We start from the raw sequence: 57,671 nt of genomic DNA on the forward strand, positions 1-57,671 counted from the left end.
TAAGTCAAATTGATAATGAGTAATTCCTGTTCATAATAGAACAGGAATTTTTTATATATAATCTTTGAAAAAGGAAGAGAAATGGCATAGAATTTGCATATGAAATACATCAGAGGGAGGTGCGGTAATAAATTATTTCAAAGCAACAATAACAAAAAATTAAAACAAGGAGGAAATGTTATGGGAAATAAAGGTAATACGAACTGCCATGGAGACCAAGGTGGAGGACATAAGAGGGGATTGCACGGAATTTTGATGATCCTATGCTGCCTGCTGCCGCTTTTATTGATTATAGCATTACCGGCATTAGGAATAAAAGGTAGTGCAATTTCCCTTTTAGCAGTTTTAGCATGTCCTTTGATGCACGTAGGCATGATGTTTATGATGGGAAAATCAGGACATAGCGAACACAGCCATCAAAGCAATCAAATAAACACAAAAAACAACGCTGAAATTCAGGAAGTTAATCCAGCGGAATAGATTAAAATAAGTGTTTTAAATAACACAACTGGTGTTGCATTTAAAACATAGACAGGAGTTTCTTTAAACACTAAATAAATAATTTTATATAATTAGTCCTCTTCATAATTCCTTCAGAATTTAGAATTAGAATTTAGTCAAATAAAAAACGAGGAGTGGTTCATATGAAAAAAAGATTAATGGTTGTTTTAACTGCAGGTTTGCTGATTATAGGTCTATTTGCTGGTTTTGCCTATGCAAAGGAGTCGACTGGGGATAAGACGCACAAGGATATGGTTAAAATTATGAGGGAAAATGGTTTTAAGGATCTTGCAAAGGCTGTAGAGAAAAATGATTATAAAGCAATTGACAAGTTTATGAATAGCTTAACCGATGAAGACTATCAAAAGATGATTGACATAATGAGGCAAAACGGCTATGAGGATATGGCAAAGATGATGGAATCCATAAGTAAGGATGACATGATTAAAATGCACAATGCAATGGGTGGGGCAGAAGCCTGCCATAGAAATAATGATACATCAAGTGGGATGATGAGAAGTTATTAACTTATAAAAATAGCTGGTGGTTTAACCACTAGCTATTTTTATAAGTTAATTGATTGTGCTAGATAAATTTACATATCGGCGCTGCGATAAAAAATATATTTCATTCACCAGCACGCTTAGCAAAGAAGTTCTAAGGCTCGGGATTTGAAAAATGTGAATTTCATATATTTTTTATCGACCCTCAGCCTCTGAACTAGCACAACGGATTAATTTAATTACAAATATTGATTACGTTTCAGATCTGAAAAACAGTATTTTTTGCAGGCGGTAATTGGCATAAAATTTGCTACTTTATTATTTGAGGGATATCAATATTAACTTTGAAGGAGTGATGGATTTGATGATAAAACAAAAATCTTTTATTGTTCTACCACTTGTGGCGCTGATAATTGGATTAGCAGGTGGTTATTTTATATATACAAAAATGACGGCTGCTTCAAAGATGAAAGATAAAGATGGTGCAGTTATCTCGGAGAATATCAGTGAAAGCAGTCAAACAGGTAGTAACGTTGATAATAGCTCAAACAAAATAAAATCACAGGAAGATGATAAACTTAGGGATAAACTTTTGAAAATTGACAGCAGGGGAAGTGTGCAGGTTGGAGCAACTATTTTAAATCCAATAGAAAAGGATGATAAATATATAGTAATTGAAATGCAGTTTGATACCCACTCTGTAGATCTTGATGTTTATGACTTCCAAAGGATAGCAACTTTTAAAACGAGTGATGGAGTTGAGATGAATCAAGAAATAATCTGGGAAAAAGCTGATGGAGGAGGTCATCATTATTTAGGAAAATATAAGATCCCAAAAGTAGTTGATGGTAAGCCTGTAATTACGGAAAAGACTGAGTCTATTGAGCTCGATATTAAGGGTTTGGATAATGTGGAAAATCGTACCTTTAAATGGGAAAAGGATGTAATAAAATTGTTGAAGAATTAAGATTAAATAAGGAAGGATAGGGTTTATGAATAAATATTTAATCTTTATTGCAGTGTTTTTAACAGGACTTTCACTATTTATTTATGAAGTACTTTTAACCAGGCTGTTTTCAGCTGTTTTAACCTATAATCTTGCATTTGTTGTTGTATCCCTCGCTATCTTAGGAAGTGGTTTAGGAGGAATTCTTACTCATAAAATAACAGGAAATAAAAAAATTACTTCGGAGAAATTATTATTAACAAGCTCCCAGTGGCTTCCTGTAAGCATTATAGTTTCCATAGCATTAATGTACTTCCTTCCCTTCTCATTAATGTTTATAATGTATGTATTTACAGGAATGATGCCTTTTATTTTGGGTGGAATGGTAATATCTACAATTTTCAAGAGCAATATTGGTGTAAGTGGAAAACTGTATTTCATGGATTTGCTGGGCTCAGGTATAGGGAGTATAGCAGTGATTGGAATAATGAACAAATTCGGATTTATGTCCAGCGTAATTGTTGTAACCATCTTTGCGCTTCTAGCTTTCTTTTCAGTTAGTTGTTACTACAGAAAAACTTTGAAAATAGCGGCTGCTGGAGTGTTTTTGATATTATTGACAGGAAGCCTTATACAGGGAAGTGTGATTAAGTCGTTAGAAAAAAGATTTTATGCATACTATACAAGCCCTGGCACAGTTATAAACATGTTGAGAGACTCCGATGAAAAGCCACTTGGTATATCCTTTTCAAAGTGGAATGCGATATCAAGAACGGATGTAATTGAAACCACCAACAAGAATGAAAAGTTAATAGTAACTGATGGAGGTGCAACGGCACCAATCATCAAGTTTAATGGTAATCTGAATGAGGTGCAGTATTTAAAAGAAAGTGTTAATTACATACCATTTTCCTTTGGTAAAAACGATGACACTCTGGTAATAGGATCGGGTGGAGGAAAGGACGTTTTATTTGCCCTTTTGGGAGGAAGCAGGAAAATTGATGCCGTTGAAATAAATCCTTCCACGATAGAAGCTGTGAATAATTTTAAAGATTTTAGTGGAGATATATATAACAGGCCTGAAGTTAAGGTGTACAACCAGGATGGCAGAAATTTCATTGAAAACAGCAGTGATAAATATGATAACATATATCTTTCCATGGTAATGACAAATGCGATAGAAAATACGATGTATTCACTTTCAGAGAATTATATATATACCTATGAAGCTTTTAAAACTTACTTAAAACATCTTAAGGATAATGGAAAATTAAGCTTTATGGTTCATAATGCATATGACCTTGCAAAGATAACAAATACAGGAATAAAGGTACTGCTTGATAAAGGAATAAGCCAGGATAAGGTTACTGATTATTTTGTTATAGTAAATGGGGTAAATAGACAGGAAAGTGGAGAACATGGTGGAGGAGTAAATATGCCTCTTGTTATATTTAAAAATACTCCATTTACATGGGAAGAAATAAATTCGATAAAGAATATCACTGAAATGCAAAACAGGGATATAATTCATCTGCCTGGAAAAGAGGATCCGGTGTATAAAGCATTGAAAAATAAGGAGATAACTTATACTCAACTAATAAAGGAGATTCCATTTAACTCAAAACCAACTACTGATAATAGTCCATTTTTCTTCAATTATTCCAAGCTTTTACCCTTTGAAATGTACTTTGTTCTACTTATTGTACTATTTGTCTGGATAGTTGTAAGAAGGAAATATATAGAACAAAAGGAACACAGAGGTATATCATTTTATTTTGCCGGACTGGGCCTTGCATATATGCTGGTGGAAATTCCAATAATACAAAAGATGGTATTGTATTTTGGAAGCCCATCTCTGGCATTTAGTTTTATATTGTTTAGTTTGTTGGCTGGCAGCGGTATAGGAAGTGCTTTAAGCAGTCATGAAGCAATTGAAAAACATTTATTAAAACCACCTAAATATCTTCTAATTACAGGTATTGTGATTATAGTTAGCCAGTGGAGTATAATATGGATGCTGAATGAGGCAAGGGGTTTACAGCTTATATACAGATTTATTGTTGTATTTATAGCAATGATGCCAATGGGAATAGCTATGGGAATTCCTTTCCCAACAGGTATAAAAAGGTTAGAAAGTATTATAAGAGATAAAAACCTTGTTCCACTAATGTGGGGAGTAAATGGCATTTTCTCAGTTTTAGGTTCAACGCTTGCGATTATAATCTCAATGATATTTGGATTTAATGCAGCATTGAACATAGGAGCTATAATATACATTTATCTGTTTATTTCAAATCCTTTAAGGATGGGTAAAGCACCTATACAAGAATAATTTTTTTGAAAAGTGAGGATGATTTTAAACATCTTCACTTTTTTATGTTTTGCCTCAATTTATAGTTTATGGCACCAAAATTGCTATAATAATTGGTGATAATATTTTTTAAAATATATTTATCAAACATCAAAGATAAAGGTTAATTTGACTTTTATAATATTTTAGCTTAAGTGCGTTGGTATCGGATTAACTAAATTTCTATAAAGCTTTTGCTTTATATCCAACACTAACTGTAGCAAAATGTACACAAGGAGAGAAAAGGATGATTAAAAAATATGTTTATATTATAATTTTTGCTGCAATGTTGATATTGTTACTGTTGTATATGGAAAATAAATATCACGTTCTGTATAACAATGCCTGTGGCATGGGTATACAGGGCTTGAAGGTAATAGGGATGATAGCTGTAATAACTATGATGACGTTAATAATATTTAGCCGCGGCAAGAACAAAACTAAAGAAACTTATTGCATTAAATGCCTTTCGAAATTACAGAAGAACTGGAAGATATGTCCTAATTGCGGCTGGGAAAGAATAGGTGATAATTAACATGATGCTCATAGTAATCTTAATAATTTGCATTATTATATATGCTATTTCCTCCAGAGAGGATTCAAAATATAATAACAGTTATGATATGGATATACTAAGATGTTTTAATTGTGGTGAAGAAATAGAAGAAAGCTACAATTATTGTCCAAATTGTAAAGTAAGGTTAAAAAAACAGTGTGAAGGCTGCGGCAAGATGATAAGTGTAAATTGGAGGCACTGCCCATACTGCGAGCATCCAAATTCTTAGCAGGAAGGTGAAAATATGAACGCTAAATTGAGAGATAATTTATTAATTGCAGCAAGTATAATTGTAATTACCTTCTTGCATTATTTTACCCTCATGCCTAAAACAGGCCTTCATGATTTTTACAGAAGGTTATATTATATACCTATAATATTCTCAGCTTTCAGGTTTAGATTAAAGGGAGGTATTGCTGCATCTATTGCAGTAGTAACTTTATATGCTCCTCACATGCTTATATATTTTGGGAAAATAGATATAGATATAATCAATCAGTTTTTAGAAATAGCAATGTTTATAATTATTGGCGGCATAACGGGTATGTTAGTTGAGTCTGAAGCAAGGGTTAGGAGGCTTTTGGAAGTTCAAATTACAAAGCTTACAAATCTTGAAAACTATACGGGAAATATCCTGGACAGCATTTTAAATGGAGTTATTGCTGTCGACAGAAGCCTTAAAATCACATCAATTAATAAAGAAGGTAAGAACATATTGAACCAGAAAAAGGAAATGACCGGAGAATATGTGTATAAATTTTTCGAGGATGGGGAGAAGTTAAAAAACATTTTGAATGACGCAATGCAGAGGAATAAAGGGATACAGGGTTATGAGGTGCATAGTCTAAAATGTGGAGACACAAGGGTAACTGTTAGACTTCATGCATATCCTTTGAAAAATATTTTAAACGCATTGGAGGGAATGGTACTGGTTATTGAGGATATAACCCATGTAAAGAGACTTGAAAACCAGGTAAGAAGGGCGGAAAAACTGTCTGCAATTGGTGAACTGGCATCTGGAATTGCCCATGAGATAAGAAATCCACTTGGAATAATTAAAACAATATCCCAAACTATCAATAAGGATATTGAGGATGAAGAAATAAAAGAGGGACTGGAAATTATAGAGCATGAGATTGACAGAGCAAATAAGGTTATACAGGGGCTTTTGGACTTTGCAAAGCCAAGCATTTTTAACAGTAAGATTCAAAGTATCCATAAGATAATAAGCGAAGTGTTAATTCTTATGAACAAGTATGCACAGCAGCATAGGGTGGAAATTATGTATGAAGTAGTTGAAGACAGCTTTATAAACGTTGACGCTGATAAGATAAAACAGGCATTTGTAAATATAATATTTAATGCAATTCAGGCAATGCCGGAAGGGGGAAATCTTAACATTCAACTTGAAAATGAGGACGGATTTTCAAAAATATCCTTCAGTGATGAGGGGGTTGGAATAGATGAAAATATAATGGAAAAAATATTTGAACCATTTTATACTACGAAAGAAAAGGGTACTGGTTTGGGACTTTCAATTACCCATAGAATTATAGAGGAACATAAAGGATATATAGAAATAGACAGTAAAGTAGGTGTTGGTACAACAGTTATTATATATTTACCTAATGAAAAAATCGGAGGAGAAGTGGATGAAAAGGATTCTGATAGCCGATGATGAAAAGAACATGCTCTGGGCACTTAAAAAGGCTCTTAAGGATGAAGGATACAGGATATTCACGGCTTCTGATGGTATGGAGGCCTTGGATGTGGCACTTAAGGAAGAACCGGATTTAATGCTTCTTGACTTAAGAATGCCTAAAATGGATGGTATAGATGTTCTTAAGAAACTTAAAAAAAATAATATGAAAATACCGGTTGTTATGATAACTGCCCATGGAACAATGGAAAGCGCTATTGAGGCTATGAAGCTGGGGGCTATTGATTATATATCCAAGCCATTTGACATAGAGGAATTAAAAGTGGTTATAAATAAGGCACTGAATATCGGAAGCATGCAGGAGCAAATAGAGTTTCTCACTGAAGAATTGAGTAAGAACACAGGAAAAGTAATTATTGGAGAAAGTGAAAAGATAAAAAATGTGCTTAATATTGTTAGCAGGGTGGCAAACAGCAATGCTACGGTTTTAATAACGGGTGAAAGTGGAACGGGTAAAGAACTGATAGCAAATGCGATTCACTTTAGCAGCAATCGAAAGCATAAACCCTATGTTAAAATTAACTGCGGTGCTATACCGGAGAACCTACTTGAAAGCGAATTGTTTGGATATGAGAAGGGAGCATTTACAGGGGCAGTTTCAAGAAAGCCCGGTAAATTTGAACTGGCAGACGGAGGTACCATATTTTTAGATGAGGTTGGAGAACTGACTCCTGCTATACAGGTAAAACTTTTAAGGGTACTTCAGGAAAGGGAGTTTGAACGTATTGGAGGAGTTGAGACAATAAAGGTAGATGTTAGAATTATTGCTGCGACAAACAGGAACCTTATGGATATGGTTGAGAAAGGTGAATTTAGGGAAGATCTTTACTATAGGCTTAATGTAATTCCAATAGAACTTCCACCTCTAAGGGAGAGAAAGGAAGACATACCCAAACTTATTGAATTCTTTATTGAAAAATATTGTAGAGAAATTGGCAGAGAGAAATTATCATTTGAAGAGGACGCTTTGAAAATACTTATGAATTATGAATGGAAGGGAAATATCAGAGAGCTTGAGAATGTAATCGAAAGGCTTGTAATCCTTAATCAGGGAAGAATAATTAAAAAGGATATGCTGCCTAAGGAGATATTGATCTGTGAAAATAAAGAGGTACAGTTTGTACTCCCAGAAGAGGGAATAAATCTTGATGAAGTGGAAAAAAGTTTTATCATTCAGGCTCTGGAAAAAACAGATTACAATCAGACACACGCAGCCAAAATACTGGGAATTACAAGGCATACTCTTCTTTACCGTATGGAAAAGTACGGAATAAAAAATAAGAATTAAAATTTTCATATTCAAAGCTAATATTCATCCCTTAAATGTTTTTACATCAAATAATCATTATATATATGCAGGGGATGATAAAAATAAATATTTTAAAGGGAGGTTTTGTTTATGTTTAAATGGTTTAAAAAATTACTTGATCAAATTGCAAAGGCTAACAACGACACTTTTAAAGGTCAGAAGTTAGACTGCTGTGAAATGAACCGAAAGAACAATGGAGGGCATAATATGAAATAACAATAAATTGGTATAACTGCTGTCTATTACGTTTATGAATTATAATGTATTATATCATACAGCAGGTGAGTTAAATATAACAACAATATATAGATGTGGATCGAACGATAAAAATCATTTAGATGAACAAGCAATGCTCTATTTTAAAATAGGCACTGCTTGTTATTTTTTTTGCTATAATCCATTTGGCATGAAATTTGCATAAGTTTTTGTATATTGATTTTAAAGGAGGTGAGGAGAAAAGAGTAAATAAAAAGGAAAATGATAAAACGCTGAATCCATTTTATGGAGCGGGGGATAAGTATTTGGGGTGAATCGTTAAGAGGGCTAATTCTCTATGGCCTAACCCGTCAACTAACCTCGTAAGCAGAATAGGGGAGGAATACCAATGACAAGAAAAATATTATCTCTTGTACTTGCTGTACTAATATCATTTTTAATACCTTCGTATGTACTGGCTGAGAGTATTACTGAAAAGAAGGATGAGTTGAACAAAGTTAACGATAGAATTGAAGAATTAAAGGATAAAATCGAATATATAAAAGACGAAAAAGAGGATGTTCTGGCAGAACTTAATAAAATAAACAAGCAGGTTGATGACCTATCAGGTAATATTAATGAAATTAGTACGCAGATTAGAGATATTCAGGTGGAAATTAGCAAAAAGGATAAGGAACTGAATGATGCTATAAAAGAGTTTAATGCAGAAAAGGAGCTTTACAATGAAAGAGTTAGGGCTATGTACATCAATGGCCCGTCAGGTTATCTGGAGATTCTTATTTCTTCCGAAAGTTTCTCAGATTTTATATCAAGGTTTGATATAGTTAAGAGGCTAATTGAATATGATAAAGAGGTACTAAATAAAATTAAAGAAAAACAGAAAAATATAGAGAATAAAAAGAAAATCCTTGATTCAGAGAGGAATAGACTTGAGAATTTGAAGAAAGAGCTTGTAGATAAAAAAGCTCAGTTAAAAACTGCAAATGAAAATAAGAAAGCATATTATGATAATTTGAATAAGGACATGGTAAATCTTGAAAGGGCACTGGATCAAGAGATACGGGAGTCACAGGAACTTGAAGCCGAAATACGTAATATTACCTCAGGAAGCCCAACAGGCAGTAGTAATGAGACATACTCCGGTTCAAGGGGACCAATTTTAAAAGTTAGCGATATAGGGCGCATGCCAAGAATTACATCTCCCTTTGGTATGAGGCTTCATCCAATACTTAAAAAATATAAAATGCATACCGGGATAGATTATGCAGCTCCAAGTGGTACTCCAATATATGCTATGTCAGATGGAAAAATAATTATTTCAAAATATGGAAGTGGCTACGGAAACTATGTGGTCATCGATCACGGCGGAGGAATAAGTACCCTTTATTCACATAATTCGGTTAATCTCGTGTCAGCAGGTCAAACCGTGAAAAAAGGACAAGTTATAGGAAAGGTTGGCGCTACAGGATATGCAACTGGGCCACATGTTCATTTTGAAGTAAGAATAAATGGTACTCCTGTAAATCCTGAACCATATGTGATAATAGGAAAATAGAATAGATTTAGATATTGTTAATTTAAAGAGCAGGCAGCTTTATTATAAAACCAACAAGCTGCCTGCTGCTCTATATTATTTTCATATGGAGCTCTGGCAAGGCCGTCAGAAAGTTTAAGAAAACAAGTTAAAAATTTTAATATATAGAAAGTAGAATAGTGCCTTTTTTATACCAGGCACGCTGATGAAATAACAAGGGCATTAATGGCATGAAATTTGCTTTAATATATATAGGAGGTACAGCTGCAAACCGGTTCTGTTCTGATGAATGAAAAGTGACTTTTGTTTTATGTTTAATTTTATAGTTCAAAATGATGCAAAATGGTAAAATGAAAGATTTTTATTTGTATTCAGACCACTCCTTATAGGTGGAATACTCTAAATAAACAGGAGGAAACTATGAATCAGGAGAAAAACAAAGCTTTAATAGCATTAAAAACTTCTAAAGGACAGATAGAGGGCATTATCAAGATGATTGAAGATGAAAGATACTGTGTTGATGTATCCAATCAAATCGTTGCAGCTCAAGCTCTTTTAAAAAAAGCAAATATGCTGATTTTAAAACAGCATGTACATCACTGTGTTAAGGATGCTGTTAAGCAGGACAATGCTGATGAGAAAATAGATGAGATTATAGAGGTTTTGTCTAAGATAATGGATAGGTAAAGTTTTAAGATTTGCTTGTTGGGAGAGAAGGTATATGAAAACATTTGCATTTTAAAAAATATATTGGGGATAAGATAATTGGTGATAGTATTATGAATAAAAATGGTGCTCTAAAACATAAAGTTATAAGGGACCCTGAAGAGCTTTGATATTTTGTTAATCAAAGCTCTCCTTATTGGTATAATATTTGCTTATATAATAATTAGATATTGGAATAGAAGGGGGTGAACAATTATAAAAAGTCATACGATTAAACTAAAGCAGAATAATATGTTATGCCACAGGTGTATGATGAATGCTGCGAAGGCTATTTCATTAATAGAAGGAATGCAGGAAATTAATATGGATTTAGAAAAAAAGGTGATTAAAATAACGTATAACAATGAAAATATTACTAGATATGAAATAGAAAAAATTATCGATGAAGCCATAACAGGGAGAAAAGCTGAAACCTTCTAGTATAGGGACATAAAATTATAAAGTGTTTTTACTGTATTATATCATACAGTTGATGTTGCCTATGGAACAGTCCCATTATCAAGCAAAAGCCAGTTTAATGCGTTGTGTTAGTTTTGCTTTTTAGAGAGTGCTGCGATAAAAAATATATTTGATTCACCAGCACGATTGGCAAACAAGTTCTAAGGCATCGGATTCGCACAGCCTAAGAAGGTGCGTGAACTCGCTCTAGCTCAAACACCACGAACACTTCTCTAAGGCGCTGCTTCATCCTATGTGACAGGAACTTCTAATTGCTCGCTAAAATGCGACCTACATATATTTTTTATCTTCGCTCAGTCCCTGAACTACAACAACGGATTAAATTAAAATAAAAGCAATGTCTTTACTCTAAAACATTGCTTTTATTTTAATTTTTTAGTAAATGGTGTGGCATGAAATTTGCGTATATATTGAGTGTAATATATGAAAGGGATCAATACAGTGTAATGAAAAATACCAGACGCTGAATCCATGTAATGGAACGGGGGATAATCAAATTGGGGTGAACCATTAAGGGGGCTAAACTCTATGGCCTAACCCGTCAACTAACCTCGTAAGCAGAATAGAGGAGGAAAATTATGTACAAGTTGAGTAAAAATCATGTAGTTTTTATACTTATAGCTTTTGCATTGATAAGTGCAGGAGTTATAGCAAATTCACTTAATAAGGCAGAAAAATCCGAAGCATCGTCTGATAATATAGTACAAAGCAGCAATACTTTGGAAGAAAAAGCTGTTAAAGTTTCTGATGAGGAGCCAAAGGAAAAACTGCCTGAAATAGTAAGCTATGTAGTAAAATCGGGAGATACATTAGAGTCTATAGCAAGCTCCTACGGAATTAAAGTAAGCAGCATAACTGAATCCAATAATATCTCGAATGATGCTGTGTTAAAAGAAGGACAGCAGTTAAGGTTTCCTTCTATAGATGGAATCCTGTACAAAGTTAAAAGCGGTGAAACCCTCTGGGAAATATCAAGGGCTTATGATATTGATTTAAATGAACTTCAGAGAATAAATTCTATAAATTCATCCGATAAGCTAAAGCTTGATCAAGAAATAATCATTCCGGGAGCAGATAAGATAAAGGTAATTAAGGCAAATAAACCCGCTGCTAAGGATTCTGTCACAGCCTCAAAAATAAAAAGTATAAAGACTGCATCAAGGGGGGGATCTTTAGTTTCACCCTTACCGGGTATTATATGGCCGCTTAGAGGGAAAATAACCTCGGGATTTGGGCCAAGAGATGGAAGAATGCATAATGGGCTGGATATTGCAGCCCCAACTGGCACTAATATAAAAGCAGCACTGGATGGAAAGGTAATATTTAGTGGTTGGAAGAATGGTTATGGCAATATAGTTATATTAAATAATGGAAATGGTGTTGAAACTTACTATGCTCATAATTCTTCAAATCTTGTAAAAGTAGGACAAGATGTAAGTAAAGGTCAGGTTATCGCAAAGGTTGGAAGTAATGGAAATGCAACAGGATCGGTACTTCACTTTGAAGTAAGAAAGGGAGGAAAACCCTATAATCCATTAATATTTTTACCTTGATGTATGATAATTGAAAATGTAGTTTTGAAATGTTTGCACAAAGGGAGGAAAAACTATGAAAATAAATGGACTTACAGGGATGAGCAGTAATATGTTTGAAAATTGTAAAATGAAAGACATGAATGGAAGTAGAGAGGTAAAACAAATTGATGTCGAGAAAATAAAGTCTAATGAATTAGCAAGTAACAGAACAAGAGCAAATAATACAAATGGAGTGAAGGAAAATTTAATTGATTTAAAGGTTTAAAGCCTCCTGTTTTATTTTGGATAATCCCGTGGAAGCGGCAATAGCGAAGCCCATGCAGTTCTTTTGAATCTGCAAGGCTTCGCTTTAAAGTTTTTCCTTTTAAATAGCATTTTAAATAAAACAACAGGATCATCTGCTGGACGACAGTTGTTATGGCAGTATAAATCTTTAGTAATTTTATTCGTTGTGCTACTCTGAAAAGTTCATTGGAATAAAAGGAGAAAGCATGTACAGACCGGCGCTGCGATAAAAAATATATTTGATTCGACAGTACGCTTAGCAAAGAAGTTCTATGGCTCGGGATTTGAAAAATGTGAAATTCACATATTTTTTATATCTGATTTTTCTTAGTAAAATTATGTACGAAAGATTAATATCTATGCCAATTTATGGCAAATCAAAATGGAGATATAAGCAGCACAACACGTTAATTTAATACTTATCTATTTAGTAATTAATTTAATACAATTACTTCAAAGGAGGACACTATATGAGTTGTAAAAAGATTCTCATAATAGAAGATGAAGAAATGATAGCAGAGTCTATTAAAGGATATTTAGAAAGAGATGGTTTTAAGGTATATACTGAGCAAAATGGCAGGCAGGGCTTAGATAAATTTTATAGGTTAAATCCTGATTTAGTTATCCTAGATTTAATGCTTCCAGAGTTGTCAGGTGAGGATATATGTATATCTATACGCAAGACCTCCAGGGTTCCTATAATCATGTTAACTGCAAAGGTGGAGGAAGAGGATGTATTAAGAGGGTTGGATATTGGGGCAGATGACTATATTACAAAGCCATTCGGTATGCGTGAATTAGCCGGGAGAATTAAAGCGGTGCTTCGAAGAGTAGATAATGATCCACAGCCACTTTTTAGTAAAATGAGTTTTAATGGGGGAGATCTGGAATTTGATATAGATAAAAATGAAGTAAGAAAAAAAGGGGAATTACTAAGACTTACACCAAGTGAATATAAAATTCTGCTTTCTTTATTAAAGTATCCTCAGAAAACCTTTACTAGAGAGGAATTAATATATATCGCATTAGGTCAAAGTTATGAGGGATATACTAGAACGATTGATACCCACATTAAGAATTTAAGGTCCAAAATTGAAACTGATATTAAGAATCCCCAATACATTATTACAGTTCATGGGTTTGGCTACAAGTTTGGAGGAGAGAAATATGAGGTATAAGTTGGGGAATAAACTCTCAATAACCTATGCAATTATCGCAGTGGTTACTGTGGGAATGATTGCAGCGTTATTTAATTTATTCGTTGAAAAATATTTTATAGAATACGTGAAGGCAAACAATGAAACTATGATTCATACTATAACTCATAGTATAGAGCATCAATATCATAACGTTGACAAGTGGGATAAGAATAAGTTGAGAGCAATAAGTGATGATGCTCTCAAAGAGGGGCTTATTCTGGTTATCAAAGATAAGGAAGGAAGGGTTATATGGGATACTTCAAAAAATAAAGGCATGTCAGATGAGCTTCTCTTAAGTTATATAGAGAACAATATGAGAAGAAGATATAAAAATTGGAATGGAAAGATTGAAAAAAAGGAAGTTCCTTTATATTACGAGGGTGAAGAATTAGGTTCAGCAGTAATAAAGTATTATGGACCATTCTATTTTACTGAAAACGAGTTCGACTATATCAATGTACGTTCAAGGATAATTAGATTGGTGATGATGGTTTCTATATCTTTATCCGTGCTCCTTGGGATTATAATCTCAAGACAGATAAGTGTTCCTATAGAAAAGGCCATTAGAATTACCAAATTAATATCAGAGGGAAATTATAAAACTAAAATTGATATAAAGTCTAATGCCGTGGAAATAGATGAGCTTGTAAAGGCTGTGAATTTACTTGGAGAAAAATTGGAAAAGCAGAATACAATGAGAAAACGAATAGTATCAGATATTGCGCATGAGCTTAGAACTCCATTAGCAGCTATACAGAGTTATCTGGAAACATTAATTGAAGGGGTATGGGAACCAACAATAGACAAGCTTAATAATATTTACAGAGAAGTTTTGAGAGTTAACAGGCTTGTAGGAGATTTATCTAAACTTACAAGATACGAAAGTGAGACAGATAATTTAAATATTCAGCTGCTGGATTTAGATGAAGTTATAAGTAGAATTATAATGAACTTTAGTTCAGAAATACACAAGAAAGACATAAGGCTTAAAGTTGATACCAATGTGAAAAGTATATATGCTGATGAAGATAAAATAAGTCAAGTGATTGTTAATATTCTTTCTAATAGTATAAAATATACTGATACTGGAGGAGAAATCACTATTACAACCTATGAAAATAATTCAAAGGTGTTTATAAAAGTTAAGGATAACGGTATAGGAATACCTCCTGAGGACCTGCCACATGTCTTTGAAAGATTTTATAGGGTTGATAAATCTCGCCAAAGAAACACAGGAGGTTCTGGAATAGGTCTTACGATCACAAAAGCAATAGTTGAAGCACATAGGGGAAATATCAGAATTGAAAGTTAATTAAATAGAGGAACAGAAGTTATAGTAGAGTTGCCTAAGAGAGTTAAATAGTAATTTTACCAGTTCTTAAGAAGCAGCAAAATTAAAGTAAAGTCTTGTAAACTCGCTGAGAAGTTGAATGATATGGTGAAAATATTTAAGATATAAAGCATACTTTTGTGTAATTTTGGCAGTAATAAATAATAAAGGGATATATTTTGGAGGAATTATTATGGATAGTACCGAAAAAATAAGAAAGAGATACGATAGGGCAGCAAGATTTTATGATTTGCTTGAGAGTCCTATGGAAATTATGAGTTTAAAAAAATGGAGAATAAAAGTAATGAGGCAACTTGAAGGCAGGGTTTTGGAGGTAGGTGTAGGAACGGGTAAAAACATACCCTATTATCCTGATAATCTTGACATCACTGCAATTGACTTTAGCACCAATATGCTTTCTAAGGCGAGGGAAAAGGCAGTGAGATATGGCAAAAAGGTTAAGCGGCTTCAAATGGATGCTCAAAACATGGATTTCCCCGATGATTCTTTTGATAGTGTTTTTACAACCTGTGTCTTTTGCTCGGTACCAGACCCTATAAAGGGGCTAAAAGAAATCAGAAGGGTATGCAAGCCGGATGGAAAGATAATAATGATTGAGCATGTAAGAAGCGAGAAAGCTGCTCTTGGATTATTGATGGATTTATTAAATCCTTTAGTGGTAAACGTATACGGAGCCAATATAAACAGAAGGACAGTCGAAAATATCCAAAAGGCTGGATTTACTTCAATTGAGGTAAGAAATCTCTCAAGCGATATTGTAAAAGAAATAATAATTCGAAATGTAAAATGATTTTCATGCTACTTGCTTAATAAAAACAAAAACAGCTATCGGGGCCTGCTGATAGCTGTTTTTGTTTTTAGCTTTAGGATATAAAAAATAATTAAACCAGGCTTGTGCAGCAAAAAGGAAAATTAGATGGCTTTCTATTTAATGTAATTGATTATTATGCAACTGGAAATATGGCATGAAATTTGCTAAATGTTATATCAAAAGGAGGTGTAGTTTTAGTTCATTTATGCTTTGTGAAAAAATAGGAATGTAATGTTATTAAAAATAGTAAAGAATACCAATGTGTATCGATACTAGGTGGTGAAATATGATTAAGGAAAGAAAACCATTAATATCCATTATAATAGGATTAACTATACTATCAGCTGTAGTTGTTGGATTATTAAATGAGACATGGCATTTCTACAGAAAAAAATATTATGCATTTGTCCCAAATGCAGGAGATGGAACGATTGCAGTGATTGATACTGAAAAGCATGAGATAGTTAAAAGGATTAATATCGGAACAGCAGCCTCCGATGGGATAGCGGTGACAAAAAACGGAAAGTTTATTTATGCAGGTAATGTCGAGGGTGGAGAAGTATTTGTAATAAATACTTCAACAGGGGAAGAAGTTGCAAGAATTAAAACCGGGTTAAATGTTCATGGTATAGATATAACCCCTGATGACAAATATGTTTACGTTACAAGTGGAGATTTAAAGGAAGGGGTTCAATATAATTATATTTCTATAATTGAGACAAAATCCAACAAAATAGTTGGGCAGATAACATCTGATTGGAAGAGCCCTTCACATATAGATTTCAGTAAAGATGGTAAGCTGGCCTATGTTTCAAATGTTATATCAAATGAAGTCGCCATTGTTGATACTCAAACAAGAGAAATATTAAAGAAAATTCCAGTGGGGCGTATTCCCAATGAAACTGAACCTTCAGTAGATGGGAAAAGATTATATGTTGCAAATGTTGGGGATGGCACATTGTCGATAATAGACACAAATAGCTACGATATTATAGGAGGTATAGAAGCTGGAAGAGGGATTCATGGAATTGCAGTTACAAAGGATGATAAATATGTATGGACAGCCAATAGAACTTCAAAGGATGTATCTGTAATTGATGTTGAAAAGGGTAAAGTTGTAAAATCAATAAAGCTTGGGGGTACACCAAATCATGTTTCCATAGTTCCAAATACGAATATTAGCCTATGTTTCAAATTTGGAATCAGGAGATATTCAGGTAATAGATATGTCAAACTTTAAGGTTATAAAGACGATTCCTATAGGTAAGGAGCCCCATGAAATAGATTTTGCAGCTATGGATAATATTTAATCCTGGATATCCATTAAAGTACCTATATTGTGTCAAATCATACAATTGATGTTGTAGAAAGAACAGCTTTTATAAGGATGATGAAAGCAATGTTGTTGCGCTAAAGAGGAGTTTACAAAGAATCAAAATCTTCTAAAACCCAGACAAAGCTGGTAGTGAGAGTGTATACTTTCTACTGCTAGCTTGTTTTATGAACTGCAGCAATACTTTAGCTTTCATAAATAGATGCTGTAAACATTCCTTAGGTTGGTTTAGTCATGTTGTTTAAAATATAATGCGGAAAGTTACTGAAATATCTAACAAAATGTTAGATTCAGTGGTTAATGGTTTTTCAATGATATTCTATATCTTCATAATGCCTTGACAATTGGGATATAGAATTAATTCACAGCATCATAGAAATGGGTAGAGATAATGAGAATACTTATGTATCTATTAAGCAAGCAATATAGGCAAAAAATCAATGATAACTATACAAATAACTTAATAAAGAAATTCAACGAGATTGATGAAGAGTATGAAAGAATATATAGTAGTGTAACTATTCAGAGTTATTGTGATTATGAGCAATTAGAAAATGTATCCTAATTGGCGTTCTTGTAAATCCAACTATTTATGTTACCCTATTATTCCATGACAATGATGTAGGAGAGAATATATCCTGAAATCTTTGTTCCTACAATCCCACAGGCTGAAGATGGAAAATATCCAGTAGATAATACAGATTTTAAAGCAGACTACAAAGGTGAGTACTGCTATATATGCCAGTATCCTGGGCATGCTCAGGATGGTATGTATGGAAAGATTATTGTTCAGTAAGGGGTTAATTGGCAATAAGCAGTATCAATAATAGAATTGATACTGCTTATTTTTAAATGATGGATATGATGGAAAATGTTAATCTGATTTATGATACTAAATTTTCTAAAATATATGAAAAGGTGATGATTGTTTTAATTTACAAGCAATTATTTACTTCATTGGCAATCTTAAGAAGTATTTTATAATCATCACCAAATGTACATAGGGAATTGCAATTTTTATATAAGCTAGAGAATAATATATACCTTAAAGAAATACATTCCAATCTTTTAAAGGATGGGCGCTTTAGCTGAGCAATTATTTCTTTTTCACGGGAATCAGGAGCTACCAGGAAAAAATTATATTGTCTGGAACCAAGTGATGATGCCAGGTCTACTAAGCGTAAAATACCTGAATATATGGATGTACTTTTCTCAATTTCAAATGCGCATTCAATTTCACTTGTATCTTTATTTATCCAGATAACATCAATAAGAGAAATTGTTTTTAATACTTCCTTTGGAAGATCTAATATTGGAAGTTCTGGAATGGTAATAAACTCCAGACTTTTACCATTGAGGGATTTCGTCCTATCATTAACTGCAACAAAAACATCATAACCTAGATTTCTACCTATCTCAGTTAATAAAAACTGCATTTTAAGATGTTCTGATTCCTCTTTTATCTCATTTTGAACTTCAAGATGGCGTTTTTTAAGTGCCTTTTCTAATTTATCCTTTTCAAACTTCAATGATACTTTCCAGTTTTGACTTAAAGAAATCTTTCCAATTCCAACATCAAACAATAAGCCGGATATTGCACCTAAATCCTTTGATAGCAATGGATTTAATTCTTCATTTGTTTTTATTACTATTTCTCGCATTTGCAAATAATCGTTCCAGGAACCCAGCTTCTTTTTATCAGAAAAAATTGCATTAAATCCATTTACCATTGCAGTATTAAAAGGAGGCATTAGTGTTGGGTGTAAAAAATAAAGTATATTTGCTACAGCAGGACCTAATCCCTTGATTTTATAATTGTCCAATTTTATAATTTCTTTTATTATTTTGTCAGCGCTGTTTGCTGATAAGCAGGATTCCAGAAACTGTCCAAATATCTTTTTATTTTCTTCATTTTCATAAATATCAGGAATTCTTAGCTTTGGCTTCCAATAGAAAGGATGTGCTGCACCTTCAAATACTTGTTTTTGTTCTGTAATACAATTTAAAACAAATTCTAGGGGGGAACCCTTAAAATCATTTCCGAAGGAATCATTTTTAATAGAATTAATAACATTAATAACTCCTCGTCTAATAGACCTAAAAGCTTTCATTCTTGCTTCATTATAAATAAACCAGGTGTTGTAGACAGATTCAGAATCCTTCTTATATTGATTGACAAGTTTTATTAAATTTGCAGTTTCCATAAAGCTGCCTCCCTAGAACTTACTCTCATATTTTCATCTAATTTTCTAGATAAATATTTTCTAATAATATTATCATAAATATAATCAAATCAATAATCAATATAATTCATTGTTGTAAATGCTACAAGATATGCAGAAAGTGCAACACCGATTGTATAAATAAATTCAAAGCAATTTTTCCTTAATATTCAAGAGCAAGCGTAAAATAATCCCCAACTATATAATAGGTGGGGATTATTTTACGTTTACGAACAAATTTTAAGAGGTGATTTTATGTTTATTGAAATCTTGATAACTTTTGGAATAGTTTCAGCGGCTATATACATGCTTTTAAAAAATATTAAGAAAAAGGCCCTTGGAAAATGTGACAGCTGTTCTGAAGGTAAGGATGATGATCCTCCTCTTCATAAAATATTCAAATAAAGCTGTTAAAATATAATATGTGAAGAATTATATGAAAAGTATTGGGCAGGATGATTCGGATTGACACACTATCTTTGGATACTATCTTGAAATTTCGTGACTTATCGTAGAATATTGTGAGTTCTCTACTTCAATCAAGGTATGCCATTGACATTGAGCCTCTGTATATATTGGTTTAAAGCCCTGGCGGCAGTCAACTATTCAGGACTACCATACAAAATGCTATCATATATACCCTCAATATCAAATCCATAATGGAGGGAATGAGGGGATTTAGAGGTAGAGAGATTATGGGGGGAGTATGGACACTTCTAAGGCGAAAGCCACTATTCCTATTTATCCAATTCTTGATGATACAAAGTAAAGGATAAAATAAAAATACGGTCATTATATCCTAATACAAGAACTTAAACAATGCTAAAGGAGATGTAGAATTTATTACGATATATTATCGAATAAGCCCTGCTATAAGGCTTACAGGAAAGATAAAAAAAGTAAATAACCCCAGGTTTGGTGGAACCTGAGGTTTAAATGGAGGGGGTAGAAACAATTATTAGTTTCTGTTTATATTATGAATGAGTTATGTAAAGGAATTATGAAGATTAGTGAAATTAATATTTATTATCACATTAAATAGACTCATAAAATGTATTAAAATAATATAATATTAAATACTTAATATTTGAAAAAATGGCAATTGTAATAAACTATTAAAATATAGATATAAAACGATATATACACGACATATTAGATGTACAAGTTTCATTTGAATTCTATTGCTCATATCATATATAGTAAATTCAGAATTGAAAGGAGATAATATATGCTACATCATGACAACGAAAATGATTTTATGCGGTTATCGGATATCGAAAAGAATCTTGATGTGATGAGCTACCGCATATACCATGGGCCCTTAGTTGAAACAGTTCAGCAATGTTAAGCAACCTGTGAACACATGATTACTTTTTTACTGAGAAAGCATGAAACACATATGCGATTATTGCAAATACAGCTTTTACGTGACTGTGCAGATATCTGCACCTCAACAGCAAAGTATCTTGCTCGAGATAGTGCATTTTCAAAGACAATGTCTGATTTGTGCGGATATATTTGCGAAACTTGCGGAAAAGAATGTTCAAAATTTCCGGATGCAGAATCACAGGAGTGTGCTAGAATATGTTTACAATGTGCCAGAGAATGTAGAAGTTTTGCAATGTCCAAGTAAAATTTAGCATTGCTTTAATTGCAATAAAAAATAACAGTGTAAGGTTTGAAACCTGACTGATATTTTTATTTTATAATGTGAAAATCATTTTCTAAAATAATGCCATTGACAGTTAGTTTTTCAATTAGTTCAGGAATTAATATATCTTTGATGGTTGGAGCAGAAATAGCTGTAGCTGACATTGTTTCATCTTTATCAGCAGATATGAAAAAACTTCATTTGGAGAGCATCTCTCTGCTTCCTTTCCTTTTGCTTTACTCGGTGTTGTATTATCAACCGCTGCATATCTAGCGGTAGGATTTATAATTTAAAAATTATAGCAATTATAATAAAATTCATAAATTTAAGTCAGATCAATGGCATCTTTATGGTATAATATGGATATAGATTGTTTGATTAGGCATACCTTATATTGTCTTAGGGGTGATTCAAGGGGTTCCTAATTGAAAAGGAAAATGAGCCGAGTTTTTAATTTTATTTTGAGAGGTGTGGGTGGCATATGAAATTAGAAGTTGATAGGGCTGCTATAGAATATATAAAAGAAAAAGGAGCGGTTATCAGCGTAGATTTATATACTTCCAAATCCTGCTGTATTACTATAACAGAGCCTGTTGTAACCTTTGGAAAGCCTGAATTGACACAACAGTTCAACGAGTACACTATAGATGATATAAAAATATATGTAAGTAAATTCATTCACCTCAGAGATGATATAATGTCAATAAAATTGAATAAGTTTCTAGGAATAAAAAATATATCGGTATCGGGTGTGAAAATGTTATAGTGGCCTTTCCGATTTTTTTACTGCATAAAATTTAGATGAATGCATATTGAAGCAAGAATAAATGGTATTCCTGTAAATTTTAAGCCATATGTGTTAATAGGGAAATTGCAAGAACCGGGATATTGTTAATTTAAACAGCAGGCAGCTTTATTATAAAACTAAAGAGCTGCCTGCTGTTTTATATTGTTCTTATATAAAGGAATTACGCTGAAGAAAAAAGAAGCAAGTATATATCCATATAATAAAATGGTCGTTCGTTTAACACGATGCATAAACTCTGAAGGTAAAGGAATATCGGGTGTTGAAAAAATATATGATTATAAGCTCAGAGCAAGGAACGGATACGTTATTTCGGAGGGCTTATCATTTTTGCGATTATAGTTAAGAGTTATTTATAAAAAATAATTAAATACTTAATGATGCTTAAAGGAGGAGTTGGCACAAAATTTGCAAATATATTTTATCAAAGTAATTAGATTCAATTTAGACTATAAAATATTAAATCACTTAATGTTTTTATCTTACAGGTCACCGTAATTATAAATAATACATTCAAATTTATAAATAAGTTTGTGAATGCAGCTTATCATATCACACAAATGGTGTATTAAAAAATACAATTGGATTTAAATTTTGTATGCGAGCAGGAGGTGTTAAAATGGGATGCTGTGGAGGGGGAGTTGATCATAACCATCAGAACTCCAACAACTATAAAGGAACAGGTATTAAAAATATAATAACATGGGTAGTTATTATTGCATTGGCAGCGCTGATATATTACTTCACAAATTAAAAATTCTTGATAAATATTTTTATATAGAAGTTTAAAGGAGTGAGTTTTATGCAAACATTTGTACAGATTTTATCTATTGGGTTGGTAGCCTTTTTATTCTACAGGATGCTTCAGGGTGGAGGATGCTGTGGAGGAGGTCATAATCACGGAAGTTATGGAGATGGTCATGGTGCACATGGCGGCAGATCACATGACCATGGAAGTTATAACTCGGCAGGTGAAATAGAAACATACAAGGACCCAATTTGCGGCATGTATGTTTCAGCAGACAATGCAATTATAAGAAGGATTAATGGACAAACCTTCTATTTTTGCAGTGAAAGCTGCGCAAGGGAATATGAGAGAAAATACAGCTATCAATAATTCGTAAAGGAGCATTTCTATGGTAGAACTATTTAAAATAGGCCACTTTAGCATTTATCTTTTTGGAGTAACAATAGCTCTTGGAATGCTGGCAGGAATATTTATAATGTCACGGGAAGCAAAAAGAAAAGGCTTAAATGCTGATAAAATGTTTGATCTTGCCTTATATACAATTTTAGCTGCCATTTTAGGGGCCAGGTTGTATTATATAATAGCCTTCGCTCCCGGATATTATTTAAAAAATCCGGGAGAAATAATTAAAATAAACGCCGGGGGACTGTCAATTCAGGGAGGGCTGATTGGTGGGATATTATTTGCCCTATGGTACACAAAGAAGAAAGAAATATCTTTCTGGAGAGCCGCTGATGCATTTGCCCCTGGAATTGCACTTGGACAAGCTATAGGAAGAATAGGCTGTGATGTGTTTGGCATACCTATGAAGAAAATATATCCATGGGGCATAAAGGTCAGCGGCCAAATACTTCATCCAGCCCAAATGTATGAGATGATACTTGATTTAATTCTTTTCACCTATTTGCGGAGAAGACGAGGAAAGATTAAATACAATGGTGAGTTGTTTATTAAGTACATCATAGGATTTTCGATAAACAGAGCAGTAGTTGAAATATTCAGGACAAATCCAATTGTTATTAATCCTTTAACCATTGCACAGGTGACAAGCATAGCAATAATTATAATTGCACTATTTGTAAATAGATTTCTAAAAAGTAGGAGTGAAATCCTACAGGAAGATGTGGCAAATAACACAGTAGAAGTTCCAATTTATCAATATTTATTGATTTTGGCACTTGCAGCAGCAGGTATGTGGTTCTATTACTATATACATTAGAGGAAAAGGATGAAGAAAAGGTGGGATAAGATAATTGTAACCATAGAAAGCGTCGAAAAAGAAAATTAGATAAAAAATTGATTTATATAAACTAGAGGTACGATAAAGAAGAGGAGGGGGCTGCAATGGAGCAGGAAATGCAAAGATTATCAAGAGAAAAAACTTTGGAAAGAATTCATTTTCTTAGAAAAAGACTTGAGAAAATTTTTATAAAAAATGATATGAAAATCAACACACAGATTATTTTGTTGAGCAAGGAATTGGATAGAGCGATCATAAATTATCATAAACTATAAATTACTATTAAATTTGGCATCAAGTTTGCATATTTGATTTATAACTAATAACAAATGTTTTTAAAACAAAATACCCACCCCACACGGGTGAGGAGAAGGAGGGTGTATAAAATGGAAAAACAAATATTAAATATAACAGGAATGACCTGTGCATCCTGTGCCAAGGCAATCGAGAGAGGCGTAAGCAAAGTTGAGGGAGTGCACAGTGCCTCAGTAAACTTTGCAACTGAGAAGCTTTCAGTAGAGTTTGATGAAACCAAAGCAAACATAGAAAAAATTAAAGAGGCTGTAAAGAAAGCAGGCTATAGTGCGGAGGAGGAGAAATCAAACAGCATAAGGGAAATAATAATCCCTATATCAGGAATGACCTGTGCATCCTGTGCAAAAGCAATTGAAAGGTCCATAAATAAGCTTCAAGGAATAAATAAAGTAAGTGTCAACTTTGCAACAGAAAAGGCAAAGGTTGTATATGATTCAACAAAGACAAGAATTTCAGAAATAAAGGATGCCATAGCAAAGGCGGGATATAAAGCCCTTGAGATTGAAGCTGGTGAGCAGGTGGATAAGGAAAGGGAAAGAAGAGAAAAGGAGATGAAAACGCTCTGGAGAAAGTTCCTTGTGGCAACTATTTTTACAATTCCCCTTCTTTATATAGCCATGGGGCATTTACTGAATGCTCCACTGCCGGAGATTATAATGCCTGAGATGAACCCATTTAACTTCGCAGTAGTTCAGCTGGTACTGGCAATTCCAGTGGTAATAGCAGGTAATAAGTTCTATACAGTTGGATTTAGTAAACTTATACGACGCGAACCAAACATGGACTCGCTTATTGCAATGGGTACATCAGCAGCCTTTATATATGGAATATATGCGGTAATTCAGATTGCAAATGGCAAAGTAGAATATGCAAAGGATCTATATTTCGAAACTGCAGGTGTAATAATTGCGTTAATACTTCTTGGCAAATACCTTGAGGCAGTTACAAAGGGGAAAACCTCGGAGGCCATAAAGAAGCTAATGGGACTTCAGCCCAAAACAGCAGTTGTAATACAGGATGGTAAGGAAATGACAATACCAATAGAAGAAGTTGAAGTGGGGGATATAATTCTTGTAAAGCCGGGAGAAAAAATTCCTGTTGACGGTGAAGTTATAGAGGGAAGAACGTCTGTTGACGAATCAATGCTTACGGGTGAAAGCATCCCGGTTGAAAAGAACGTTGGAAGTAAGGTAATTGGAGCAAGCATTAATAAAAATGGGACAATTAAGTTTAAAGCTACGAAGGTTGGAAAGGATACTGCCCTTGCACAAATAATAAAGCTTGTTGAAGATGCTCAGGGTTCTAAAGCCCCCATAGCAAAGCTTGCAGATGTTATATCAGGATATTTTGTGCCTGTAGTTATAGCAATAGCCGTTATTGCAGGGCTTGCATGGTATTTATCCGGAGAATCGGCAATTTTCTCGCTTACAATATTCATAGCAGTGCTTGTTATAGCCTGCCCATGTGCACTTGGCCTTGCAACACCAACGGCTATAATGGTTGGAACAGGTAAAGGTGCAGAGCATGGAGTACTTATAAAGGGCGGGGAAGCATTAGAAACAGCTCACAAGATAAATACAATTGTATTCGATAAAACAGGTACGATAACAGAGGGTAAACCAGTGGTTACAGACATAGTTGTAGTAAATGGATTCGACAGGGAGCAGCTTTTGAAACTTGCAGCATCGGCAGAGAGAGGTTCAGAGCACCCACTTGGAGAAGCAATAGTAAATGGGGCAAAGGAAAAGAACATAGACCTTCTAGATGTTGAGCACTTTGAAGCAATTCCGGGACATGGAATAGAAGTTAGGATACAGGGTAAGGAAATACTACTCGGAAACAAGAAGCTTATGAAGGATAGAAATATAAATATTACACTTCAGGATGAATCGGATAGACTTGCCAGCGAAGGAAAGACGCCTATGTTTATTGCAATAGACAATAAGCTTGCAGGGATAATAGCCGTTGCAGACGTAATGAAGCCAAGCAGTAAGAAGGCCATAGAAATTCTTCATAAAATGGGAATAGAGGTAGCGATGATAACAGGTGATAACAGAAGAACGGCAGAGGCAATTGCAAGGCAGGTAGGAATAGACAGGGTACTTGCAGAGGTTTTACCACAGGATAAGGCAAATGAAGTTAAGAAGCTTCAAGCAGAAGGAAAGAAAGTTGCCATGGTAGGTGATGGTATAAACGACGCACCGGCTCTGGCACAGGCAGATATAGGAATTGCAATAGGTTCTGGAACAGACGTTGCAATGGAATCAGCAGACATAGTTCTTATGAGAAGCGACTTAATGGATGTTCCAACTGCTATACAGCTAAGTAAAAAGACCATAAGGAACATCAAACAGAACCTGTTCTGGGCATTTGCCTATAACACAGCAGGAATACCAATTGCGGCAGGATTACTCTATCTATTTGGAGGACCACTTTTAAATCCAATATTTGCAGCAGGTGCAATGGCATTCAGTTCAGTATCAGTGCTGACAAATGCTCTAAGGCTTAAAAACTTCAAGCCTTATCATTAAAATAAATAAAAAAATAAAGAAAGGATGATTTACATGTCAAAAAAGATATTTATTGAAGGAATGAGCTGTGGACACTGTGTTATGCATGTTGAAGAGGCTCTTAAAGGAGTATGCGGAGTAAAATCCGTAAAGGTTGATCTTGCTGGAAAGAATGCAGTAGTTGAACTTGCACATCCTGTAGATGATGCAAAGCTTAAGGCAGCTGTAGAAGACGCTGGATATGATGTTGTAAGTATACAATAATATATAAGTCCCAAAACACCTCTTTGAATTTTAAAGAGGTGTTTTTTATAAAAATGATGGAATCTTGGTAAATATGATTATAAGCCTAAGATTGATTTAACTACTAGAAAGGTTGTTGCGACAATAGAAGTAGGAAAAGGTGCGCATGGTGTTGTAACCAGCCCTGATAACAAGTTTGTTTACGTAACAAATATGTATGACAATACAGTAAGCATTGTTGACAATAATACTAATAAAGTAGTAGCAACTGTTTTAGTTGATAAAACTCCAAACGGTATAAGTTTTAGATAATAAAATTATATGTCCTGGAAAACGGTTATATTTCTAATGATTATTCTAGTTAGAAATATAACCGTTTTTGCTTTCAAAATTACATGTAGGAAGAAGTCCAAGGAGTATAAATTGTTTTTTATCGTGTAATAGTAATAAGTGAATAAACAAAATCCAATTTAAGTTGCAGTCGGTTAAGATGATGGTAAAGCATAATATAATTTACGAAAAACTATCGACGACCCTAAGGAAGCTGATTTGAAATATTTACGGTGCTATGGGAAATATATAATTCATATACATTATATTAAGATATCATAGTTGTTGCCTTGTGCTTGTACATAAACAAGTCCTTTATAAATCGTGCATTCTTAAATAGGATTTTTCTATACAGCTTGTATGATTTTAAGGATGCACTTGTTTGTAATTGGGATTGTTTAATATTAGAAAGGGAGGGTGTTTTAGTGGACAGATTTTTTAGGCTTAGTGAAAACGGTACAAACGTAAAAACGGAGATTTTGGCGGGAGTTACCACATTTCTTACAATGGCATATATCATTTTTGTAAATCCTACAATTCTCTCACAGACTAAAATGGACAAAGGTGCTGTGTTTGTTGCTACAATACTGGCTGCAACAATTGGAACTTTCGTAATGGGCCTTGTGGCCAATGTACCATTTGCTCAGGCACCGGGTATGGGGCTTAATGCATTCTTTACTTTTACAGTTGTCCTTGGTCTTGGATATACTTGGCAGCAGGCCCTTGCGATGGTATTTATCTGTGGTATCATCAACATCATAATTACCGTTACTAAAATTAGAAAGATGATAATACATGCCATACCATTATCACTTCAATACGCTATAAGTGGTGGAATAGGGCTTTTTATAGCATATATAGGAGTTAAACAGGCCCACTTTCTTCAATTTACTGTGGATGCAGCAAATAGAGTTGTACCACTGGGTGAAGGGGGAATATTTTCTGATGTGGTTCCTGCAATTGTTAATTTCAAGGACCCAGTTGCACAGCTTGCGCTGATAGGGCTTTTGATTACAGTAATTCTAATGATTTTGAAAGTAAAAAGCTCAATATTGCTTGGAATAGTTTTAACAACTGTTATAGGAATATTCTTCAAGGTTACTCAGGTTCCAAACTTGTCCGAGATAAGCTTTGCTGTTCCAAGCCTTGCACCTACCTTTCTTAAATTGGATTTTACAGGTCTCTTTGACAGTGCCCAAAGGACCTTTGTGGCATTAACTACAATATTTGCCTTCTCACTTACGGACACCTTTGATACGATAGGAACCTTCCTTGGAACCGGTAGAAAGTCAGGTATATTTGATGAAAAGGATGAAGAATCGGTAGAAAAGGGAAAGGGTTTTTCATCAAAGCTTGAAAAGGCATTGTTTGCAGACGCAACAGCTACTTCAATAGGTGCACTGCTTGGTACAAGCAACACCACAACCTATGTTGAAAGCGCTGCCGGTATAAGCCAGGGAGGAAGAACGGGACTTACTTCACTAGTTGTTGGAATCTTATTTCTGTTATGTTTGCTTATAGCTCCAATAGCAGGCATGGTTCCGGCGGCTGCAACTGCACCGGCTCTAATAGTCGTTGGAATTTTAATGGCCGAAGGCCTTTCAAAGATAGATTGGTCAGACTTTGAAGTTGCAGTTCCGGCCTTCTTCACAGTAGCGTTTATGCCATTTACGTACAGCATAACAACGGGTGTTGCAGCAGGATTTATATTCTACTGCCTTGCTAAAATCATAACAAAAAAATCAAAGGATGTGCATCCAATACTTTATATAGTAACAGCACTGTTTATACTAAGCTATGTAATAAATGCACTGATGAAATAAAGAAATCTGCCCCAGGTTAATGGGGCAGATTTCTTTACCTTAACTCCATAATTTTTTTATTATATTCAAATATCTTTTCATACTCCCTGTCCCAGAAGCTCATATCCTTCATTGAATCCAGATACTCCTTTGTATATCCGAATTTTAACCAGTCCTTTTCCTTCTGAAGGAAAAGCCTCTCCTTTGCCTCCTTCCTTCTGAAGTCGAATATGTTGTCTACTGAAGCCCGAAGGAATATATCCCTTGCCCATCTTTCAAGAACAAAATCCTTAACCTCAAGATATCTTCTTTCAAGATCCTCAACCACCGAATGGTATCTGTCAAATCCATCTGTGGCGATAGTTACAACGTTATCATCGGGACCAAGTCTTAAATACTTTGCCATCTTTATAGCGCCGAGTATGTTGCAAATTCCTGAAGGGCCGAACAAATTCCTCATATACAGTGCATCTTCCTCCTTAACACCCATCTTCTTTAAGATTTCGATTCCGTCATGTATAACCTTAAGCCCCTTTATCGTGTCATCATCGTTTATGAGCACAACAAAGTCAGTATTTAATACGTTATGGATAAGTGTACACATCTTATCACCTATGCCTTCAATCCTGTGCTGTCCAACTCCTCCAGTTGCAAGGGTTGAACACTCATAGGGTTCAAGGGCTGCAACCTTGGCTTCGGGAAAAGCCTTCTTAATCTCATCGCCTGCAGCGATTGTGCCGGCTGAACCTGGAGCAGATGTGAAGCAGGCTATCCTTCCGTTTCCTATACCTTTAACGGCTTCAATTGCAGAATTTCCTGTTACATATCTATGGAACCTGTAGTTTGGAAGAAGTTCAAATTGAGCAAGCGTTTTGTTTTTAGGGTTTTTCATCATTTCATGGGTTTTTTCGAGGGTTAATATAACGTCGGATTCTGAGCCAGGGGTTAATTCAAGCTCTGCACCATACTTTCTTATTCTTTCATATCTTTCCCTGCTCATATTGTCAGGCATAATAACAACAGCCTTATATCCCATAAGTCTGCATATGTAGGATACGCCTATTCCAAAGTTTCCAGTTGATGGTCCAAGAATTGTATGCACACCTGGGTTTATTTCACCGTCGACGCAGCCTTCTATAAGGGTGCTGTATGCAGGCCCCACCTTGTGGGAGCCCGATGGGAAGCCATTTCCAAGCATAACGATAATGTTGGCATCAACACCTGTAAGGGCCTTTGGAAGTACAATTTTTCTAACCTGATTATTCTCATCCTTCCAGGTAATGTTAAAAAGGTTTATGGGATCAAGCTCATCCTCCTTTAAAGCCCTAAGGGCCTTCTGGCGAATGTTCTTGTCAATTGTATCAGGGTAGAGCATTTCATCATATGTAGGGCCAAGGGGAATTTTTCTTTCAGCCATAACAAAACCTCCTAAAGTTTACTTTATTATTTTTTTAAGCTCATTTATATCAGGTTTTATTGCTATCGGCTTTTCAACGGCAGAGATGGCGCTTTTAATATCCTTAAGGCCATTGCCGGTAACGATTAAAACAACCTTTTCATCCCTTTTTATTCTGTTCTTCTTAATCATTTTTCTTAAGCCGGCAAAGCATGTTACTCCTGCAGGTTCTCCAAAAACCCCAGTTAGCCTTGCCATTAGCTTCATCGCCTCAAGTATTTCATAATCTTCAACGTCGACTACATCACCATATGATTCCCTTAAAGCCCTCAGGGCCTTAAGGCCGTTTCTTGGTATGCCGACGGATATGCTGTCTGCCAGGGTATCGGGCTTTTCATATTCAAAATAATTTTTTCCCTCCCTGAAGGCTCTGTTTACAGGGTTTGAGCCCGATGCCTGAACTCCAAGCATTTTTGGCATTCTGTCAATAAGCCCAAGCTCATACATTTCCTTAAAACCCTTCCATGCACCAGAGATACAGCATCCATCACCTATGGACATTACGATCCAGTCTGGGACCTCCCAGTTAAGCTGCTCCATTATTTCAAAGGAAACTGTTTTTTTACCCTCCAAAAGATAGGGATTTATTGCACAGCTTCTGTTATACCATCCAAATTTCTCCGAAGCCTTTAAGCATAGTTCAAAGGCCTCATCGTAGGTGCCATCAACAAGAACTACGTTGGAACCATAGATTAAAAGCTGCGCAATTTTCGCCTCAGGGGCAGAGGCTGGAACAAAAATATATGTAGATATTCCTGCGCAGGCTGCAAAGCCGGATAGCGAAGATGCAGCATTTCCTGTGGATGCAGCACATATCACCTTACTTTTAAGTTCAATGGCCTTTGCTACACCTATGGCACTTGCTCTGTCCTTAAAGGACGCCGTTGGGTTTCGGCCATCATCCTTTACATAGACACAATCAACTCCAAGTTCTTTCTGGATTTGTACAGCTCTGTACAAAGGAGTCCATCCAACCTGAAGATTAAGAGATTCAGGCCGGTTCTCAACAGGAAGAATGTCCAGATATCTCCATAGCGAATATTCCCTGTTTTTGCCGAGGGCTTGTCTTGTAAATTTATCCTTCAGTTTCTCATATTCGTAAATAACATAAAGAGTGCCTTCTATGCCGCATATGGGGCAGTAGTACATAACTTCATGGGGTGAGTACGTTTTCCCGCATTTAACACATTGAAGGTATTTTACCTTCGCCATACATTTCACCTCGTTTTTTAAGATATATCTGTACAATGGGCAGTCATCTATAAAAATTATTTTCATCTCAATTAACATTATATTTATTTGATTTTATAAATAGCCTTGAAAAGGGGGCGTTTTAAAAATTTTTATATTAAGTGAACTAGCTTTGTTGTAGTTTGTCGACCAGAAAAACTGCTTCTGCATCATTGAACAATGGAATAAATAGCCATAAAAGTTATATAAATATATTGAGTTATAGTGTTTTTACCTTGAATGCAGTGCTATTTGCGTTTAAACAAGTTTATCAAGGGAGAGGAATAACAAAATGAAGGCCTTAATCAATGCAAATATCTATGACTTTGTGAGCTTTAGGGAAAACTGTTATATATTATTTGACTCCGAGATAAGGGAAACAGGAAACATGAAGGATTTTAAAGGAGCCGATGAGGTAATAGACTGTAGGGGATGTATAGTAATGCCGGGGCTTATTAACTGCCATACCCACATATACTCAATTTTTTCAAGGGGCATGTCAGTTCCATTTAATCCGAAAAACTTCAGGGATATACTGGAGCAGCTCTGGTGGAAATTGGACAGGCAGCTCGATAAGGAGGCCGTTTATTACAGCGGTCTTGTGTATGGAATTGACTGTATCAAAAATGGAGTTACGTCTTTAATCGACCATCATGCAAGTGGGCTTTGTATAAAAGGCTCCCTTGAGGAGCTTAAAAAGGCTATATGTGATGAATTGGGCATAAGGGGTATATTCTGCTTTGAAACAAGCGACAGATTTAACGTTGATGAGTGTATAGAGGAGAATATGGAATTTGCACGAAGGAGAACGGAATACCATGCAGGGCTCTTTGGGCTTCATGCTTCAATGAGCCTTAGCGATGAAAGCCTCAAAAAAATATCATCGAAGATTGAAAGCCTGCCAGTACATATACATGTGGCAGAGAGCATGGATGATGTAGATGACTGTATTGAAAAATACAATAAAAGGATAGTTAATCGTCTTGAAGATTTTGGTCTTTTGAATAAAAACTCCATCCTATCCCACTGCGTTCATTTAACAGAGGATGAGGCCAGGGTCATAAAAAACAGGGAATGCTTTGTAGCACTTAATCCAACCTCAAATATGAACAATGCAGTTGGGCTTGGAGATTATGACATGCTAAGGAGAAACGGGGTTAAATGTTTGATTGGAAACGATGGACTGGGTGCTAATTTAACAAGGGATTATTTAAACATCGTTTTTGCCATGAGAAACAGGCTTAAAAGTCCGATAAAATTCAGTCTTGACGATTTAATACAAATTATACGGAACGGGTACGAATATGTAGGCAAAATATTAAATATAAAAATAGGAAGAATTAAAAAAGGGTATAAGGCAGATATTGTAGCGCTTCCATATATCCCTCCTACTCCCATGGACGGGAATAATGCTTCAGGGCATATGTTCTTTGGAGTATTTGACAATTTCCGTCCAAAGGATGTGTGGATTTCCGGGAAGCAGTTGCTAAGGAACTATAAACCAATCTTTAACGAAGAAAGTATCTTTTCAAAGGCAAAGGAAGAGTCACTTAAGGTCTGGGGAAGGGTTAATAAAAATTGAGGGGGGAGTGTCAATGGATTTAAGTACTAATATTGCGGGCATAGAGCTTAAAAACCCTCTGATGCCGGCATCGGGTCCTCTGGTTGGAAGCTATGAAAAGATTATGGCCATTGAAAAATTTGGAGTGGGCTGTATGGTTGGCAAGACCATATCCATTAAGGGGGCGAAGGTACCCAGGCCCTGTATTTATGGAAACAGGGACAGCATAATGAACGCCGAGCTGTGGTCTGAATATCCATTTGAACACTGGCTTGAAAACATACTGCCAGGGCTAAAAAGGGATTTAAAAATACCCCTTATCCTTAGCGTTGGATATACAAAGGAGGAGATGAAGGTTTTAATACCTGCCCTGAATGGTTATTGCGACGCCTTTGAGGTATCGACCCACTACGTTGGAAAGGACTTATCGATAATAGGAGAAACGGTTAAAACAATAACGAATCTTACAGATAAACCGGTATTTATGAAGATAAGCCCACACATACCGGATCCTGTGGCCTTTGCCCGGGTGGTAAGGGATAATGGGGCAAAGGGAGTTGTGGCTATAAATTCATTGGGGCCTGCCATGAAGATCGATGCAGGAAGAAGAAGGGTGCTCATTGGAAATGAAATGGGAGTGGTTTGGACTTCGGGGCCTGTTATAAAACCCCTTGCACTTGCAGTAGTAAACAGAATTAAAAGTTCAATGCCTGATTTTACGGTGATTGGAACTGGAGGGATTGCAAATGCAGAGGATGTTGTCGAATTTTTACTTGCCGGGGCTGATGCTGTTCAGATGCTGTCCGCAGCTATGCTCAAGGGGAAAGACTTATATGAGAAAATCATAAAGGATCTTCCATCAGTGCTTAGAAGGTTGAACTTTTCCAGCGTAAAGGAGGTTATTGAAACTCCGCTCCAAAGGGGAGAAGTAAAGTATAATGCTGACCATCCTGTAGTAGATAAGAACAGGTGTATATTATGCAAAACATGCGAGAAGGTATGTCCATATTTTGCAATAGACGTGTCTACAAAAGTAAGCGTAGATAATAATAAATGTTTTGGATGTGGGCTTTGCGAATCAAGGTGTCCAACAAAGGCTATAAGTGGAGTGCTTTAAATAAAGTTTATCTGGAAGGAGATGATGTTTTTGAATATAAAGAAGTATTTGCGTCCTTTAAATATAGATGAAGCCTACGGACTGCTTCAGAGCAAAAATGCAGTCATAATCGGTGGAGGGGCTTTTTTAAATCTTGGAAATAGAGAAGTAGAAACCGCCATAGACCTGTCAAAACTTAACCTAAATTTTATTGAAGAAAAGAATGGGGAATTTTTGATTGGAGCAATGACAACGCTTAGAAAGCTGGAGACGAGTAGTTTTGCTAAAGAAAACTTTGATGGTGTAATTACAAAGACATTATCCTGTATCATGGGAGTGCAGCTTAGAAATACTGCAACCATTGGTGGTTCTGTATATGGAAGATATGGATTTTCCGATATCATAACAACATTTCTTGCACTGGATGCAGAGGTTGAGCTTTGTAATGGAGGTAAGATGAGCCTTGAGAAGTTCCTTGAAGAGAAAATAGACAGGGATATACTTCTTAAAATAAGTATTAAAAAGGATAACAGAAAGGCAGCTTATATAAATATGAGAAATAGCTCTGCAGACTTTTCTTTAATAAATGTAGCTGTAGCAATGAAGGATAACCGATTCAGAATTTGCGTGGGAGCAAGGCCAAAGAGGGCAAAGGTAGCTTATGAGGCAATGAGCTTTATAAACAGCAGTGAAGTAAACGAAGAAACTGCCTTAAGGGCAGGGGAGATCGCATCAACTACGCTCCAGTTTGGAGGCGATATAAGGGCTTCTGCCGAATACAGAAAAGAGCTTTGTAAAGCATTAGTTAAGAGGGCCATTATGGAGGTGATACAGTGAAGATAAATCTGAAAATCAATAATATAAATAGGGACATAGATGTGGAGCCAGGGGAAGTCCTCTATGACGTTTTAAGAAGGTGTGGTTTTACAAGCATTAAAAAGGCCTGTGGAACATCTTCCTGCGGAGTATGCACTGTACTTCTTGATGGCATGCCTGTTCCGTCGTGTTCATATCTTGCAGTAAAGGCTGATGGTCACAATATAACCACCATAGAAGGTATTAAGGAGGAAGCGGACAGAATAGGAAAGTTTATGGTTGAAGAGGGAGCTGTTCAGTGCGGCTTCTGCTCACCGGGATTTTTATTAACAGTTATTGCAATGGAGAGGGAGATTGAAAATCCCGATTCCCAAGGTATTAAAAACTATCTTGCAGGAAACCTGTGCAGATGTTCAGGGTATGAGGGACAGCTAAGGGCTGTTAAAAAGTATATGGGGGTGTCTGAATGAAGGAAGTGAACAAATCCGTTCCAAAGAAGGATGGTATGGGATTAACGGTTGGAAAGCCGGCCTATACCGAAGATCTGGCACCTCAAAATGCCTTAACTGTAAAGGTGCTTAGAAGCCCATATCCCTTTGCAAGGATAAAGAATATAGATACTGAAAAGGCTGAGAAGCTGAAGGGCGTTAAATGTGTTTTAACATATAAAAACGTTCCGAGAAACATTGTTACAAGGGCGGGTCAGGGATATCCGGAGCCATCCCCACATGATAAATTCATACTGGATGAGTATGTAAGATATATAGGAGATGAAGTTGCAGCGGTAGCTGCCGAGGATGAAGTGACGGCAGTTGAAGCCTTAAAGCTTATAGAGGTTGAATATGAAAAGCTTGAACCGGTGCTGGATTTTGAAAGGGCCGAGGGCCATCCTTCCATTATACATCCTGAAAAGGAAGCACACGAGATGTTTCCAACGGGCTTTAACCCATCTAAAAACATTGCAGCAGAATACCATATGAGCTTTGGAGATTTGGATAAAACCCTCAAAAAATGTGATTATGTGGTCAGTGAAAGATACTACACCCAGGCACAAAATCACACTGCAATGGAAACACACTCATCCTTTGCGTATGTGGATATTAATGGAAGGCTAAATATAGTGTCCTCCACCCAGACCCCCTTCCATGCAAGAAGAATTGTTGGAGAGGCCCTGGGGCTGCCTCTTGATAAAATCCGTGTTATAAAGCCAAGAATAGGCGGAGGCTATGGAGGAAAGCAGGCACTTCACGGGGAGTTTTTAGTAGCTCTTGTTGCATTGAGGACTGGAAGGTCTGCAAAGCTTATATACACAAGGGAAGAGGTTTTTGAAGCAACATATACAAGGCATCCAATGAGAATAGATGTGACAATCGGAGCGGATAAGGATGGGAACATCAAGGCTATAGATATGGAAATACTGTCAAACACAGGAGCCTATGCCGAACATGCCTTAACTGTGTTCATGGTGGCAGGTTCCAAGACCCTTCCACTTTATAACAAGGCAGAGGCAGTGAGGTTTGGAGGAAAGGTTGTCTATACAAACCATACACCTGCGGGAGCTTTTAGAGGATACGGAGCTGTTCAGGGAAATTTTGCACTGGAGGCTACAATTGATAAACTTGCCTTGGCGGTGGGAAAGGATCCTGTGGAGTTTAGAGTTCAGAACATGATTAAAGAAGGTGAAACATCACCTGTATTTAAAATAATGGGAGAAGGTACAGAGGGCGTTGATATGACTGTTGACAGCTGCAAGCTTGAGTACTGTGTAAAAAGAGGTATGGAACTGTGCGGATGGAAGGATAAATATCCTCGAAAACAGATAGGCAAAAACAAAGTTAGGGGAATAGGAAGTGCCATTGCCATGCAGGGTTCTGGAATACCATGTATTGATATGGGCTCGGCGGTTATTAAATTAAATGACGGCGGCTTTTTCAACCTAATGGTTGGAGCTACGGATATAGGTACAGGAAGCGACACAATATTGGCCCAGATAGCTGCAGAAGCCTTAGGAGTTTCAACTGATAAAGTTGTTGTATATTCATCCGACACAGATTTAACCCCATTTGACTGCGGTGCCTATGCGTCAAGCACCACCTACGTTTCAGGAAACGCTGTTTACAGGGCAGGAAGGAAAATGAAGGGTTTAATTGAGAAAGCCGGCGCCGAAAGGTTTGGAGTTTCTAAAGATGAAGTTGAATTTGACGGTGAATTTATAAGGACAAAGGACGGAAGAAATTCAGTTTCCTTAAGTCAACTCTCAACGGAGCTTTACTATAGCAATAAACAAAAGCAGCTTATGGTTTGCGAATCCTTCTGTGGGGAGGTTTCACCACCTCCGTTTTTGGCAGGCTTTGCTGAGGTTGAGGTGGATTTGGAAACAGGTAAAGTGGATTTAATAGATTATACAGCTGTGGTTGACTGTGGAACACCCATAAATCCAAACCTTGCCCGTATACAGATTGAAGGCGGCCTTGTGCAGGGGATAGGAATGACTATGTTTGAAGGTGTAAAGTATGGTGAAAACGGAAAGCTTTTAACCAATAACTTCCTTCAGTACAGAATTCCAAGCAGAAAGGATATAAATAAGCTTACCGTTGAGTTTGCTGAAAGCTATGAACCGTCGGGGCCATTTGGTGCAAAATCCGTAGGGGAAATAGGAACAGATACCCCCCCTGCGGCTATAACCAATGCAATATATAATGCCATTGGTGTTAGAGTAACCAAACTTCCTGTTACACCGGAGTATATTTTAATGGAGCTCAAAAAGAAGATGAAATAAAGTATGGGGGAAAGGATACTATGGGGGTTGAGGGGATAATACTTGCTGCAGGGCTTTCTTCAAGGGCTAAAACATATAAGATGACTCTGATTTTAAATGGCAGGACAATAATAGAAAACACCATAGAAGGCATGCTTCCCTTTTGTGAAAGGATAATACTTGTTGGAGGATACAAAATAGAAATGCTTGAACCCATTGCTAAAAGGTATGACAGGGTATTGCTTGTCTTTAATGAGAACTACAAAGATGGCATGTTCAGCTCTGTAAAAAAGGGAATTGGCCTTGTTAAAGAGGAAAGGTTTTTCTTCACCCCCGGGGACTACCCCCTTATATCGCAGGATGTATACAGGGAGCTTTTAAAGCATGATGATAAAATCGTCATACCAACATTTCAGGGAAGAAAGGGACATCCAGTTTTCTTTAATGGCAGTGTAAAGGATGAAATCTTAGAGGAGGGAAGGTATTTAAGCCTAAGGGATTACATAGGAAACAGTGAACCGGTATTTGTGCCTGTAGACTGCAGGGGGATATTGATGGATGTTGATACAATGGAGGATTACGAAAACATATTGTCGTGGTGCATCAAGGGGGTGAAATGATGGAATTTAACATAAGTCAGTCGGTTAGGCGTGAGGATGTGCCGGATAAAATAGCCGGCATTGCCAAATATATAGGGGACTATAAATTTAAAGACATGCTTTATGCGAGGACATTAAGATCAACAGAAGCTAGAGCAATTATTAAAAATATAGTTTTCCCAAAACTTCCAGATGGGTACTGCATAGTAGATAAAGGAGATGTTCCCGGAAGGAACAGGGTTAAGATTATAGACTATGATATGCCCTTTTTTGCAGATGGGGTTGTAAACTACATAGGCGAGCCAATTGCTTTGGTTGTGGGTAAGGATAAAAGGGTAATAGAGAGCATTCTCTCACAGATTAGGGTGGAATATCAAAGGATTGAACCCATACTCTCCGTTGAAGATGGATTAAATGCTGAAAAGCCCATATTTGGTGATAACAATTGTTTTTCTGACTATACCATTTCAAAGGGAGATATGGTTTCTGCAAAGAGAAGGGCAAAGTTTGTTTATGAAGGGGAGTATGAAACGGGCTACCAGGAACAGTTCTATCTTGAACCACAGGGTATGATAGGAGTATATGAAGAGGGAAAGGTTTCAATATATGGCTCAATTCAGTGTCCGTATTATGTCAAAAATGCCGTAGAAGAATGCCTCGGTTTTGAACCGTATAGAGTAAGAATTGTTCAGACAACTACTGGAGGAGGCTTTGGAGGCAAAGAGGATTATCCATCCCTTATTGGTGGTCAGGTTGCCTGTGCAGCCCTAAAGACAAAAAAGCCTGTCTGCTTGATATTTGAAAGAAACGAGGATATAGAAGTTACAACTAAAAGGCACCCTTCAAAAATAAGGCTCAAAAGCTATATAGATGAAAATTACAGGGTTTTGGGAATGGAAGGGGATATTGTACTTGATGCAGGAGCCTATTCCGGCCTGTCAAGCGTTGTACTTCAAAGAGCCATGTTTGCATCAGCAGGGGTATACAATATAGAAAACCTGGTTGTCAGGGGAAGGGCAGTGGCCACAAATAAAGTTGTAAGCGGAGCCTTTAGAGGCTTTGGAGCACCCCAGGCCTTCTTCGCCATAGAAATGCATATGGAGCATATAGCCAGGGAATTGGGTATAGATCCATTTGAGTTTAAGCTCAGTAATATACTCAGACAGGGAGACAGGTCTACTACAGGCGGGCTTTACAGAGACAGAATACTTCTTCCTGAGATGGTGAACAGGGTTATTAAAATGTCATCATTAGAGGAAAAGAAGAAGGCCTTTAAAGAGAAAAGAAAAATTGGAAAGCTAAATGGCATAGGCCTTTCAATGTTTTTTCATGGGGGAGGTTTTACAGGAAGTGGTGAGAGGGACCATATAAAGGGAAGGGTCAGGCTTGTAAAGGATGATAAAGGGTATGTTGAAATACTTGTTTCAAATGTAGAAATGGGCCAGGGAGCTGGAACAACCCTTAGAAAAATAGCTGCAAAAACCCTTGAAGTACCCCTTAGCAAAATAATTTTCAATAATCCCGATACTGACAGGGTGCCTGATTCAGGTCCAACAGTTGCGTCAAGAACAACTGTAATAGTTGGAAAGCTTGTACAGGAAGCTTCCGAAAAGTTAAAGGAAAGATGGAGTGAGGACAGGGTTGAGGTTGAGGTACAGTATAAATATCCTGAAGGGTTTTATTGGGATAATGACAGGTTTGAGGGGGATGCCTATACTTCATATTCCTGGGGAGTAAACGCTGTGGAGGTTGAAGTGGATCCGACGACCTGTGAAGTTAAAATAAATGGAGTATGGGCGGTATTTGATATAGGGAGCGCCATAGATGAGAGAATCGTAAAGGGACAAATAGATGGAGGAATCGTTCAGGGGCTTGGATATGCCAGCATAGAGGTTATGGAGGACAGGTCAGGAAAGATAATGCAGAGAAAAAGCACGGACTATACAATTCCCACATCAATGGACGTTCCGGAAATAAAAAGCGAGCTTATGTGTGAGCCATACGGTGGAGGGCCCTTTGGAGCCAAAGCCCTTGGTGAGTTAACCCTTGTTGGAGCAGCTCCAGCCTATGCACTGGCTATTGAGGATGCACTTGGGGTTAAAATAAATAAAATACCTGTAAGGCCGGAACACCTTATGGAGGTGGTTCAAAATGGAAAATAAAATAAGGTTTACATTGAACTTTAAAACTGTTGAGATATCTGCAAGTCCACTGAAAAGGCTTTTGGATGTATTAAGGGAAGACTTCTCATTAACTGGGACAAAGGAAGGCTGTGGAGAAGGTGAGTGCGGAGCCTGCTCAATAATAGTAGATGGAGAGCTTGTAAACTCCTGCCTCTATCCTGTTGGAAGGGTGGAAGGGAAGGAGGTACTTACAATAGAGGGCTTTAGGAGTACACCTGAATTTGAAGTGTTAAGGGAAAGCTTTGAGGAAGCAGGGGCCGTGCAATGTGGATTCTGCACACCGGGAATGATTATGGCCGCAGAGTTCCTTTTAAGGAAATATCCACACCCAACTGAAGAACAGATAAGGAAAGGTATATCGGGGAACCTGTGTAGATGCACAGGCTATGACATGATAGTAAAGGCAATTAAACTGGCCTCTGAAAGAGGTGATGGATTATGGTAAAGGTATACAGGCCTTCAAACCTTAAAGAAGCACTTGAGATAATATCCTCTGAAAAATGTACTTTGTTTGCAGGTGGCACAGACCTTATGGTAAAGGGAAAGAGTTGGTCAGGCTTGGAACCTTCCTTTGACAGGCCTGTAGTGTTCATATCGGATCTGGATGAACTAAGGAAGATTAAAATAAATGAATTTTTTTTAACCATAGGAGGAGCCTGTACTTTTACACGGATAATTGATAATAGTCAGATACCTGATTTTATAAAAGAAGCATTTATCATGATAGCTTCTCCAGGCATCAGAAACATGGCAACAATAGGTGGAAATATATGCAACTCCTCACCTGCGGGGGACTGCCTGCCTCTTTTATATGCCATGGATGCATCCGTTGTTTTGGAGAGCATCTACGGAAGGCGTGAAGTTAATATTGAAGACTTTATACTTGGACCCGGGAAAAATGTAATAGGATGGAATGAGATTTTAACGGAAGTCAGGATTCCTACAAAGAATTTCAAAATCAGAGCCTACAGGAAGGTAGGGACAAGAAAATCAACAGCCCTTTCAAAGGTTTCATTTGCAGGCCTTGCTGAAATTGAAGGAGAAGAGCTCAAAGATATAAGGTTTGCCTTTGGCGCAGTAGGTCCTACTGTAGTGAGGAGCAGGCGTATTGAAAAGAAAATTGTAGAGATGGTAAGTGAGAAGAAACTGGAAGTTGGTGAAATAAAAAAGATGTACGGCAGCATCATTAAACCCATAGATGACCAGAGGTCTACGGCAAACTATAGAAGGGAAGTGTGCCTTAGGTTTGTGGAGAATTTTTTGATGTCATGTAAATGGAGGTGAATACATAGTGGATATGTATGAAGAAGTATGTAAAATGAAGAAAAACAGGCAGCAAGGAGTTTTAATAACCTGTGTGGATAGAAAAGGACAGGGCCCTTCAACCGTCGGGAAAAAGATTCTATTATATTCTACCGGGGAATTCAAGGGCACCATCGGAGGGGGAGAGCTTGAATATCTTGCCCTTCAGAAGGCGAAGGATCTTTTAAAGGAGCAAAGGAGCACCATACAGAGCTATGACTTTACGGGTGGAAAGGGAAAAGGTGATTCCATAAGCATAAACATGATATGTGGAGGTATTGTAACCCTTTACTTTGAATATATTGGATTAAGACCAGACGTTTATATATTTGGAGCAGGACATGTTGGAAAATGCATATCGACTATGCTGGCGGGACTTGATTATAGAGTTGTTATTATTGACGACAGAGGGCAAAGGCCTGAAAATATGCCAGAAAACCAGGAGTTTTACTGCGGAAATTATTCTGAAATAATAAGGGGGCTGGATTTTGGTGATGACTGCTTTATTGTTGTTGCAGCCTATAACCATGATTTAGAGTATGAAGTTTTAAGGGGTATTTATGAGAAGGGTTGTAAGCCTTCATATATCGGGCTTTTGGCATCGAAGAACAAGGCCTCATATATGGTAAAAAGGCTTAGGGAAGAGCTTGGTGGAGAGCTGGATTTTGGCATGCTCTATGCACCTGTAGGACTTGATATTGGGGGGACGTCCCCTCAGGAAATAGCCATATCTATAGTTTCGGAAATACAGGCTTTAAGATATAAAAAGGAAGGGCAAAAACACATGACAGCCGACTGGGCATAATATCCTGATAGGCGGTAGAGGAGTATGAGAACAGTAATTAAAAATGGAAGAATAGTAACTGCTTCCGATGACTTTGAAGGAGACATATATATAGAGGACGGAATTATTAGAGAGATAGGGGTGGGTCTTAAGAAAGATTCTGATATTTTAGTTGATGCCAAGGGTAAAATAGTAGTCCCCGGCGGAGTAGATGCCCACACCCATTTTAACCTCCATACCGGTAGTGCCGCAGCGAGGGATGATTTTTATACGGGCACTGTAGCTGCTGCCTGTGGTGGAACAACCTGCATTATCGATCACATGGGTTTTGGCCCGTCGGGATGCAGACTCGACCATCAACTTAACGTGTACCACGGCTATGCAAAGGGAAATGCGGTTGTAGATTACAGCTTTCATGGGGTGGTACAGCATGTGGATGAGAGCATATTAAATCAGCTAATAGAGATGATATCCTTCCATGGGATACCAAGTTTTAAGATATATATGACCTATGATTATAGAGTGAAGGATGATGATGCATTAAGGTTTATGGAAAGGCTTAAAGGCCTGGGTGGAATTACTGCTGTCCATGCAGAGAACCATGAAATTATAAATTATTTAAGGTATAGGTTTGTAAAGGAAGGAAAGACCTCTCCTTTATATCATGCCCTAAGCAGACCGAAGGAGTGCGAGGGAGAGGCTATTAATAGAATAATAGAAATTGCCAAAATGGCCGGGGATGCGCCGCTGTATATAGTACACCTGACAACCTCAGTGGGGCTTAAATATATAGAGGAAGCACGAGACTGTGGGCAAAGTGTGTACGCAGAAACATGTCCACAGTACCTTCTTCTTAGTGAAGAAAAATACAGGGAAGATAATAATGAAGGGCTTAAATATATTATGAGCCCCCCGCTTAGAAGCAAAGGGGACAATGAATCTTTGTGGAATGGCATTCAAAGAGGATATATACAGGTTATTGCAACGGATCACTGCCCATTTCACTTTGAAACCGACAAGCAGCTTGGAAGGGACGACTTTACAAAATGCCCCAACGGAGCACCAGGTGTAGAAGAGAGAATGCCACTCATCTTTTCAGAGGGAGTAGTGAAGGGAAGAATCTCAATAAACAAATTTGTGGAGGTATGCTGTACAAATCCAGCAAAGATATTTGGTCTCTATCCTAAAAAAGGAACCATAGCCCCGGGAAGCGATGGAGATATAGTAATAATTGACCCCGACAGAAGGGTAAAACTGACTCAAGGTATTCTGCACAGCAACGTTGACTATACAGCCTATGAGGGATTTGAACTTAAGGGATATCCGGTTATGACAATATCAAGGGGAGAAATTATAGCGAAGGATTACGAGTTTGTAGGAGAAAAGGGAAGAGGCAGGTTTATTAAGAGAAAGACTGTATTTAATAATAAACATTTTTGCCTATAGATGGAAGTTACATTGCGGGAGTAATGTTAGATTAATCAAAGGAGGGAGATATCTTGTCACATGACTATAGGGTGGAGGAGATATTAAGGCTTTCACAAAAGTATGTACCGGAGATGACGAAGTTTTTAAGGGATATGATAGCAATACCCAGTGAAAGCTGCAGGGAGGAAAGGGTTATACAGAGGATAAAGCATGAAATGGAAAAAGTTGGATTTGACAGGGTTGAAATTGACCCTATGGGAAATATATTTGGCAGTATAGGACACGGCAAACATATAATTGCCATGGATGCACATATAGATACAGTCGGAATCGGTGATTTGGAGCTTTGGAATTATGACCCATATGAGGGTTTTGAGGATGATAGGATAATACTTGGCAGAGGGGCCAGCGACCAGAAGGGCGGCATGGCTGCCATGTTATATGCAGGAAAGATAATTAAGGATTTAAACCTTGAGGATGATTATACTTTGATAGTAACAGGCACCGTTCAGGAGGAAGACTGCGATGGCCTGTGCTGGCAGTACATAATAAATGAGGACAAAATAAAGCCGGAATTTGTAGTTATAACAGAACCAACCTCATGCAATATTTACAGGGGGCAGAGAGGAAGAATGGAGATAAAGGTTACAACCCACGGGGTAAGCTGCCACGGTTCCGCACCTGAAAGAGGAGAAAACGCAATATTTAAAATGGCACCTATACTTGATGAATTAAAGGAGCTTGGGGAAAAACTTGGATATGATGAATTTCTTGGAAAGGGCACCCTTACGGTTTCTGAAATATTCTTCTCTTCGCCTTCGAGGTGTGCAGTCGCGGACAAATGTACAATCTCAATAGATAGGAGGCTTACTGCAGGGGAAACATGGGAGATGGCCATTGAGGAGATAAGAAATCTTCCATCGGTTAAATCCTCCGGTGCAGAGGTTTCCATGTACAGCTATGAAAAGCCATCATACACAGGACTTGTTTATCCTACGGAATGCTATTTCCCAAGCTGGGTTATACCCGGGGATCATGTATGCTGCAAAACCCTTGTGGACTGCTACAAAAGGCTGTTTAAGTCAGAGCCGGTAGTTGATAAATGGACTTTTTCAACAAACGGGGTATCCATAATGGGAAGATACAACATACCCTGCATAGGATTTGGCCCAGGGCACGAAGATCAGGCACATGCGCCAAATGAAAAAAACTGGAAGGATGAGCTTGCAAAATGTGCAGCTATGTATGCCCTCATACCACTGGTGTATGTGAATGAATATTGTAAATAAATTCATATGGGGAGGAGTTTGATATGCAAACAATATTCAGGGGGAGACATTTTATTACCCTTCAGGATTATACTAACGAAGAAATAGAAACCATGCTAGATGTTTCAATGGATTTAAAAAGAAAGTTTGCCATGGGGGTGGATACACCATATCTACTCCGCAAGACCATATTTTTGATGTTCTTCGAGCAGTCAACAAGAACGAGAAACTCCATGGAGGCTGGGATAGCACAGTTAGGTGGACATGCGAACTACCTTGACACAAGCACAATGCAGATTTCCCATGGGGAAAGTGCAAAGGATACTGCTGTCATACTTTCAAGGTTTGGCCATGGTATAGCATGTAGAAACTGCTTCTGGGGAGTTGGAAACAAATACTTAAGGGAGATGGCCAATTATTCAACTGTTCCTGTTATTAATCTTCAATGTGACCTATATCATCCGATGCAGGGACTTGCTGATTTGATGACCATAGTTGAAAAATTCAAGAATACAAGAAGGCTAAAGGTTTCTATAATATGGGCCTATGCTACAACCCATAAAAAGCCAATATCCGTGCCCGTAACACAGGTTCTTTTATTCCCAAGGTTCGGAATGGATGTGACGCTGGCATACCCTAAAGGATATGAGCTTCCAGAATGGGTTATAGCTCAGGCAAGGGATAACGCTGAAAAATACGGTGGAAGTCTTAAGATAACTCATGAAATGGAGGAAGCATATAGGAATGCAGATGTTGTAATTCCAAAGAACTGGGGCAACTGGGTAACCAACCCGGGCAAAGAAGTAATTGACTCCTTACTTGAAGCCAACAAGGAGTGGAAGTGTACTGAAAGGATGATGGAGCTCACAAACAAGGATTCAATATATATGCATGCCCTACCTGCTGACAGAAATAACGAAGTTGAGAATTCCGTAATCGATGGGCCCCACTCAGTAGTTTATGATGAGGCAGAAAACAGGCTTCACACTGCAAAGGCAGTAATGACGCTGCTTATAGGAGGAAAGTAGATGGCAATGTCTTTTAAACTGTTAAAAAACATATCCAGGGTTGTAACCTTTGACGATTCGGACAGTATTTTTGAAAAGGCTGATATATTAATCAATGACAATGAAATTGTGGAAATAAGAAAGGGTATAGAACCTGTTGAGGGATATGAAGTTATAGATTGTACAGATCTTATAGCACTTCCTGGCTTTGTAAACACCCATCACCATTTATACCAGACCCTCTTTAGAGGAATTCGTGAAGTACAGGAAAAACCTCTGTTCCCGTGGCTTGTGGGGCTCTATGATTTTTGGAGGCATATAACCCCTGAGGCCGTGTATTATGGGGCTATGGTTGGATTTAGTGAGCTGCTTCGAACGGGCTGCACAACCACTATGGACCATCATTACGTGTTTCCTGTGGATAAGCCCAAAAACCTTATAGATGTGCAGATAAGGGCTGCCTCTGAAATAGGAATACGCTTCCATGCAACCCGGGGATCCATGTCACTTGGAAGAAGCGGTGGTGGGCTTCCACCCGATTGTGTGGTGCAGAATGAAGAAGATATACTGCTGGACAGCGAGAGGCTTATAGGTAAATATCATGACAAAAACAGGTTTGCCATGCAGCGAATTGCCCTTGCACCATGCTCACCCTTTTCAGTAAGCAGAGAACTTTTGATACAGTCGAGGGATCTTGCAAGAAAAAAGGGTGTAATGCTTCATACACATCTTGCAGAGACAAAGGATGAAGAGAGGTTTTGCATTGAAAAATATGGGATGAGACCCGTAAGGCTTATGGAGAGCCTCGGGTGGATAGGTCCTGATGTGTGGTTTGCCCATGTAATTCATATAAATGAAGATGAAATTAAGGTGCTTAAGGGTTCAGGCATTGCCCACTGTCCCTCCTCAAACATGAAGCTTTCAAGCGGCATTTGCCCAACAACTGATCTTGTAGAGGCAGGTGTTAAGGTAGGCATTGCAGTTGACGGAAGCGCTTCAAACGACGGTTCAAATATGTGGGAGGAAGTAAGAAGGGCATATCTTCTAAATCATCTTCGATATGGTACAGATGGGCTTGATGCATATCAAGTTTTAAAGCTTGCAACCAGGGGAGGAGCAGAGGTTTTGGGAAGGGATGATATAGGCGTTCTCCAAAGGGGAAGGGCTGCAGATATAGTATTGTTTGATTTAAATGACATTGCATACTCAGGGTGCCACGATCCGCTGATTGGCCTTGTAACATGCGGAAATACAAGTATTGTAAAGATGACTATGGTAAATGGCAGGGTTGTTGTAAAGGATGGAAGGCTAACAACTATAGATACAGAGGAGATGGCAAAAAAAGCCCATGAGGTGGCTTCCGATATTGTAAAAAAAGAAAGACAGCTTGCAAGTGAAAAAATATGGTAGACAAATGTTTAATTTAGGATTTGGGGTGGTGAAGGTGAAAAAGGTCAGGATAGAAGACGCTGCTGGTTTGGTACTGGCCCATGATTTGACTAAAATAATACCCGGAGAGTTTAAAGGTCCTGCTTTTAAGAAGGGATATGTTATTAAGAAAGAGGATGTTGAAATACTGAAGGATATGGGTAAATACCATATCTATGTTCTAGAGCTGAATAAAGGAGATATACACGAAAATGAAGCTGCAGAGAGAATTGCAAGGGCAATAGCGGGAGATAATATTTATTTTTCAGGCCCGTCTGAGGGCAAAATAGAGCTTAAAGCAAAGAAAAGGGGAATTGTAAAGATAAATGTTGAAGGATTGAATAAAATTAATGAAATCGATGATATAGTTGTGGCAACAATACATACAAATACACTTGTTGGAGAAGGACAGAACCTGGCGGCTACGAGGATAATCCCCCTTGTAATAAAGGATGAGAAAATAAAAAAAGTTGAGGAATTAGGGAGAGAGTATTACAATAATATAATAACCGTAAAGGCGCTGAAGCCCCTTAGAATAGGAGTAGTTGTTGTTGGAACGGAGGTGTATGAAGGAAGGATAAAGGATAAGTTCCTGCCTGTCATGGAGGAAAAAATCAAGCGTTATGGCTGTTCTCTAATAGGTACAAAGTACTCCCCGGATGACACTAAGTTAATTGAAAATAAAATTAAGTCGTTGATTGAAAAGGGAGCGGATATCGTCCTTACCTGCGGAGGCATGTCGGTGGACGCAGATGATGTTACCCCGCAGGCCATTAGAAATGCAGCAGATAGGGTAGTTTCCTATGGAATACCTGCAATCCCAGGGAATATGCTCATGCTGGCGTACCGGGGTAAAATCGCTATTTTTGGAATACCGGGTTCGGCTATATATGTGAAAAATACTTCACTGGATTTACTGCTTCCCAGGGTTCTTGCAGGTGAAACATTGACAAGGAAGGACATGATATCATACGGACATGGAGGCTTGTGCCCTGGATGTAAGGTTTGTGTGTTTCCGGATTGTCCCTTTGGAAAATAGTAACAATAAATCCCTGTAGCCCACGGCAAAAACCTAATAATAGGTGGAAATGTTAGTTTTAATCAACAATCAGGAGGTATTTATGTGTGAAGATTGCTTTCAATAAAACAGACGACATAACGATCAAAGATAGGTTAAGGAAGAAAATTGCAGTTGCCGGAAGGAATGAATTGGCAGATATTGTTATACGAAATGGGAAAATTGTTGATGTATTCAATGGGGAGATAATCCATAGTGATGTTGCACTGGTGGACGGTGTTATTGCTGGCATCGGGCATTACGATGGTAAAAAAATTATAGATGCTGAAGGAAGATATGTTTGTCCATCTTTTATTGACGGACATGTGCATATCGAATCTTCAATGGTTACGCCCAAGGAATTTGCAAAAGTGCTGCTTCTCCACGGGGTTACTGCAGCAGTTGCCGACCCCCATGAAATTGCAAACGTTTGTGGGATAGATGGTATTAAATATATGCTAAATGAAAGCAGGGATTTACCCTTCGACTTTTACTTCATGCTTCCCTCATGCGTTCCGTCAGTGCCCTTTGAGCATTCAGGAGAAGAGCTTAATAAGGACGACCTGGAGCCTTTTTTAAATCATCCAAACGTTCTTGGACTTGCAGAGGTAATGGACTACCCTGCTGTATTAAATGGAGAGGAAAGCATAACAGATAAAATAATGGCAGCCAGAAAAGCAAATGCTAAAATAGATGGCCATGGAGCCGGTTTAAACTGTTATGGTATAAACGTTTATAGAACAGCAGGAATAAGCACTGATCATGAATGCGTTTCGGTTAATGAAGCTAAAGAGCGCATCCAAAGAGGAATGTATGTCATGATACGCGAGGGAACCGCTGCTAAAAACCTTGATGGCCTTATAGATGTTGTAACACCCTATAATTCCAGAAGATGTATCTTTGTGACCGATGATAAACACGTTGATGAACTGGTTAGAGATGGAAGTGTTGATAATAATATAAGATTGGCAATAAAAAAAGGATTACCCCCCATTACGGCTATACAGATGGCATCACTCAATACTGCAGAATGCTTTGGCCTCCATACCAAAGGAGCGGTTGCACCGGGATATGATGCAGACTTACTTCTGCTTGATGATCTGAAGACAGTAAAGGTTCACAGCGTCTTTAAAAATGGCAGGATAATAGTGGAAAACGGTATATTAAAGGAGAATTGCTTTAAATCAAATGAAATTAGTTTAAGCAGCGGCGTTAAGGATACTCTTCACCTTCCAAAATTAAGCCTGAGGGACTTTAGAATACCTTTAAAGGGTAAAAGTGCACATGTTATAGGTATAATTCCAAACAGCATATTAACTGAACATTTAATAGAAGATGTTGAAGCAGAGAATGGTTTTTTCAAGGCCAGCGTTGAAAGGGACCAGTTAAAAATCGCTGTTATAGAAAGACATAAATTAAGAGGCTGTATTGGACTTGGAATCGTTAAAGGGTTTAAAATTAAATGCGGGGCCATCGCATCTACAGTTGCCCATGATTCCCATAACTTGATAATTGTAGGTACAAATGACAGTGACATGATCTTTGCGGCACAGGAATTAGAAAAACTACACGGAGGAATTACTGTAGTTAGAAATGGAGAAGTGCTGGCGAGCCTTCCACTGCCTGTTGCAGGGTTAATTTCCGAGTTTGGTTTTGATGAAGTGGTTCATCAGCTTGAGAAACTAAATGAAGCGGTACACTCAATTGGTGCAAGCTCATTTTTTAATCCATTTTTGACGTTATCCTTTTTAGCCCTTCCCGTTGTTCCAGAGCTTAAGATTACAGATGATGGATTGTTTGATGTAAAGGCTTTTAAACATATAGAAGTTTCAGCAGGTTAGGGAGTAACTATTAATAGTTTTTTTAATAATAGAGCGTGGCAACAAGTTTAATATGAGTGAAGCTTCAATGGATAAGGAAATAGAGAAGCTTAAAAGCAAGGGGTTATAATAAAAATTCTTTAGTAGGAGGTTTAAAGGTCAGTAATGCTGGCCTTTTAATTTTTGACACCATCTGTAGAAACATTGGTTTGTTTTAATTATAATATACTTTATTAGGAGAGGTTTCTGTATAATTTTGAATCTGCATAAAATGTTTTACATAATGTGAAAAGGAGTGACAGGTATGTTTTCAAGAAACCTTGATAAAGCAAGGGAAGCCTTTAAAACAAAGGATGTTGAAGCAAGTAGAAAAGCTCATCAGCAGAGGCTAACGTCCGAGGAAAGGCACAACCAGGAACAGGGACAGTACATAAAAAGTCTAATTTATGGAGGACTTGATGGCATAATAACAACTTTTGCAGTGGTTGCTGGTGTTGCAGGTGCTTCACTTTCTGCGGGGATCGTTCTTATTATGGGTCTTGCAAACCTTATAGCCGATGGGCTTTCAATGGCCATAGGCGACTACCTTAGTACAAAGGCGGAAATAGAGTATCAAAATGCAGAAAGACAGAGAGAAATGTGGGAGATAGAACACTATCCGGAGGGAGAGAAACAGGAACTCGTTGAACTGTATATGAATAGGGGCATGAGTCCGGAAGATGCTAAAACAGTAACTAATATAATATCAAAGTACAAAAAGGCATGGACAGATATTATGATGGTGGAGGAACTTGGAATCCTTGAAGAAAACGAGTCACCACTTAAGAATGCTATTGCAACCTTTGTTTCCTTTATAGTATTTGGTTTTATTCCAGTACTGGTTTATGTGATATCAAATTTCATACCAGGTCTGCAGAAAAACACCTTTACTATAGCCTGTGCATTAACTGGAATAACTCTTTTTATACTTGGAGCCCTCAAGGTTAAAATTACGGAAAAGAATTGGTTTTTGTCAGGTCTTGAAATGCTCGTTGTTGGCGGTGTTGCAGCAGCTGCAGCATATTTGATAGGTACCCTGCTTTCAGGAGTGGCGTAACACGGGTATAATATAAGTAAAATTTTACAAAGGGAAAGGCGAAGTTTGTATGAATACGAGACAGGTTATGGAGATTGCCCTTATGGCAGGCGAAATTTTATTAAAAAGCGGAGCAGAGGTTTACAGGGTTGAAGAAACCATAATAAGAATAGCGGAAAGCTATAGCGTAAGCTGTGAATGCTTTGCTATGCCAACGGGCATATTTGTATCAAGTAATGGAGCTGAGGTTGTTTCTTATGTAAAGCGTATTAAGGAGAGATCCATGGACCTTCATAAGATTGAGCTTATAAATTCATTTTCAAGAAGCCTTGCAAACAATCCACTCCCATACGATGAAGCCAAGAGAACTTTGAAGCGAATTGAAAATTCACCTTATTTTAACTTTAGAATAAGGCTTCTTTCTGCAGGCATGACTGCCTTTGTTTATACTCTCCTTTTTAAAGGCAACCTTTGGGATGGGATTGCTGCATTTTTTATAAGCGTTTGCATATATGTCTTTAAGGAAAAAACCTCAGGTATAACAGCATTCCAGTTCCTTCAGCTTATTATATCAGGTATGTTTGCAGGTATTGTTAGCATTGGGGCTAATAGTTTTTTCCCTTTCCTTAACGTTGAAAGCATATTAATCGGTGGAGTAATGATTCTGGTTCCAGGTTTTGCCATTACAAATGGAATTAAGGATGCATTGTACGGCGATATTGTTTCAAGCCTGTCAAGAATAGGTGAAGCAGTGTTTATTGCAACTGCCGTAGGAATTGGAGTTGCTATTACTTTATTATTTGGAACGAGATGGGTGTGAATTTATGAAGGAACTTATACTTGCTTTTCTGGGAAGCTTTTTTCCGGCTGTTTTATTTAATATTGAGAGAAAAAACTTAATATGGGCAGGTTTAAGTGGAGCTATTGGATGGGGTATATATGTACTTCTATATAAAATTACAGGCGGTGTAGTGATGGCTATATTCGTGGGTGCCGTATGTGTTGGAATTTATGGTGAGGCTATGGCAAGGATACTCAAAACACCTGCATCAGTATTTACTGTTCCGGGGATCTTCCCGCTTGTACCAGGAATAACAGCATATAACACAGTTCTTGCAATAGTAGAGGACCGCATCAGAGATGCATATGATAAGGGAATAGAAACTATAGCCAGTGCAGGTGCAATAGCCTTTGGCATAATACTTTCAACTGCCGTCTTTAAATTCTTTAAGCAGGGGAAAATGGCAAAAACAATGGATGGGGAGGAATGAGCTGATTTTTCTCAGCTCATTTTTTTGTATGAAGTTAACCTGTTGTGCCAGTTCTCTTTTTAATAAGCTGTGATAAAAAATATATGAAACGAACTATTTTAGCGAGCAACTAGAGGTTCTTAGCAAGTGGTCAGATGAGAAGCCGAAGTAGAGTTCGTGGTGTTTGAGGTAAACTAGTTTCAAAAGCTTAATTTTAGAAATAAATTCAGGCTTTTTATTTTTATACAGACGTTTTATAATAAGACATATATAAAGTTTTAAGGTGGGTAATGAGATGGATAAGTTTTTACTCCTAATCAGAGCAGTTTTCTCAGGACTTTTAACAGGACTTCTAGTTTCTATACCACTTGGCCCCGCAGGCCTGGAGTCTATTAAAAGAACGATTTCAAGAGGATATAAAGAAGGATTTATGGTTTCGCTTGGAGCAATATCTGGAGATACCCTTGATATTGTGCTTATAAATTTTGGGCTGTACAACCTTTTGAGCGGCCATAAGAGGACTGAAGCAGTTTTCTGGATTATATCTGGAATTGTGCTAACAATAATAGGTTATCTATCTGTAAAGGGTGATGAGAGGGTAAAAAAACTTGAAACGGATCCCGACGTTATAAAAAATAAAAAATTAAGATCTATGCCATTTATAGTCGGGTTTTTAATCGTTGTTTCAAATCCATTAACCCATTCGCTGTGGTTCACCATGAGTGGTACAGTAATCAGAGTATGGCACTATAGAGGTGCTTTGCCATATTATATTTTTATTGCTTCAATAGTTGCCGGCATGATAATATGGTTCTCGCTCCTCAATTTTCTCGTACTTAAAGGACATAAGAAGCTGTCAATCAGCTCTTCAAACAAAATATCTACTGTTCTTATGTGGGTTATATTGATTGTTGGCATAGTTTTCATAATTTTCGGAACATATACATTGATATTTGTATAGCTTTGAATTTAAAAGAAGCTGCGATAAAATAATTTATCCCATTTACTAGTGAGCTAGCAAAAAACTCTAATTTATCGTTAAAACAGTTTACTTCATATATTTTTATCCCAGCTTTTTCCAGTAAAATATGTAAATATAAATGTCCTTTTTAAATTGTGATGAATTAAAATAGAGGCAAGGAGTATTGATGGAAGAAGCAATATCCTTGCCTGAATAGTTAATGGAGAAGTAAAGAGTCAGCACAACAAACTAATTTAAAATAACTTGCAAACATCCTATTCTATATATTCTTTAAAAGCTCCAAAGGTTCCCCTGCTGAATATATATAAAGCCTGTGAAGTGGCCTTGTCATTGCAACATATAAAAGCTTAACATCAAGTTCACTATTTGTATAAGTCTTCTTTGACGCATTTGCAATTATTACGAGGTCGAATTCAAGACCCTTTGAAAGGTAGGAGGGAACGATAATAATCCCACCTTTGTACTCCTTTTCATTACCTGATATTATAGGTATATCTTTTCCCAGTCCCTTTAACATAGTTCTAAGTTCAATACATTCATCCATGGTTTTGCATATAACAGCCGCAGATTTATAGCCCATTTCTTCAAGCTTATCAAGCTTTTCCTTGATATCCCGTGCAATTTCATTCATATCATTTTTTATTATTAATTCAACCTTTTCGCCGTGCCTTATAACAGGCTTTGCAGGTATAAGATTGGGGTCTTCCAGGGATTTTATAACCTTGTTTGCAGCCTCCATTATCTCAACGGTGGTTCTATAGCTCTGCTCAAGGAATAAAAGCCGGCAGTTGTTTCCAAATACAAGTTCACCAACCTCATTCCAGTCCTTTGTGCCGCGGTAGGAGTGTATTCCCTGGGAAAGGTCTCCAAGTATAGTAAAGGAACTGTCCTTTATAATTTGTTTCAAAAGATATAGCTGATAAAGGCTGAAATCCTGTGCTTCATCTATAACTATATGTTTTACCTGTATTTTTTCATTTAATCCGTATACTAGATATTTTATTGCTGTTAAAGGGGCAAGATCTTCTATCTCAAGAAGTTTAGAATTGAAAAGCTCCAGCTGGTTACTTTTAATAAACGCTATCAGTTCTTTATCTATATATTTTTCAGCAAGCTTGTCAAAGAGTTCTGTTGTCATAAGCCTTTTATAATACTCCAGGGGCTTTAAGGGCGAAATTTTAGATATATATTCTTTTACTGCTTTTTTAGAATATGAATTGATGTTTGTTATGTGTTTATTTTTAGTATCTATGGCCTCAACAATAAGTCTGTGCCTTTCCTCGGAATCAGGCATTTCGAGTTTAAGACTCATTATTCTCCTGTCGCAGTCCTGCTGAAGTTTTGAAAGAATAGAATCTTTTTTTAGCTTCAGCCTGTTGTTCAAATGTTTTTTAATCTCATTAACCCGCTTCATCATGGGAAGGTCTTTGTATTCTTTGAGAAACAGTCTGCGGATTTCATCATATGTGAGCAGCACAAAATCCTCTATTTTAAAGTCTTCCTGAGGAATAAGCTCATCTTCAACTATCCTCATGTAGTCATCTATGAGCTTTTTAAAATCCAGCGACGATTTAAACCTTGAAGCTTTCATCATTAAATGTTTTCTTTTTATATCCTCATCGGTCTGTCTTGAATTTATAATTGCAGATAACTTTTCATTGGGGTCCTTGAGGTTAAACCTCATCTCAAGAAGCTCGGAGGCAAAGTCCTCAAAGGTTATTTGCTTAACCCTGTCTACCCCAAGCTCGGGAAGAACTTCCGATATATAATTTAAAAACAATCTGTTTGGAGCTATGATCATGAAGTTTTCCGGTTTAAAGGATTTTTCATAGGTGTATATAAGGTATGCAATTCTGTGAAGTGCAATTGTTGTTTTTCCGCCCCCTGCAGCACCCTGGACTATCAATGGTTTCCACATATCAGCCCTTATAATCCTGTTTTGCTCAACCTGAATGGTTGACACTATGTCCTTTAGCCTGCTGTCGGCGTTTGCGCCAAGGTAGGCTTGAAGGAATTCATCGTTTGTTGTTATGTCGATATCAAAGAACTCCTTTAAAATACCTTCTTCAATTGTATGCTGCCTTTTAAGGTTAATCTGTCCATCGATTTTACCTTCCGGACAAATATAGTTCGCCTCTCCAAGCCTTCCTTCATAGTACAGATTTGCAATAGGTGCTCTCCAGTCAACTATTATAAGCTCCTTTTGATCCTCGCTCATAAGGGATAATTTGCCGATATAAATTTTTTCATATTTACCGGTTTTATCCTCTGTGAAATCAACCCTTGCAAAATAGGGTTTTGAATGTGCCTTTTCGATATTAACAAGCCTCTGTGATATGCTGCTTTGGAAGGTGGTATTTATCATGAGGTCGATGTACTGCTGGCTGTTGTCAGAGCTAAAATGCTTTGTATTGTAGTCAACCTCCCTATCAATGCGTTCCTTTTCTTTTAAAATGTAGCTGTGATACTTTTTCAAGTAGTCAAGTGTGAAATTAAGTCTTTGTAGTTCCTCACTGTAGTCAGGATGATTTGAAATACTCATATTGATCCCTCCTCAATATATATTGAGGCCTTTGAAAACATCAGTGGAATTGACAGCGTTCTTTAATTTTACATAAAAAAAGCAAAAAAATAAAGGGGAATATATAAAAAAAGCCCGTTTAGTCACGGGCTTTTTTAATGTAATCTTCAATATGAAAATCCTTTGAGTCCTTGTCAGTGTACCATATGGTCTTAACTTTATTTAAAAGCTCCATTAATTTGTCTTGGCTTCCCTCGTATTTATGCCAGGCAGGGATTGGATCGTATTTCATAATGCTCAGCACATAAATAGGCGCATAAATGGTTTCTTCAACTGTATCAAGAATTCTGCCGTATGTTTTAGTAGGATCTGAAAGCAAATACCGACCTGTGTCCTTTTCAAATGCAATTATAAGGTCAAGGGGGTTTTCGCATATTTTCCATATCTTTCTTAGCTTTTTATTAGGATCATACTTTTTAGACATAGCATCACCTTCTTTATATACATTATAAAAGGTAAAGGCAATAATCGTGCATGTCCAATTTCATGATCTATAGAAAGAAAAAGAAAATAATAGCAAACATATTTGAGTGTATTAAAATATGAAGGTTTGAATGCTGACAGGTATTTTAGTTTTTTATGAATTTGATGGGGTATAATAATTGAAGTATAATTAGATTACTGTAATACTGTGAATATTGTGATACCAGTTTTAGGGGGTATTCTTTATGAAAATATACACTAAAACAGGAGATAGGGGATTCACTTCAAATGTTTTGGGAGAAAGGGTTTCAAAGGCTGATATAATGATGGAGCTTCAAGGGGGAATTGACGAGATAAATGCAAATAC

58 protein-coding genes and 2 riboswitches (2 of these 60 cut by a window edge) are annotated in these 57,671 nt (G+C 37.0%); of the genes, 53 read left to right on the top strand and 5 right to left on the bottom strand.

Annotation, left to right across the window (positions count from 1 at the left end; all coding sequences use genetic code 11):
• From EDD71_RS00280 to EDD71_RS16045, 21 genes are all read left to right on the top strand, one after another.
• Positions 1 to 13 carry the 3' end of a penicillin-binding transpeptidase domain-containing protein gene (locus EDD71_RS00280; protein ID WP_133626755.1) on the top strand. It extends 2,564 nt beyond the left edge of the window, so only the last 13 of its 2,577 coding nucleotides appear in the window; its start codon lies beyond the left edge, outside the window; it ends in the stop codon at positions 11 to 13.
• Positions 14 to 180: 167 nt separating this feature from the next.
• On the top strand, positions 181 to 480 hold the full coding sequence (locus EDD71_RS00285; protein WP_133626756.1) for a DUF2933 domain-containing protein: 300 nt from the start codon (positions 181 to 183) through the stop codon (positions 478 to 480).
• 164 nt (positions 481 to 644) lie between these two features.
• A complete protein-coding gene (locus EDD71_RS00290) occupies positions 645 to 1,028 on the top strand; it encodes a hypothetical protein (protein WP_207669241.1) in 384 nt (127 codons plus the stop codon).
• 298 nt (positions 1,029 to 1,326) lie between these two features.
• Entirely contained in the window at positions 1,327 to 1,971 is a 645-nt protein-coding gene (locus EDD71_RS00295; RefSeq protein WP_166636273.1) for a hypothetical protein, read from the top strand.
• Positions 1,972 to 1,996: 25 nt separating this feature from the next.
• A complete protein-coding gene (locus EDD71_RS00300) occupies positions 1,997 to 4,282 on the top strand; it encodes a spermine/spermidine synthase domain-containing protein (RefSeq protein WP_133626758.1) in 2,286 nt (761 codons plus the stop codon).
• A 265-nt stretch (positions 4,283 to 4,547) separates the two neighbouring features.
• Positions 4,548 to 4,835 (top strand): hypothetical protein, encoded by a 288-nt coding sequence (locus EDD71_RS00305; RefSeq protein WP_133626759.1) that lies wholly within the window; start codon positions 4,548 to 4,550, stop codon positions 4,833 to 4,835.
• Between the two features lie 88 nt (positions 4,836 to 4,923).
• Positions 4,924 to 5,085 carry a double zinc ribbon domain-containing protein gene (locus tag EDD71_RS00310; protein WP_341471815.1) on the top strand — a complete coding sequence of 54 codons (162 nt, stop codon included), beginning with the start codon at positions 4,924 to 4,926 and terminating at the stop codon, positions 5,083 to 5,085.
• A gap of 15 nt (positions 5,086 to 5,100) precedes the next feature.
• Entirely contained in the window at positions 5,101 to 6,534 is a 1,434-nt protein-coding gene (locus tag EDD71_RS00315) for an ATP-binding protein (RefSeq protein ID WP_133626761.1), read from the top strand.
• The gene (locus tag EDD71_RS00320; RefSeq protein ID WP_133626762.1) at positions 6,509 to 7,864 is read left to right on the top strand and encodes a sigma-54-dependent transcriptional regulator; all 1,356 of its coding nucleotides are present in this window, start codon (positions 6,509 to 6,511) and stop codon (positions 7,862 to 7,864) included. Before EDD71_RS00315 ends, EDD71_RS00320 begins: the two co-directional genes overlap by 26 nt.
• A 111-nt stretch (positions 7,865 to 7,975) precedes the next feature.
• On the top strand, positions 7,976 to 8,101 hold the full coding sequence (locus EDD71_RS15865) for an LDCC motif putative metal-binding protein (RefSeq protein ID WP_279232979.1): 126 nt from the start codon (positions 7,976 to 7,978) through the stop codon (positions 8,099 to 8,101).
• Between the two features lie 260 nt (positions 8,102 to 8,361).
• A riboswitch (cyclic di-AMP (ydaO/yuaA leader) is annotated at positions 8,362 to 8,486 on the top strand.
• A 3-nt stretch (positions 8,487 to 8,489) separates the two neighbouring features.
• Entirely contained in the window at positions 8,490 to 9,656 is a 1,167-nt protein-coding gene (locus tag EDD71_RS00325; RefSeq protein WP_133626763.1) for a murein hydrolase activator EnvC family protein, read from the top strand.
• A 399-nt stretch (positions 9,657 to 10,055) separates the two neighbouring features.
• The gene (locus EDD71_RS00330; RefSeq protein WP_133626764.1) at positions 10,056 to 10,322 is read left to right on the top strand and encodes a metal-sensing transcriptional repressor; all 267 of its coding nucleotides are present in this window, start codon (positions 10,056 to 10,058) and stop codon (positions 10,320 to 10,322) included.
• A gap of 270 nt (positions 10,323 to 10,592) precedes the next feature.
• A complete protein-coding gene (locus EDD71_RS00335) occupies positions 10,593 to 10,781 on the top strand; it encodes a copper resistance protein CopZ (protein WP_341471823.1) in 189 nt (62 codons plus the stop codon).
• A gap of 490 nt (positions 10,782 to 11,271) precedes the next feature.
• Positions 11,272 to 11,395: riboswitch (cyclic di-AMP (ydaO/yuaA leader) on the top strand.
• Between the two features lie 3 nt (positions 11,396 to 11,398).
• Positions 11,399 to 12,373 carry a peptidoglycan DD-metalloendopeptidase family protein gene (locus EDD71_RS00340; protein ID WP_133626766.1) on the top strand — a complete coding sequence of 325 codons (975 nt, stop codon included), beginning with the start codon at positions 11,399 to 11,401 and terminating at the stop codon, positions 12,371 to 12,373.
• Positions 12,374 to 12,428: 55 nt separating this feature from the next.
• Complete coding sequence (locus EDD71_RS00345) at positions 12,429 to 12,620, top strand: hypothetical protein (RefSeq protein WP_133626767.1); 192 nt, start codon at positions 12,429 to 12,431, stop codon at positions 12,618 to 12,620.
• Positions 12,621 to 13,110: 490 nt separating this feature from the next.
• Positions 13,111 to 13,818 (top strand): response regulator transcription factor, encoded by a 708-nt coding sequence (locus EDD71_RS00350; protein WP_133626768.1) that lies wholly within the window; start codon positions 13,111 to 13,113, stop codon positions 13,816 to 13,818.
• Entirely contained in the window at positions 13,808 to 15,151 is a 1,344-nt protein-coding gene (locus EDD71_RS00355) for a sensor histidine kinase (protein WP_166636274.1), read from the top strand. Before EDD71_RS00350 ends, EDD71_RS00355 begins: the two co-directional genes overlap by 11 nt.
• Before the next feature lie 211 nt (positions 15,152 to 15,362).
• Positions 15,363 to 15,980, top strand: coding sequence for a class I SAM-dependent methyltransferase (locus EDD71_RS00360; protein WP_133626770.1), 618 nt, complete (start codon positions 15,363 to 15,365; stop codon positions 15,978 to 15,980).
• Positions 15,981 to 16,287: 307 nt separating this feature from the next.
• A complete protein-coding gene (locus EDD71_RS00365) occupies positions 16,288 to 17,241 on the top strand; it encodes a cytochrome D1 domain-containing protein (RefSeq protein ID WP_133626771.1) in 954 nt (317 codons plus the stop codon).
• Positions 17,228 to 17,311, top strand: coding sequence for a hypothetical protein (locus EDD71_RS16040; protein ID WP_423244792.1), 84 nt, complete (start codon positions 17,228 to 17,230; stop codon positions 17,309 to 17,311). Before EDD71_RS00365 ends, EDD71_RS16040 begins: the two co-directional genes overlap by 14 nt.
• Before the next feature lie 681 nt (positions 17,312 to 17,992).
• Positions 17,993 to 18,130 carry a plastocyanin/azurin family copper-binding protein gene (locus EDD71_RS16045; protein WP_423244793.1) on the top strand — a complete coding sequence of 46 codons (138 nt, stop codon included), beginning with the start codon at positions 17,993 to 17,995 and terminating at the stop codon, positions 18,128 to 18,130.
• Positions 18,131 to 18,269: 139 nt separating this feature from the next.
• Here the strand turns inward: EDD71_RS16045 and EDD71_RS00380 are convergent, their stop codons facing one another.
• Complete coding sequence (locus EDD71_RS00380) at positions 18,270 to 19,538, bottom strand: hypothetical protein (protein ID WP_133626772.1); 1,269 nt, start codon at positions 19,536 to 19,538, stop codon at positions 18,270 to 18,272.
• Between the two features lie 273 nt (positions 19,539 to 19,811).
• Between EDD71_RS00380 and EDD71_RS00385 the strand changes: the two genes are divergently transcribed.
• From EDD71_RS00385 to EDD71_RS00430, 11 genes are all read left to right on the top strand, one after another.
• Positions 19,812 to 19,961, top strand: a complete 150-nt coding sequence (locus tag EDD71_RS00385) for a FeoB-associated Cys-rich membrane protein (protein ID WP_133626773.1) — start codon at positions 19,812 to 19,814, stop codon at positions 19,959 to 19,961.
• Between the two features lie 958 nt (positions 19,962 to 20,919).
• Positions 20,920 to 21,189 (top strand): four-helix bundle copper-binding protein, encoded by a 270-nt coding sequence (locus tag EDD71_RS16195; RefSeq protein WP_479724187.1) that lies wholly within the window; start codon positions 20,920 to 20,922, stop codon positions 21,187 to 21,189.
• A 499-nt stretch (positions 21,190 to 21,688) separates the two neighbouring features.
• Positions 21,689 to 21,973 carry a CC/Se motif family (seleno)protein gene (locus EDD71_RS00395; RefSeq protein WP_133626774.1) on the top strand — a complete coding sequence of 95 codons (285 nt, stop codon included), beginning with the start codon at positions 21,689 to 21,691 and terminating at the stop codon, positions 21,971 to 21,973.
• Positions 21,974 to 22,631: 658 nt separating this feature from the next.
• Positions 22,632 to 22,766: a hypothetical protein gene (locus EDD71_RS15870; RefSeq protein ID WP_279232980.1), complete on the top strand. Its 135-nt coding sequence runs from the start codon at positions 22,632 to 22,634 to the stop codon at positions 22,764 to 22,766.
• 48 nt (positions 22,767 to 22,814) lie between these two features.
• Positions 22,815 to 23,129, top strand: a complete 315-nt coding sequence (locus tag EDD71_RS00400; RefSeq protein WP_133626775.1) for a YHS domain-containing protein — start codon at positions 22,815 to 22,817, stop codon at positions 23,127 to 23,129.
• A 19-nt stretch (positions 23,130 to 23,148) separates the two neighbouring features.
• A complete protein-coding gene (gene lgt / locus EDD71_RS00405) occupies positions 23,149 to 23,979 on the top strand; it encodes a prolipoprotein diacylglyceryl transferase (protein ID WP_243116342.1) in 831 nt (276 codons plus the stop codon).
• A 125-nt stretch (positions 23,980 to 24,104) separates the two neighbouring features.
• Positions 24,105 to 24,275 carry a Spo0E family sporulation regulatory protein-aspartic acid phosphatase gene (locus tag EDD71_RS00410; RefSeq protein ID WP_133626776.1) on the top strand — a complete coding sequence of 57 codons (171 nt, stop codon included), beginning with the start codon at positions 24,105 to 24,107 and terminating at the stop codon, positions 24,273 to 24,275.
• Positions 24,276 to 24,386: 111 nt separating this feature from the next.
• Positions 24,387 to 26,846 carry a heavy metal translocating P-type ATPase gene (locus tag EDD71_RS00415; protein WP_133626777.1) on the top strand — a complete coding sequence of 820 codons (2,460 nt, stop codon included), beginning with the start codon at positions 24,387 to 24,389 and terminating at the stop codon, positions 26,844 to 26,846.
• 33 nt (positions 26,847 to 26,879) lie between these two features.
• Positions 26,880 to 27,089, top strand: coding sequence for a heavy-metal-associated domain-containing protein (locus tag EDD71_RS00420; protein WP_133626778.1), 210 nt, complete (start codon positions 26,880 to 26,882; stop codon positions 27,087 to 27,089).
• A gap of 90 nt (positions 27,090 to 27,179) precedes the next feature.
• Positions 27,180 to 27,380, top strand: coding sequence for a YncE family protein (locus EDD71_RS00425; RefSeq protein WP_133626908.1), 201 nt, complete (start codon positions 27,180 to 27,182; stop codon positions 27,378 to 27,380).
• 443 nt (positions 27,381 to 27,823) lie between these two features.
• Positions 27,824 to 29,221 carry an NCS2 family permease gene (locus EDD71_RS00430; protein ID WP_133626779.1) on the top strand — a complete coding sequence of 466 codons (1,398 nt, stop codon included), beginning with the start codon at positions 27,824 to 27,826 and terminating at the stop codon, positions 29,219 to 29,221.
• A gap of 34 nt (positions 29,222 to 29,255) precedes the next feature.
• Here EDD71_RS00430 and EDD71_RS00435 read toward each other — a convergent pair whose 3' ends face one another.
• Both EDD71_RS00435 and EDD71_RS00440 read right to left on the bottom strand, forming a co-directional pair.
• On the bottom strand, positions 29,256 to 30,617 hold the full coding sequence (locus EDD71_RS00435) for a PLP-dependent cysteine synthase family protein (protein ID WP_133626780.1): 1,362 nt from the start codon (positions 30,615 to 30,617) through the stop codon (positions 29,256 to 29,258).
• Positions 30,618 to 30,635: 18 nt separating this feature from the next.
• On the bottom strand, positions 30,636 to 31,868 hold the full coding sequence (locus tag EDD71_RS00440; RefSeq protein ID WP_133626781.1) for a threonine synthase: 1,233 nt from the start codon (positions 31,866 to 31,868) through the stop codon (positions 30,636 to 30,638).
• A 310-nt stretch (positions 31,869 to 32,178) separates the two neighbouring features.
• Here EDD71_RS00440 and EDD71_RS00445 point away from each other — a divergent pair, with 310 nt between their 5' ends.
• From EDD71_RS00445 to EDD71_RS00540, 20 genes are all read left to right on the top strand, one after another.
• On the top strand, positions 32,179 to 33,468 hold the full coding sequence (locus EDD71_RS00445) for an amidohydrolase family protein (RefSeq protein ID WP_133626782.1): 1,290 nt from the start codon (positions 32,179 to 32,181) through the stop codon (positions 33,466 to 33,468).
• Positions 33,469 to 33,481: 13 nt separating this feature from the next.
• Entirely contained in the window at positions 33,482 to 34,564 is a 1,083-nt protein-coding gene (locus EDD71_RS00450) for a 4Fe-4S binding protein (RefSeq protein WP_133626783.1), read from the top strand.
• A 30-nt stretch (positions 34,565 to 34,594) separates the two neighbouring features.
• Positions 34,595 to 35,380: an FAD binding domain-containing protein gene (locus tag EDD71_RS00455; protein WP_133626784.1), complete on the top strand. Its 786-nt coding sequence runs from the start codon at positions 34,595 to 34,597 to the stop codon at positions 35,378 to 35,380.
• Entirely contained in the window at positions 35,377 to 35,829 is a 453-nt protein-coding gene (locus tag EDD71_RS00460) for a (2Fe-2S)-binding protein (protein ID WP_133626785.1), read from the top strand. Before EDD71_RS00455 ends, EDD71_RS00460 begins: the two co-directional genes overlap by 4 nt.
• Positions 35,826 to 38,138, top strand: coding sequence for a xanthine dehydrogenase family protein molybdopterin-binding subunit (locus EDD71_RS00465; RefSeq protein ID WP_133626786.1), 2,313 nt, complete (start codon positions 35,826 to 35,828; stop codon positions 38,136 to 38,138). Before EDD71_RS00460 ends, EDD71_RS00465 begins: the two co-directional genes overlap by 4 nt.
• 20 nt (positions 38,139 to 38,158) lie before the next feature.
• Entirely contained in the window at positions 38,159 to 38,737 is a 579-nt protein-coding gene (locus tag EDD71_RS00470; protein ID WP_133626787.1) for a nucleotidyltransferase family protein, read from the top strand.
• The gene (locus EDD71_RS00475) at positions 38,737 to 40,878 is read left to right on the top strand and encodes a xanthine dehydrogenase family protein molybdopterin-binding subunit (RefSeq protein ID WP_133626788.1); all 2,142 of its coding nucleotides are present in this window, start codon (positions 38,737 to 38,739) and stop codon (positions 40,876 to 40,878) included. The genes EDD71_RS00470 and EDD71_RS00475 overlap by 1 nt, the downstream gene beginning before the upstream one ends.
• Positions 40,868 to 41,344: a (2Fe-2S)-binding protein gene (locus EDD71_RS00480; RefSeq protein ID WP_133626789.1), complete on the top strand. Its 477-nt coding sequence runs from the start codon at positions 40,868 to 40,870 to the stop codon at positions 41,342 to 41,344. Before EDD71_RS00475 ends, EDD71_RS00480 begins: the two co-directional genes overlap by 11 nt.
• Positions 41,338 to 42,183, top strand: coding sequence for an FAD binding domain-containing protein (locus EDD71_RS00485; RefSeq protein ID WP_133626790.1), 846 nt, complete (start codon positions 41,338 to 41,340; stop codon positions 42,181 to 42,183). The genes EDD71_RS00480 and EDD71_RS00485 overlap by 7 nt, the downstream gene beginning before the upstream one ends.
• Positions 42,184 to 42,196: 13 nt before the next feature.
• The gene (locus EDD71_RS00490) at positions 42,197 to 43,006 is read left to right on the top strand and encodes an XdhC family protein (RefSeq protein WP_243116353.1); all 810 of its coding nucleotides are present in this window, start codon (positions 42,197 to 42,199) and stop codon (positions 43,004 to 43,006) included.
• Between the two features lie 24 nt (positions 43,007 to 43,030).
• Entirely contained in the window at positions 43,031 to 44,431 is a 1,401-nt protein-coding gene (gene hydA / locus EDD71_RS00495) for a dihydropyrimidinase (RefSeq protein ID WP_133626792.1), read from the top strand.
• A gap of 53 nt (positions 44,432 to 44,484) precedes the next feature.
• A complete protein-coding gene (locus EDD71_RS00500; protein ID WP_133626793.1) occupies positions 44,485 to 45,702 on the top strand; it encodes a YgeY family selenium metabolism-linked hydrolase in 1,218 nt (405 codons plus the stop codon).
• Positions 45,703 to 45,725: 23 nt separating this feature from the next.
• Positions 45,726 to 46,709 (top strand): ornithine carbamoyltransferase, encoded by a 984-nt coding sequence (locus EDD71_RS00505; RefSeq protein WP_133626794.1) that lies wholly within the window; start codon positions 45,726 to 45,728, stop codon positions 46,707 to 46,709.
• Between the two features lie 6 nt (positions 46,710 to 46,715).
• The gene (locus EDD71_RS00510; RefSeq protein ID WP_133626909.1) at positions 46,716 to 48,098 is read left to right on the top strand and encodes an 8-oxoguanine deaminase; all 1,383 of its coding nucleotides are present in this window, start codon (positions 46,716 to 46,718) and stop codon (positions 48,096 to 48,098) included.
• Positions 48,099 to 48,132: 34 nt separating this feature from the next.
• A complete protein-coding gene (locus EDD71_RS00515; RefSeq protein ID WP_133626795.1) occupies positions 48,133 to 49,155 on the top strand; it encodes a molybdopterin-binding protein in 1,023 nt (340 codons plus the stop codon).
• 86 nt (positions 49,156 to 49,241) lie between these two features.
• On the top strand, positions 49,242 to 51,014 hold the full coding sequence (gene ade, locus EDD71_RS00520; protein WP_243116343.1) for an adenine deaminase: 1,773 nt from the start codon (positions 49,242 to 49,244) through the stop codon (positions 51,012 to 51,014).
• Positions 51,015 to 51,297: 283 nt separating this feature from the next.
• Entirely contained in the window at positions 51,298 to 52,089 is a 792-nt protein-coding gene (locus EDD71_RS00525) for a VIT1/CCC1 transporter family protein (protein ID WP_133626796.1), read from the top strand.
• Between the two features lie 49 nt (positions 52,090 to 52,138).
• Complete coding sequence (locus EDD71_RS00530; protein ID WP_133626797.1) at positions 52,139 to 52,888, top strand: threonine/serine exporter family protein; 750 nt, start codon at positions 52,139 to 52,141, stop codon at positions 52,886 to 52,888.
• 4 nt (positions 52,889 to 52,892) lie between these two features.
• Complete coding sequence (locus EDD71_RS00535) at positions 52,893 to 53,339, top strand: threonine/serine exporter family protein (RefSeq protein ID WP_133626798.1); 447 nt, start codon at positions 52,893 to 52,895, stop codon at positions 53,337 to 53,339.
• A gap of 274 nt (positions 53,340 to 53,613) precedes the next feature.
• Complete coding sequence (locus EDD71_RS00540; RefSeq protein WP_133626799.1) at positions 53,614 to 54,279, top strand: LysE family transporter; 666 nt, start codon at positions 53,614 to 53,616, stop codon at positions 54,277 to 54,279.
• Positions 54,280 to 54,559: 280 nt separating this feature from the next.
• Here the strand turns inward: EDD71_RS00540 and helD are convergent, their stop codons facing one another.
• Both helD and EDD71_RS00550 read right to left on the bottom strand, forming a co-directional pair.
• The gene (gene helD / locus EDD71_RS00545) at positions 54,560 to 56,842 is read right to left on the bottom strand and encodes an RNA polymerase recycling motor HelD (protein ID WP_133626800.1); all 2,283 of its coding nucleotides are present in this window, start codon (positions 56,840 to 56,842) and stop codon (positions 54,560 to 54,562) included.
• Between the two features lie 118 nt (positions 56,843 to 56,960).
• Positions 56,961 to 57,305 (bottom strand): hypothetical protein, encoded by a 345-nt coding sequence (locus EDD71_RS00550; protein ID WP_133626801.1) that lies wholly within the window; start codon positions 57,303 to 57,305, stop codon positions 56,961 to 56,963.
• Positions 57,306 to 57,549: 244 nt separating this feature from the next.
• Between EDD71_RS00550 and EDD71_RS00555 the strand changes: the two genes are divergently transcribed.
• A protein-coding gene (locus EDD71_RS00555) for a cob(I)yrinic acid a,c-diamide adenosyltransferase (RefSeq protein WP_133626802.1) crosses the window boundary here: on the top strand, positions 57,550 to 57,671 show its 5' end (the start). Its footprint extends 427 nt past the window's final position; the window shows 122 of its 549 coding nt (coding positions 1-122); its start codon is at positions 57,550 to 57,552; its stop codon lies off the right edge, out of view.

Source organism: Fonticella tunisiensis, assembly GCF_004364155.1.
Lineage (GTDB): Bacteria > Bacillota > Clostridia > Clostridiales > Caloramatoraceae > Fonticella > Fonticella tunisiensis.

Excerpts from the sequence above, each read along its gene's own strand:
- EDD71_RS16195 (WP_479724187.1), top strand. The coding sequence starts at position 20,920 with ATGATTACTTTTTTACTGAGAAAGCATGAAACACATATGCGATTATTG.
- EDD71_RS00475 (WP_133626788.1), top strand. The coding sequence starts at position 38,737 with ATGGAATTTAACATAAGTCAGTCGGTTAGGCGTGAGGATGTGCCGGAT.
- EDD71_RS00505 (WP_133626794.1), top strand. The coding sequence starts at position 45,726 with ATGCAAACAATATTCAGGGGGAGACATTTTATTACCCTTCAGGATTAT.
- EDD71_RS16040 (WP_423244792.1), top strand. The coding sequence starts at position 17,228 with ATGTCAAACTTTAAGGTTATAAAGACGATTCCTATAGGTAAGGAGCCC.
- EDD71_RS00385 (WP_133626773.1), top strand. The coding sequence starts at position 19,812 with ATGTTTATTGAAATCTTGATAACTTTTGGAATAGTTTCAGCGGCTATA.
- EDD71_RS00330 (WP_133626764.1), top strand. The coding sequence starts at position 10,056 with ATGAATCAGGAGAAAAACAAAGCTTTAATAGCATTAAAAACTTCTAAA.
- EDD71_RS00350 (WP_133626768.1), top strand. The coding sequence starts at position 13,111 with ATGAGTTGTAAAAAGATTCTCATAATAGAAGATGAAGAAATGATAGCA.
- EDD71_RS00335 (WP_341471823.1), top strand. The coding sequence starts at position 10,593 with ATGTTATGCCACAGGTGTATGATGAATGCTGCGAAGGCTATTTCATTA.
- EDD71_RS00285 (WP_133626756.1), top strand. The coding sequence starts at position 181 with ATGGGAAATAAAGGTAATACGAACTGCCATGGAGACCAAGGTGGAGGA.
- EDD71_RS00365 (WP_133626771.1), top strand. The coding sequence starts at position 16,288 with ATGATTAAGGAAAGAAAACCATTAATATCCATTATAATAGGATTAACT.
- helD (WP_133626800.1), bottom strand. The coding sequence starts at position 56,842 with ATGAGTATTTCAAATCATCCTGACTACAGTGAGGAACTACAAAGACTT.
- EDD71_RS00345 (WP_133626767.1), top strand. The coding sequence starts at position 12,429 with ATGAAAATAAATGGACTTACAGGGATGAGCAGTAATATGTTTGAAAAT.
- EDD71_RS00305 (WP_133626759.1), top strand. The coding sequence starts at position 4,548 with ATGATTAAAAAATATGTTTATATTATAATTTTTGCTGCAATGTTGATA.
- EDD71_RS00510 (WP_133626909.1), top strand. The coding sequence starts at position 46,716 with ATGTCTTTTAAACTGTTAAAAAACATATCCAGGGTTGTAACCTTTGAC.
- EDD71_RS15870 (WP_279232980.1), top strand. The coding sequence starts at position 22,632 with ATGGGATGCTGTGGAGGGGGAGTTGATCATAACCATCAGAACTCCAAC.
- EDD71_RS00400 (WP_133626775.1), top strand. The coding sequence starts at position 22,815 with ATGCAAACATTTGTACAGATTTTATCTATTGGGTTGGTAGCCTTTTTA.
- EDD71_RS00465 (WP_133626786.1), top strand. The coding sequence starts at position 35,826 with ATGAAGGAAGTGAACAAATCCGTTCCAAAGAAGGATGGTATGGGATTA.
- EDD71_RS00300 (WP_133626758.1), top strand. The coding sequence starts at position 1,997 with ATGAATAAATATTTAATCTTTATTGCAGTGTTTTTAACAGGACTTTCA.
- EDD71_RS00490 (WP_243116353.1), top strand. The coding sequence starts at position 42,197 with ATGTATGAAGAAGTATGTAAAATGAAGAAAAACAGGCAGCAAGGAGTT.
- EDD71_RS00315 (WP_133626761.1), top strand. The coding sequence starts at position 5,101 with ATGAACGCTAAATTGAGAGATAATTTATTAATTGCAGCAAGTATAATT.
- EDD71_RS00420 (WP_133626778.1), top strand. The coding sequence starts at position 26,880 with ATGTCAAAAAAGATATTTATTGAAGGAATGAGCTGTGGACACTGTGTT.
- EDD71_RS00530 (WP_133626797.1), top strand. The coding sequence starts at position 52,139 with ATGAATACGAGACAGGTTATGGAGATTGCCCTTATGGCAGGCGAAATT.
- EDD71_RS00535 (WP_133626798.1), top strand. The coding sequence starts at position 52,893 with ATGAAGGAACTTATACTTGCTTTTCTGGGAAGCTTTTTTCCGGCTGTT.
- EDD71_RS00435 (WP_133626780.1), bottom strand. The coding sequence starts at position 30,617 with ATGGCTGAAAGAAAAATTCCCCTTGGCCCTACATATGATGAAATGCTC.
- EDD71_RS00470 (WP_133626787.1), top strand. The coding sequence starts at position 38,159 with ATGGGGGTTGAGGGGATAATACTTGCTGCAGGGCTTTCTTCAAGGGCT.
- EDD71_RS00355 (WP_166636274.1), top strand. The coding sequence starts at position 13,808 with ATGAGGTATAAGTTGGGGAATAAACTCTCAATAACCTATGCAATTATC.
- EDD71_RS00540 (WP_133626799.1), top strand. The coding sequence starts at position 53,614 with ATGGATAAGTTTTTACTCCTAATCAGAGCAGTTTTCTCAGGACTTTTA.
- EDD71_RS00525 (WP_133626796.1), top strand. The coding sequence starts at position 51,298 with ATGTTTTCAAGAAACCTTGATAAAGCAAGGGAAGCCTTTAAAACAAAG.
- EDD71_RS00325 (WP_133626763.1), top strand. The coding sequence starts at position 8,490 with ATGACAAGAAAAATATTATCTCTTGTACTTGCTGTACTAATATCATTT.
- EDD71_RS00550 (WP_133626801.1), bottom strand. The coding sequence starts at position 57,305 with ATGTCTAAAAAGTATGATCCTAATAAAAAGCTAAGAAAGATATGGAAA.
- EDD71_RS00445 (WP_133626782.1), top strand. The coding sequence starts at position 32,179 with ATGAAGGCCTTAATCAATGCAAATATCTATGACTTTGTGAGCTTTAGG.
- EDD71_RS00310 (WP_341471815.1), top strand. The coding sequence starts at position 4,924 with ATGGATATACTAAGATGTTTTAATTGTGGTGAAGAAATAGAAGAAAGC.
- EDD71_RS00340 (WP_133626766.1), top strand. The coding sequence starts at position 11,399 with ATGTACAAGTTGAGTAAAAATCATGTAGTTTTTATACTTATAGCTTTT.
- EDD71_RS00395 (WP_133626774.1), top strand. The coding sequence starts at position 21,689 with ATGAAATTAGAAGTTGATAGGGCTGCTATAGAATATATAAAAGAAAAA.
- EDD71_RS00320 (WP_133626762.1), top strand. The coding sequence starts at position 6,509 with ATGAAAAGGATTCTGATAGCCGATGATGAAAAGAACATGCTCTGGGCA.
- EDD71_RS00290 (WP_207669241.1), top strand. The coding sequence starts at position 645 with ATGAAAAAAAGATTAATGGTTGTTTTAACTGCAGGTTTGCTGATTATA.
- EDD71_RS00485 (WP_133626790.1), top strand. The coding sequence starts at position 41,338 with ATGGTAAAGGTATACAGGCCTTCAAACCTTAAAGAAGCACTTGAGATA.
- EDD71_RS00410 (WP_133626776.1), top strand. The coding sequence starts at position 24,105 with ATGGAGCAGGAAATGCAAAGATTATCAAGAGAAAAAACTTTGGAAAGA.
- EDD71_RS00380 (WP_133626772.1), bottom strand. The coding sequence starts at position 19,538 with ATGGAAACTGCAAATTTAATAAAACTTGTCAATCAATATAAGAAGGAT.
- EDD71_RS00415 (WP_133626777.1), top strand. The coding sequence starts at position 24,387 with ATGGAAAAACAAATATTAAATATAACAGGAATGACCTGTGCATCCTGT.
- lgt (WP_243116342.1), top strand. The coding sequence starts at position 23,149 with ATGGTAGAACTATTTAAAATAGGCCACTTTAGCATTTATCTTTTTGGA.
- EDD71_RS00440 (WP_133626781.1), bottom strand. The coding sequence starts at position 31,868 with ATGGCGAAGGTAAAATACCTTCAATGTGTTAAATGCGGGAAAACGTAC.
- EDD71_RS00360 (WP_133626770.1), top strand. The coding sequence starts at position 15,363 with ATGGATAGTACCGAAAAAATAAGAAAGAGATACGATAGGGCAGCAAGA.
- EDD71_RS00480 (WP_133626789.1), top strand. The coding sequence starts at position 40,868 with ATGGAAAATAAAATAAGGTTTACATTGAACTTTAAAACTGTTGAGATA.
- EDD71_RS15865 (WP_279232979.1), top strand. The coding sequence starts at position 7,976 with ATGTTTAAATGGTTTAAAAAATTACTTGATCAAATTGCAAAGGCTAAC.
- hydA (WP_133626792.1), top strand. The coding sequence starts at position 43,031 with ATGAGAACAGTAATTAAAAATGGAAGAATAGTAACTGCTTCCGATGAC.
- EDD71_RS00450 (WP_133626783.1), top strand. The coding sequence starts at position 33,482 with ATGGATTTAAGTACTAATATTGCGGGCATAGAGCTTAAAAACCCTCTG.